Below are 57,671 nucleotides of genomic sequence, written 5' to 3' on the forward strand. Positions count from 1 at the left end.
AGCCAACCAACCTGCCCAACATCGACCGAGATCTGTTCCAGGCACCCTCCAAAGAACAGCTCTTCGCCAACGCACCTTGCGAGCACGCACCACGCATTCTTCTACTCTACGGTTCGCTGCGTGAGCGCTCATTCAGCCGCCTGGTCGTAGAAGAGGCGGCTCGTCTATTGGAGGCGATGGGCGCTGAAACCCGCATATTCAATCCTCACGGCCTGCCACTGGCGGATGCTGAAGATGCTTCACATCCAAAAGTGCAGGAATTGCGGGAGCTGGCCGAATGGTCGGAAGGCATGGTGTGGTGCTCACCGGAACGCCACGGCGCCATGACGGGCATCATGAAAACGCAAATCGACTGGATTCCGCTGTCCATGGGCGCAGTTCGCCCCACTCAAGGTAAAACGCTTGCCGTGATGCAGGTCTGTGGCGGCTCCCAATCCTTCAACGTGGTCAATCAGTTGCGGGTATTGGGCCGATGGATGCGCATGGTGACCATCCCGAACCAGTCCTCGGTGCCCAAGGCCTTTATGGAATTTGATGACAACAACCGCATGAAGCCTTCACCCTACTACGACCGGGTGGTAGATGTGATGGAGGAGCTGGTGAAATTCACGCTGCTGGTGCGCGACCGCAGCGAATACCTCACCGACCGGTACTCCGAACGCAAAGAAAGTGCCGCCGAGCTATCTACACGTGTTAACCAACGTTCTATCTGAGGGGCCGCCATGACCAACAACATCGAAGCCACGGCGAATGAAACGGGCTCGGAAGGAATGGATCTATTCGGCCGCTATCTGTCGGTCTGGGTCGCGCTGGCCATCGTCGCCGGCGTGGCACTCGGGCAACTGGCACCGTCTGTGCCGGAAGCCCTGTCCCGTTTCGAGTACGCGCAGGTTTCCATCCCGATCGCTCTTCTGATTTGGGCGATGATTTTTCCGATGATGGCGCAGATTGATTTCAGTGCCGTTGTCGGGGTGCGCAAAGAACCCAAAGGCCTGGCGATCACCACCGTCGTAAACTGGCTGATCAAGCCCTTCACCATGTTTGCCATCGCCTGGTTTTTCCTGATGGTGGCGTTCAAGCCTTTTATTGCACCTGATCTGGCGAGCGAATACCTGGCCGGTGCCATTTTGCTGGGTGCGGCCCCCTGCACCGCCATGGTGTTTGTCTGGAGCTACCTGACCAAAGGGGACGCGGCGTACACGCTGGTACAAGTGTCTCTGAACGACATCATCATGTTGTTCGCCTTCGCCCCCATTGTGGTGCTCCTTCTAGGAATTTCCGACATTCAAGTGCCCTGGAATACGGTGATCCTGTCGGTTGTACTGTACATCGTCATCCCCCTCACCGCCGGCTACCTGACTCGCCGCGTGCTAATCGCCCGCCATGGCTCCCAGTGGTACGACGACGTGTTTCTGAAACGTCTTGGTCCCGTAACGCCAGCGGCATTGATTATCACGCTGGTGCTCTTGTTTGCCTTTCAGGGCGAGGTCATCCTGGAAAATCCACTGCACATTGCCCTTATTGCCGTGCCGCTGATCATCCAGACCGTGTTCATCTTTTTTCTCGCCTACGGCTGGGCCCGGTTGTGGAAAGTGCGCCACTGTATTGCCGCACCGGGCGCAATGATTGGTGCCAGCAACTTCTTCGAACTGGCGGTAGCGGCGGCCATTGCGCTGTTTGGCCTTCAGTCTGGCGCTGCACTGGCAACGGTGGTGGGCGTGCTGGTGGAAGTTCCTCTCATGCTGGCGCTGGTTAAAATCGCCAACACCACGCGAGACCAGTTCCCCAAGTAAACCCGAACGGCCTCGGCTACCGGCGATGTGCGAGCCGAGGCTACCTGTTATCCGCCCCCACACCCTGCTAATATCCCGCCCACCTTTCTATCACCATGAACAGCAAACGCTGAAACGAACGGAACCGATACCATGGATTTTTTTCAGGCCCTCTTCCTTGGCCTTCTCCAGGGACTGACTGAATTTCTACCCATCTCCAGCTCGGCCCACCTGATCCTCACCCCGGCCTTCTTCGATTGGGATGACCAAGGCGTTGGCTTCGACCTCTCGGTTCACATCGGCACACTGTTGGCGGTGGTTTTATACTTCCGCCGCGATGTCTTCGGCATCGCCAGAGATGGTTTGCTCTCCATCGCCCAACGCAAAATCGTCGGCCAAGGGGCGCTCGCCTGGTATCTGGTCATCGGCACCATCCCGGCGGGCTTGGCCGGATTGGCGTTGCTGGACATGATCGACAACGAACTGCGGGCGGTGGAAGTCATCTTCTTCACCACCCTGATCTTCGGCCTGCTGCTGGGTGTCGCGGATTGGCTCCCCAAACGCCAGCGCTCGCTGGATTCCCTGAACTGGAAAGACGCCGTTCTGGTAGGCATCGCCCAAGCCATGGCCCTGGTACCGGGCACCTCCCGATCCGGTGTCACCATCACCGCCGGCCTGTTCCTGGGCATGAGCCGCGAAACAGCCTCTCGCTTCTCGTTTCTGCTGGCTATTCCCATCATTGTGCTGGCATCTGCGGTGAAATTGCTGGAAGTATCGACTTCTGACGTGATCGTTGATTGGAGTGGTTTTCTGATTGGCGGGGTTACATCCTTCCTGATGGCCATTACCGCGATCCATTTCTTCCTGAAATGGCTCAACAACGTGGGTATGTGGCCTTATGTGATCTACCGGATTGCCTTGGCTGGGGTGATTTACGCGGTTTTGATGTGATTATTTTGACTTGGGAGCTCTGATCTTCGGGGCTTCTGGGTTTGGGGGTGGCAGGTATCGGGGACGGCTTTCCAAAAAGCGCTCGAGCCGTCCCCGATACCTGCTCCAAACTTCCGAATAGTCTTTAAGAAAAAGCGGCCTGCACAATGCCCGCCGTGTTGGGGCGCGAGGGCCTGTCCAAAAATGTGCGTAGCCATGGATGGCGGAGCAGAAGCGTCACATGGACGTGCCGAAGGAGCGGTTTTTGGACAGGCCCTCGCGCCCCAACACACATGCACCAAAGCTCAAAGGCTAACAAGCCTCTAAAGGCGCATAAGCCAACACCAGCCACTTAGCGCCTTCATCGAAGTTCACCTGAACGCGGGTGTGATGCCCAGTACCCTCAGAGTTCATCACAATACCCTCGCCAAACTTCGGATGGCGCACCCGCTGCCCCAAACTAAAGCCAGACTGCGCAGCAGAATCCTGCGCGAACATGCTCTCATTTGGCCGCCCCACCATCGCCGGGCGAGTTACCGTATTCCGTAACCGGACTTCCTGCAGGCAATCTGAGGGAATTTCACGGACAAACCGGGATAGCGCGTGGAACTTTTCTTGCCCATACAACCGGCGGGATTCCGCGTAAGTAAGTACCAGCTTCTTCATGGCCCGGGTAATACCGACATAGGCCAACCGACGCTCCTCTTCCATGCGTCCCGGCTCTTCCAGCGACATACTATGAGGGAACAAACCTTCCTCAACACCCGCCAAGAACACCATCGGGAACTCCAGCCCTTTGGCCGAGTGCAAGGTCATCAACTGCACACTGTCTTCATGGTCTGCGGCTTGCGACTCACCGGCATCCAGCGCCGCCTGAGCCAGAAACTCCGCAAGCGGGTCTACCCCGTCTTCCACTTCATAATCCGACAAGGCGTTGACCAGTTCTTCGAGGTTTTCCACCCGAGCCTGGCCCTTCTCGCCTTTCTCACTGGCGTGGTAATCCTTCAAGCCACTGGCCTCAATCGCCTGCTTCATTAAACCCTGAAGCGAGGCATCACCCATCATTTCAGACAAACCATTAATGATGTCGAGGAACGACTGCAAACCCGTTCGGGCACGGCCTTTCACCTGCCCCGCCGCCAGCATACGCTCGGAGGCTTCCCACAACGAAATGCCCTGCTCCGTGGCGTAAGCGCGAATTTCCGCAAGGCTCTTGGCGCCAATGCCGCGAGTCGGTATGTTCACCACCCGCTCAAACGCCGCGTCGTCCCTGTGGTACTGAACCAAGCGCAGGTACGCCAGTGCGTTGCGAATTTCCTGGCGGTCGTAAAAGCGCAATCCGCCATACACGCGGTACGGAATGCCCTGGCGCATCAACGACTCTTCCAACACCCGGGACTGGGCGTTCGAGCGGTATAGAATCGCGGCTTCGCTGCGCAAATTGCCCTGATTCACCCAGTCGGTGATGGAATCGGCAATGTAATTGGCTTCGTCCTGCTCGTTAAACGCCGCGTACAAACTGATGGGATCGCCATCAGGGCCGTCAGTCCAAAGCTCTTTACCCAGCCGCCCCTGGTTGTTGGCAATCACCGCGTTCGCGGCCTTCAGGATCATCTGAGTGGAACGGTAGTTCTGTTCCAGTCGCACCATACGGGCGTTGGGGAAATCCCGCTGGTACTGCTGAATATTTTCTATCTTGGCGCCACGCCAGCCATAAATTGACTGGTCATCATCACCCACCACGGTCAGTGGTACGCGGTTGCTGGCCAGCACCTGCAGCCAGGCGTATTGGATGGTGTTAGTGTCCTGAAACTCGTCCACCAGAATGTGCTGGAAACGGTCCTGGTAATGGGCCAGCAACTCGGGCCGGTGCAGCCAGAGCTCGTGGGAGCGCAGCAGCAATTCACCAAAATCCACCAAACCGCCCTGCTGGCACAGTTTTTCGTACTGGCGGTAGATCTTCAGCATGGTGTTGGTGAAGTGGTCGCCCGGATTTTCCTGAATGTGATCCGCCCGCAACCCTTCGTCTTTCTGGCTGTTGATGAACCACTGGGCCTGTTTGGGCGGCCACTGGCTTTCATCGATCTGGAATTCCCGCATTACCCGTTTGATCAAACGCAGCTGGTCGTCGCTGTCCAATACTTGAAAGTTTTCCGGCAGGCCGGCGTCTTTCCAGTGGGAGCGCAACAAACGGTGAGCAATGCCGTGGAAGGTACCGAACCACAGGCCGCGAGCAGGAATGTTCATCATCTGCTCGATGCGCGAGCGCATTTCCTTGGCGGCTTTGTTGGTAAAGGTGACCGCCAGAATGCCCGTCGGCGGTACCCGGTCTACGGTCATCAACCACGCCATCCGGTGAACCAGCACTCGGGTTTTGCCACTGCCTGCACCAGCCAACACCAACAGGTGGTCGTTCTGGGCGGTAACGGCCTCGCGTTGGGCATCGTTCAAGGGATCAATGATGTGGGAAACGTCCATAGCACCTGGCTTTTTACTGGTTAAATAAACAGGCCTGGAAGTATAACAGGAGATAACGGGGATTTCTGTTGGGCCTGATGATCCGACTCAGCCTCAGATGCGGACGCCCACGAGCGGGGAGGCCTTTTCAGGACTATTGAGGGCCAAGGATGGCCCGAAATAAGCCCCATGGATGGCTCGTAGCGTGTCCTGGAAAGGCCTCCCCGCCCGTGGGCGTTAACTCCAAAAGCTAGAGGCTTCAGAAGCCCCGAGGTACCGTCTGCGCTTCCACAAACTCGAACAAACCTTCCAGACCACCTTCACGGCCAATGCCGGATGCCTTCATGCCCCCAAACGGTGCTTCCGGCGTCGGGCCGGTGCCCGTGTTCCAGCCTACATGACCAAAACGGAGTCCGGCCGCCACACGCTGGGCACGCTCGGCATCCGCGGTGAACACATACGACGCCAAACCAAATTCGGTATCGTTACCCGCTTCGATCACCTCATCCTCGCTGCGGAACAACGCCATGGGCACCAGCGGACCGAAGGTTTCTTCCCGGTAGCAGCACATATCCCGGGTAACGCCCATTACGGCGGTTGGCGGAAAGAACAGGCCATCGCCCAATTCTGAGGGCTGCTTACCCGCTACCAGCGTCGCACCTTTCGCCAAGGCATCTTCGAGATGACGCTTCACTTTGTCGAAACCAGCCTGATTCACCAACGGGCCAATATCGACGCCCTCTTTCATGCCATCACCGACCGTCATGCGGCCAATTCTCTGCGCCAGTTTTGCGCCAAACGCTTCGGCTACGTCCTCGTGGATAAACACTCGGTTGGCGCACACGCAGGTTTGGCCTCCGCCGCGGAATTTGTTGGCCATCAGATTGTCCGCCGCTGCGTCCAGATCGGCATCGTCGAAGACAATAAACGGGGCGTTGCCGCCCAACTCCAGCGCCAGCTTTTTAACCTGCTCCGCGGTGTCCAGAACCAGCTTACGGCCTACTTCGGTAGAGCCGGTAAAGCTGAGCATCGGCACATCTTTGTGCTCGCACAGCACCTTACCAATCACGCTGGCTTTGCCCATCACCAGATTCACCATGCCCTCGGGCAGGTCGAGCTTATCCATCAGCGTAAACAGCGCCACCATGGTCAATGGTGTTTCACTGGCCGGTTTGATCACCGACGGGCAGCCGGCAGCCAGCGCCGCCGACAATTTTTTCGCGATCATGCCGATAGGGAAATTCCAGGGAACAATCAGCCCCACCACGCCCACCGGCCGATAATGAACGGTCCAGGTGCAATCTTTCGGTTTTTCGGGAATGGTGTGTGCGTCCAGTGCTTCGATGTGCCTGGCGCAGTAATCGAAGAAGCCTGCCGCGTATTCTACTTCGCCCTGCGCCTCGGCCAGTGGCTTGCCATGTTCCATGCACAAAATTCGACCAATTTCGTCTTTATTGGCTTTCAGGGCATCACGAATACCTTCCAACCATGCCCTGCGGGTCTCAATGGGCCAGGGGTTCGATAATCCCAGCGCCGATTTTCCCGCCTCTACCGCGGCCAACACATCGCTTTCCGGCATCGAAGGCACTTCGGCAATACACTCTCGAGTCGCCGGATTGAACACCTCAAAGGTATTGCCTCCGTCATTATCTACCCAACGTCCGCCAATATAGCCCTTAACATTTTGCAGCAATGGTGACTCAATCATTTCGGCTCCTTTTGGATCACGGATTCCCCTCTGTGAGGGGCAGAACGGCTTGTTCGTATCTGCCCTTCATAGTGGTAGCTGACTGCCAACCTGTAAAGTGCCCGCGCGTTTTTGACCCAACACAGTTCGTGCCTATACTCGAAGGAGTTAACCAAGGAGGCCGGATATGAAAGCATTCTTCCATCCCTCGCAGGATCTGCACATCCCGAAAACGTATTTCACGCGGGGGCAAATGCGTCAGCCTCAGGAGGTGCCGGATCGAACCGTACAAATGCTGGAGGGTTTGAAAGAGCTTAGCATCCCTGTGCTGCAGCCAGCGGACCAAGGCACGGCGCCCATTTCCCGGGTGCACGATCTTGGCTACCTGAGGTTCCTGGAGTCCGCCCACCGCCGCTGGCAGGAAATGGATGACTGGGGTGACGAAGTCATCTCCAATATCTTCGTGCGTTCTCCGAATGCCTTGCGGGGTGTTTTGGCGGAAGCCGCCCGCTATCTTGCGGATGGCAGCTGCCCGATTGGCGAAAACACTTGGGAGGCAGCCTACTGGTCAGCGCAAACCGCGCTCGGCGCGGCCGATGCAATAATGGCCGGCGAGCGGTCTGCTTACGCGGTGTGCCGGCCACCGGGGCACCACGCGCGCAAAGACGCCGCTGGTGGCTTCTGTTACCTGAACAACGCGGCCATTGCCGCCGAACACCTTAAAAGCCGTTTTCCGCGCACGGTAATACTGGATACCGACATGCATCACGGCCAGGGCATTCAGGAGATCTTCTACGACCGGAGCGACGTGCTTTACATATCCATCCACGGCGACCCCACCAACTTTTACCCGGTGGTAACCGGCTTCGAAGACGAACGGGGCGAAGGGGATGGGCTGGGCTACAACATCAATATGCCCATGCCGCACGGCTCCAGCGAGGATGACTTCTTTGCCAAGCTGCAAGACGCGCTGGCCGCCATCCGGCTGTACCAGCCGGACGTGCTGATTCTGACGCTGGGTTTTGATATCTACAAAGACGATCCTCAGGCGAAGGTGTCGGTCACGAGCGAGGGGTTTTGTCGCCTCAGCACTCACATACGACAGCTGGGGTTGCCAACACTGGTCATTCAGGAAGGGGGGTATGATCTGGACACCCTCAGCGAGAATGTCCAGCAGTTCATGAGGGGGCTGACCGGCTAGCGCGCCGGCGTGTAAACCTTCACATTGGCGTGCCCGTCGGCCTTCAAGTGGCCGGCGTGCATGCGGCTCATGGTGCCTCGATCGCAGTACAGCAAATACTGGCTATCGGCGGGCAGCTCCGCCAGCTTCTGATTGACTTCGTAGAACGGAATCTTCAATACATCGTTGCTGGTCAACGTCAGCGGAGCCCGTTCTTCCTCCGACGGATGGCGGATATCGATAATCACATCCCCCACCGACGGTGTTTCCACCAACTCCACTTCTTCCGGGGTCACCACGCTGTCGAGCAATTGGCTGACCATCACATCCGTGCGGTCTTCAATAGCCTTGGCCAGAACCTCCGGATCCATCTTCTCTTCTTCTTCCTCAACCCGGTGCAACTTGGCTCGGGTCACGGGCTTGCTGGAAATCACGCCGCAATATTCCGGCATGTTGCGAGCAAACGGCTCGGTGCCAATGTCCTTGGCAATCTGAATGATGTCTTGCTTGTCCATGGCAATCAGCGGGCGCAGCACCACTTCATCACTGGCGCGATCTACCACGTTCAGGTTGGTCAGAGTCTGGCTCGACACCTGAGCCACCGCGTCGCCCATTACCAGGCCACCCACGTTGTAATACTGACCAATCTCGGCCGCAGCTTTCAGCATCATGCGCTTGAGGACCACGCCCCAATGGCGATGGTTCACAGTGCGCATGATTTCTGCCACCACGCCTTCAAACGGTACCGAAATAAACTTAACGTTGTGTGAAGACGCGTACCGGTCCCACAGGTAATGGCTGACCTGCCGAACTCCCACCTCGTGCGCTGCGCCGCCCAGGTTGAAGAACAAAAAGTGGCTGCGCATGCCCCGACGCATCATCAGATACGCCGCAACCGACGAATCATAACCACCGGAAATCAATGTCATCACGGTTTCCACGGCCCCGATCGGGTATCCGCCCGCGCCTTCATGGCGGCGATGGGCAATGTGGAACTGGTCGTTTTTAACCTCGATGCGCACTTCAATTTCCGGATTCTTCAAATCAACGCCGCGAGCGTTGGTGGCCTGCAGCAACATGCCGCCCACCGTACGTTCCAGATCAATCGAGCGGAAATCGTGATTGCCGATTCGCCGGGCGCGCACCACAAAACTCTTACCATCAAGCCGGTCAGAAAACGCGGCAATGGCTTTGGTGCCCACATCCTGAATATCCACGAACGGGAACACGCCGATTTCCTGAATGGTGGAGATACCCGGAATGCGAACCAGTTCGTCAATCACCGGACCCGCCAGCCCTCGCTCTTCCGGCACATCCACATCGATTCGGTCCCAGCTGCCATCCACTCGGATATCAGAATCCAGCCGCGACAGGATTTTCCGGATGTTCTGCCGCAAATGACGCATTTGCTGCTTACGAACGGGTTTACTCTTGATGGCGACTTCAGAGGCAGGGCGAATCAGCAATTTCATAAGATAAGAACTTCAAATAGATAGAGACGTTGGTTGGAGAAACGTCGGGTAGCGAATTAGCGGGAAAGGGCTTAGTGTAACCTTAAGACCGTTATGATCAAAATCAGTCATAGCCGAAACACTCAGGAGCTCTCCAAACGATGACAGAATCCACCATGAATGCACTGGTTTCACCCGAAGGCAGCCTCGAGATTCTCTCCAGTCACGAGGTCAATCGGCTCAAGGATAAGAGCGAAGGAGGACTGTATCGATTATTCCGTCAATGCGCGCTGGCGGTTCTGAATACCGGCGTTGAAACGGACGACTGCAAAGAGTTAATGGAAACCCACGCGGATTTCGACGTGCATCTTGTGCCCCAGCCCAGGGGCCTGAAACTGGAACTGGTCAACGCACCGGCCCACGCCTTCGTGGACGGCGAAATGCTGCGCGCCAATCGGGAGCACCTGTTTTCCGTACTGAGAGACATTGTTTACAGCCACTCTCTGCCCAACTTTGTGGAAGGCTTCCGCAAGGATAACCCGGAAGATCTCACCAATCTGGTGTTTCACATCCTGCGCAATGCCCGGGTACTGGAAGCGGGCCGTCAGCCGGACATTGTGGTCTGCTGGGGCGGACATTCCATCAGCCACAACGAATACCAATACAGCAAAGAAGTCGGGCACCAGCTGGGTCTGCGCGGGCTGAGCATTTGCACCGGCTGTGGTCCGGGTGCCATGAAAGGCCCGATGAAGGGCGCCACCATCGGCCACGCCAAGCAACGCATTAAAAACGGCCGCTACATCGGCATCACAGAACCGGGCATTATTGGCGCGGAGGCCCCCAACCCTATCGTCAATGAACTGGTGATCATGCCGGATATCGAAAAACGTCTGGAAGCCTTTGTGCGCGCCGGACATGGTGTCATCGTGTTCCCGGGCGGGGTCGGCACGGCTGAAGAAATCCTGTATCTGCTGGGCATATTGCTGCATCCGGATAACGCCGACCTGCCATTCCCGGTGGTGTTCACAGGTCTTCAGGAAAACGCCGAGTATTTCGAGATGATCGATCGCTTTATCCGCGATGCACTGGGCGATGAAGCCGCCAGCAAATACGACATCATTATTGATGATCCTGTACGAGTCGCTCAGACCATGAGCCAAGGCATGAAAGACGTCGAAACCTTCCGTCGTGCCATGCAAGATGCCTATTACTTTAACTGGATGCTGAAAATCGATCCGGTGTTCCAGCTGCCGTTCGAGCCCGACCACGACAACATGCGGGCGTTAGAGCTTCACCGGGAACAACCGCCGCACATGGTCGCCGCCAATTTGCGCAAAGCGTTTAGCGGAATCGTTGCGGGTAACGTGAAGGAAAGCGGTATTCGGAAAATCCAGGAGAAAGGGCCGTTCGAAATTTCAGGCGATCCCGCACTGATCGAGCCGTTAGAGGAAATGCTGGCGCAGTTTATTGAGCAAAACCGAATGAAGCTGCCCAGCTCATCTGCTTACAAACCCTGCTACCGAATTGTCAGCGGCGCGGCCTGAGCCGCACCACCGCAATTCACTTGCAGGCTTGACGCTTACTTACCGCCGGCCGGCAGGCTGGCGAAGTAGGCGGCCAGGTTAGCAATGTCCGCATCGCTCAGGGCTGCCGCCTGGCCTTGCATGACGGGCGCTTGACCACCTTGACGCTGTCCGGCTTTGTAGGCTTTCAGGGAACTCACCAGATACTGTTCTTTCTGGCCAGCCAAATTCGGATAAATCGGAATCTGGGAGATGCCATTCTGGCCGTGGCACGCAGCACATACCGCAGCTTTCGCCTTACCGGCCGCCGCATCTCCAGCCGCCACAGAGGCCGCTGGCGCAATGGCACCAAGTGCGAACAAGCCCGCAACTGCGAAGGATTTCATTTTCATAGGAGTCACCCTCTCATCATTTTAGGTTTTATAGTCGGCCGATCACCGATCCAAATTCAGGTTTTACTTATAACACAGCCAATGCCGCGTACAAATGTGATAGATCAAGGACATTGATAGCATCATAATGCTGCCTTACCCCTGACTGTACGAAGCAACTGAAAGAATAAATCACAAAAAATGCCCATTGGCAGAATCACCCGATCACCGGAGACATAGCTCATGCCAGTAGAGGTCCAGGAACTCGCTTGCCGTGAAGGCCACATCGGCTTGCTAACCCTGAATTCACCAAAAACCCTCAACGCCTTGACCGAAGAGATGGTCGTTCAGGCGCAGAGTGCGCTTGATCGGTGGGCCGAAGACAGCCGCATTTGTTTGGTCATACTGCGCGGCAGCGGTGACCGCGCCTTCTGCGCGGGCGGCAACATCCGCGCCCTCTACGACGACATTCGATCCGAGGGCAACAGCGATGCCGCCGAACGTTTTTTTACCCGGGAATACCGCCTGAATTACAGCCTGCACCGCTTTCCTAAACCCGTGATCGGCCTGATTCAAGGCATTGTCATGGGCGGAGGCATGGGACTGATGTCCGGCTGCCGGTACCGTCTGGTGACACCGGATGTGACCTTGGCCATGCCGGAAATCAGCATCGGCCTGTTTCCCGATGTCGGTGCCAGCTGGTTTCTGAACCGGTTGCCCGGCCGGCTTGGTCTGTTCATGGGGCTGACCGGTGCCCGCCTGAACGCTGCCGATTCACTACGCGTGGGCCTCGCGGACATGATTATCGAATCGGATCACATCGAGCTCTTGCTGCAAAAACTGCGAGAGGAATATTGGCGGGGCGAGCCCGCAGCCGACGACAACCGCCTGTTCCGGCTGCTAAACCAAGTGGAAGCCGTGGACTATCGAGCACTACCACCGGGCCACCTGGAACAACACGAACAGCGCATTGCCAAACTCACCGCAGGCACAGAACTGCCAGCCGTGGTTGAACAACTGCTTGGCAGCGAAAGTGACGACCCGTGGTGGCACAACTGCATACAATCCCTGCGCGACGGTTCTCCGGTTACAGCTTGGCTAGTCTGGCATCAACTGCAGAGGGGGCAGCAAATGTCGCTTAAAGACGTGTTTCGGATGGAACTGGCCATGGCGCTGGAATGTGTCCGCAGGACTGACCTGGCCGAAGGCATTCGTGCCCTGATGGTCGATAAGGATCAATCGCCAAAGTGGAGTTATGCGTCAGTCGCGGACGTGCCGTCGGATGTGGTGGAGCAACACTTCCACCCCGAATGGGACGATCAAACCGACCCCATGGGATTGGACTAATGAAATGAGCGGGTGTTACCGAGTGGCACCCGCATGCACCAACAGCATTTCCAGGTCGCGGTTGTTGCGAGCACGGGCAAGATCCAGTGCCGTGCGACCATCATCGCTTCGATAATTCACATCGGCGCCCGCAGCCAACAGCATCTCGGCGGTGAGAAGATCGCCGCTGCCCACCACTTTCATCAGCAACGACTCACCGTTCTGGCTGACATTCACGTTCGCACCGGCAGCCAAGAGCGCGCGCACCACCGATAAATGGCCACTTTCAGACGCATGGATAACGGCGGTATAGCCGGCCGAATCCTCACCGTTCACCTCTGCGCCGGCCGCCAGCAAAAGCCGGACAATGCGCCGGTTTCCGTTGGCCGCAGCCAGCATCAGCGCAGACTCGCCCTCGGCTGTTTTCGGGTCCGGATCAACGCCTTGGGTCAGCAGATCAAGCACCTCACGGTCTTCGTTAGCTACCACCGCGTGCATCAAGGCATCAGAATGCTCGCTCGTTGCCGCCTCTGGCCCCGTCTCCATCGAGCTGCAGCCAACCAGCAACACTAAGGCCAAACCCAAGAGGTACTTCAACTTGCCTGCGTCCATGACCATCGTTTTGAATCCCTGATAAACGTTCAACTATTTTGGGGGGCAACCTATGGCAATTAAATCGAACCCATCACAACTCCGGGCCATTTTTCAGAAGTTCACGCACCAAGCTGCGCAGCCGCATTTCACCCGCTTTCTGACCGGCACACTCGCCGGCAAACCGAATCTCGCTCCAAGCCCAGCCCTGACTGACCGCCCGACACCACAAGGCCAGGTCAGGCTTAGCTGCCAGCCACGCCATCACACCGGGACAACGCTCTACCTGCCGCAACACCGGCAAGGTTAAGTCAAACCCCCGAAATCCTTCCGAAAAGCTCTCCAGCTCCCGACGATCTCCGGCATCCAGCCGGGCGAGTGCTGGCAAGTCGGCACCGACAGCAGCCACCAACTCCGGGGCCAATCCTGCCCAATGCCGTGGCACCAACACCGGCCAATGTTTTGCAAACCGGTCACGCAGGCCCTGAGCCAACTGTTTTCCCGCATCCGATATTCCGCACAACATCTGCACCGGAAACTCCCCGGTACTGGTTTCCTGCCGCACCCCCAAACGCACCACCCGTAATCCGCACGCCTGCCAGAACGACAGCAAACCGGGCTCGCCGCCAAAACTGGTGCCTAATCCGTCCAACCCTTGCTCCTCGCAAGCCTGTGCCGCAGCAATCACCAGCCGTTTGCCAATCCCCGACTGACGATACTCTTCCGACACTGCCACCCGAACCACCCGGAGCGTGCGCTGAACCGCCGCCTCCGGAAAGCCACCATGGGTTGCCAGCGACTGCGCCAACATATGGCCCCGCGGTCTGCGCACACCCTGCGCCACCTGCTCCGCCAGCTCTGGTGCCAAACCACCCTCCACCGAGGCCCAAAGCACACCCACTGTTGCACCGTTCACCACCGCACGCCAACTCTGCACGCCCGGATCATCCAGCCACTGCCGAAGATCTGCCGGTGTGGTCCGATAATGGGCGTCCACCAGCAATCCAAAGGCTTCAGAAAGCTCTCGTTCACACGCCTTGGCCGGGTGCCAACGCTCAACCACCACATCGCCTGCCGCGGGACTTACCTGTTTCGGACTTTCGGCCGACAGCAAAAACAACGCCGAAACCTGCCTTTCCAGCGGATCACCATCCGCCCAACGCACCGGCTGGGCCAGGCTGATTGACTGCCAATGGGGCGTTTCCCGATCCAGCACCTGACGGAAGCGAATAGCAAAGCCCCGCCCCGTGCCCTCATAACCATGCACCGTGCTGGCAAACGCCACCCGCGGCCATCCCAGCAGAATCGCCCGCAACCAATGAGCCGGCACCGCGGCGGCCTCGTCCACCAACACCACCTCGGCTTCAGGTTTCTCTGACAGCAAATCCGGCACCGGCAGATACCGAATCGACGGCCCGCCTTCCAGCATCAACTCATCAACACGACGCTCTGCCAGCCGCTCAGCCAGCGTCTCGGCCGCATGCCGAAAAAAACTCGTTAAATTGTCCACCGAAGGCGACGTCACCAACACCCGCTGCCGCCCCGCAAGCAACAACTCCGCCGCCGCCATACCCAGTGCCGCCGACTTCCCGCGGCCCCGATCCGCCGTCACCACCAACGGCCGACGCCGACGCCCCAAACCAAACCGCACCAGCTGCGAAACCAACTGCGCCTGTTCTGGCGTAGTAGCCGGCTCAAACTCCGACGAGCCAGACTCTACCACCGGCAAAACCAAGGCCCCGTCATGACCTTGCCGTACCCGAATCACATCCGCATCCGCCGCCAAAACACCGGCCATCCGCGCCGCAAACGCATGGTGCTCCGCTTGATCGAGCCCCGTACGCACATAATCCGGATCGTTAAACGTGGCCCACTCCTCCAGCGGTGGCATCAACCAAAACAACAATCCACCCGCCTGCAACGTCCCCGACAACGCCGCCAACCCATCCGGCGGATTCCCCTGCCAACCGTCCCAAACCAACACCCCGGTTTCACGCCCCAGCCAGCGCTTGAATTGCTTCGATGTAATACCTGCGACACCGGCCAACTCCGCAGCCTCGGCGCGCCCTACCCAAAGCGCCTGAGAAGTATCCAGCACTTCAAGACAACCAGACACCCAAGAACGACACCACTCCGGCTCGCCTTCTACCAGCACCAGACGGCGTTCACCGGCAGCACGTAGGCTGTCGGCGAGCGCTTGCCAGCCTCTTTCAGCAACAGATGTCATCGTCAAAAACAGACTCCAAGTTAATACGAAGCGTAAGACACGTCTGAAGTAGTGCCTTGTCGGGTAGCCCTTTCCAAAACTGTGCGCAGCCATGGATGGCGGAGCCCAAGCGCCACATGGATGTGCCGCAGGAGCGTGTTTTGGAAAGGGCTACCCGACAAGGCGCGGGGCGCAAGGCACCAATGCTCATGCTAAATCAGACAGGGCAACCATTATGGAGCCCAACTACCCCCACCGCCAGTTGCCAAGTACAATACCCACCATGCCAACCAATCCCCAAACACCCGACACCAGCTTCCTCCCGGACTACCTCACCGACGAACAGCGGAACATCATCACCGCCGGTTACGAACATTCGGTCATCACCGCCGTCGCTGGCAGCGGAAAAACCTCCACCTTGGCCTGGCGCATCCGCTACCTGCTGGCCCAAGGCCACGACCCCAACCGCATGCTGGTCCTCATGTTCAACCGCAGCGCCCGGGTCGATTTCGAACGCAAACTCCAACAAGTCTGCGACCAATCCGGATTGGCACCACCGGAAATCCGCACCTACCACGCCATGGGCTACCGGCTCTACAAACGCTTCGTGCGGGAAGGCTACCTACCGAACTTTTCGGACAAAATACTGACCGAACAAGAAATCGGCTACCAAGCCTGGATGCTCACCCGCAGGCTGGCCCCCGAAGATCTGGCCGACGAAATCCGCCGCAACAAAAAAGACTATGTGGAAACCGCCACCGGCTTCATCGATCTGGTCAAAACCTGCTTGTCCCCCGCAGAAATCGTATTCGAAGAACTGGGCTACTCAGACAAACACAAATACCTGATCGATCTTTTCCACAGCTTCGAACAGTGGCGCAAAAGCCAAGGCCGGATCAGTTACGCCGACATGATCTACGAGCCGGTCATGGCCATCCATCAGAACCCGCCATTGCAGCGGCTGGTGGGCAATAAAATGGACCTGATCCTGGTAGACGAATACCAGGACACCAACGAAATCCAGCACCTGCTGCTGCGCTACGTGGCGGGCGACCGGGCCAGAGTCACCGTGGTCGGCGACCCGGACCAGACCATTTACGAATTCCGGGGTGCCAAGCCCGAATTCATCTTGCGCCGGTTCAGTGACGAATTCGAAAGCCCGCTCGAACAGACCCTGAGCTTCACCTTCCGGTACGGTCATCAGGTTGCCCTGCTGGCCAACCACCTGATCACCCATAACACTGGCCGAAAAGACGTGCTCTGCCATTCACACCCCTCCACAGAAGCCACCCGTGCCGAACTGCATCGTGCGGACAATGATGGTGACGAGGTGCTGAAGATTTTGCAGAGTTACAACTCCGAAGAAAACAACCAGACTGCCGTGCTGTTCCGGGTCTGGAGCCAAAGCGTGCCGATTGAACTGAAACTGCTGGCGCGGCAAATTCCCTACCGCATAGACGCCGGTAAAGGCGCCCTGTTCAGCCGGGAAGTGCAGGCAATAACGGCGCTGCTGATGGTGGTCAGCGGTCGCATCAAACCACTTCCGGATTCCGACCGGATAGACATCGCCCGGCAGCTGCTGCGCTTCCCTCACGTTGGCCTGAAAGAACCGGAACTGGAGAATCTGGCGCAGTTTTTGGCGGGGTTCGCGGAAAACTGGCACGAACGCATACTGGCGATGGATTTCGATGCACTGCAACCCATGCCCGCCCGCAAACTGCGCAAACTGGGCGAGGTCCTGGCCCAGCTGCACAGCTACCAAGGGCCGGTTGCGGGCCTGATTCGAGTCTACGCCGAGCATACCGACTTGTACGACGGCATTCGAAGCCTGGCACTGACCCACGACAGCGCTGAAGAGCGTATCGACACGATTCAGGGTTTCCGGGATTACCTGAAAAGCCTGGATACCGATGCCAGTAGCGCGCTGGACCACCTCAAAGCCCTGAAACAGCAAGCCGGCGAAAAAGCCGACAACGGCGTACTGCTGTCCACTATTCATCGCACCAAAGGGTTAGAGTGGCCGGTGGTGATTATTCCCGGTTTACAGGAGAAGTACCTGCCCTACAGCCCACGCCCGCAAGACAACGCACAAGCTCTGCTGGAGAGCGAACGGCGGTTGTTATACGTCGGCATGACCCGGGCCCGGAAAGCGCTGCACCTGATCACCCGACCAACCAGCCAAAGACCCCATCTGGACGGTGATCAAGGGCCTAGCCGGTTCGTTTCAGAGCTCTGTTACGAGCTGTCGCACGAGCTGGGTTCGCGCCTTGAGGAACACACAGCTACGGCCGAAAGCGCACTGATTCTCAACCACCCAACCACGGCGGTCAGTATTCGCTACGCCACTCGTGCGGGTTTAACCTTAGAGGGCATCGCGCAGGATAATGAACGCGATTTAACGGAACCCGTCTGGCATAAACGGCGTGTCATCCATACATTATTCGGCGCCGGCGAGGTGGTCAGCGAAGACGAGAGCTCTTTTGAAGTTCGCTTTGACAATGCAGACACCCTGAACTTCAGTAAGAAGAGCGCTCACTTGTACTTCACTGCGAGTACGTAGCTGCACTATCCGTAGAATTCGCAAGCCGCTGGCACCGTAATATCTTTGTGTTTTTGTAACGATTGACCTATTGTTTAGAGGACTAAAGATATTCATTCGGGTATTTTTATACTTGAACGATAGTCGGATCCAAAAAAATCGAAACAGGAGGTTCCGCATGAAGTTCATGCGTCCGGTGGCCCTGGCTGCCCTTGCTACAACCCTTACAGCCCCCGCTCTGGCCGAAAGCCAGCAAACCATTTACCTGAACCCGTTCGCCGGTTACCAGTACTTCGGTGACAAGCGCGATCTGAGCGAAAGCGACACCTACGGTGTGGGTATCGAATACCGCTTCCGCCCCCATTGGGCCGTAGAAGCTGTGTACTCCCGTGCCGACGTAGACCGCAAATACGTGTCCGGTGAATCTGATTTCGATGAAATCCGTGTCGACGGCCTTTATTACTTTGCGAGCCAGGACAAAGCATGGAACCCGTACGTTTCCATGGGTGCCGGCCACGCAGACTTCGAAGGAGGTCCTGTCCGTACAGCCGGATCCAACCACGACGAAACCCGCGTTAACGTGGGTGCCGGTGTCCGTTACAACATCAGCGACATGATTTCTCTGCGTGCCGACCTGCGCGAATTCCACGGTATTGATGAAAGCACCTTCGACACCATGGCGTCTCTGGGCTTGAGTTTCGCGTTCCACCGTACCACTGCCAAGCCAGCTCCGGCCGACGCTGATAACGATGGCGTACCTGATACCCGCGACCAGTGCCCGAACACTCCGGCTGGTGTCCAGGTAGACAGCACCGGTTGTGAGCTAGACAGCGACAATGATGGCGTAGTCAACAGCAAAGACCAGTGCCCGAACACTCCGGCTGGCGCACAAGTGAACAGCCGCGGCTGTGAGCTGGACAGCGACAACGACGGCGTGGTCAACAGCAAAGACCAGTGCCCGAATACCGCTGCCGGCGCTGAAGTGGACGAAAACGGTTGTGAAGGTGTTACCGACACGATCGAAACCATCAACCTGCGTGTTCAGTTCCCGCTCAACAGCTCGGTGATTGACGACGCCTACGACCTGGAAATTCGCCAGGTAGCTGACTTCATGGAAGAGCACCCGGGCACCACGGTTGAGATTGCCGGCCACACCGACAACACCGGTAAAGCCGAGTACAACCGCTTCCTGTCTCAGCGTCGCGCTGAAGCCGTTGCTGAGCGTCTGGTATCCGCACTGGGTGTTGATGAAGATCGTGTCAGAGCGGTTGGTTACGGTGAGGTTGAGCCGATTGCCACCAACGACACCTCTGCTGGCCGTGCCCAGAACCGTCGTGTAGAAGCCCGCATCCAAGTGCTCCGCTAAGACACTTTGATTCGGTCATACCAAAGAAGGCGCCCGAGGGCGCCTTCTTTGTTTCTGCCATTCGTCATTAAGTTGCCTTAACCGCATCCAGCAATATATTTCGGGGCGTTAACGAACGCTCGCAGAACACCCCCACATCAACCCGATAGCCCTGCTCTTCCAGATACACCGCATAATCCAGCACTAACCAAAGTTCGAGCGGCCGCCGGAACAGATGACGAAGCAATTCATGCCGACGCACCTGTCGGGATCGCTTCTGCCCAGCCGCCAGCCAGCAAGGCCAGTCAACCTCTGCGGGCAAAACCACGCGCTTCTTGTCCGCCGCCCACCGGCAAAACGCCTCGAAACGACCACTGTTCAACCGCGAAGGATGCGACGGCACAGGCAAATACCGCCCGGATTCAGACAAGCTTCGTTGCAGTGCATCGAAGCCCAGCCGCCAGGCCCGTATACGGGCCGATTGGGCACGCTCCCGAGCCGGGGCCGTCACCGTTTCTTGCACGGCCAGCCTGAGCCCTGCCCGATCCATTTCGAGAACGTTGTGAGCATCGCGGGCCTGCTGAGACAGCAAACCGTAGGCTCCGCGGCCTCCGAGGTGATAACAGCAAGGCGACACACTCAACCGGGCCAGACCGGCTTCACTGCCGGCAACCAGCAGCTGGCGATGCAAATCACCACACGCATGCAAAGCGGCACCATGATGAACGGCCGGCCAGCGCAGCTGGTCTGACATCACATCCTGCTGTATGACACTCACCGGATCGCCATACCTGGCCGCAAGACGATTGCCGTCTTGCACCAGCTCCGCGTCCCACTCGAAGCCGAAAACCGCTTCAGCCCCCTGCCCGACCAGCGTGCGCGCCAGGTGCCCCTTGCCACAACACCAGTCCAGAACGCGGCTGTTCAACGGCGTAACGGATACCGCGAAGGCACCGGCTTGCAGGCGCTTTCGGCCGGGCATATCCACCGCCTGAACTTCCTGCAAAGCGGCCTGCGGACCTCGCTCGTAGCCGGGCAATTTCGGCAGAGAAACTAACTCGTCATAATCTGCTAATGCTGGCACAAAACGAGCAACTTCTTGTGCAAACGCTGACGCACGCTCGCTCCAATCGTCGCATTCCGCGTCTGACAGTTGCTCAAGCCAATTTGCCAGATCGGGATGCTGCTGACACCAGTCCGGCGCAGGTTCCATGAACGGCACAGGCCGCCAAAAGGCTTCATGGCTGAGCAGCCAATCATTCACCGCCTGCCATTGCCGAAAAAACGATGTGGAAATATCAAAGCCCTCCGGCAAAACGGCCCGGACGGAACGCATCCAGCGGCACCGCCGGTTCTTCACCATCAATCACCTGGGCGATCACCGCCGCACTGCCAGCAGACAGCGTCCAGCCAAAGGTGCCATGGCCGGTATTCAGGAACAGGTTGTCGCGGGGCCCTTTACCAATAATGGCCGGGCCGTCTGGCGTCATCGGGCGAAATCCGGTCCAGGTTTCAGCGGCATCCAGATCGGCACAACCGGGGTAACGGGACTGCACCGATTTTTTAATGGTGGCAATCCGGGCCTCCGGAATATCTCGATTAAAACCGGCCAATTCAACAAACCCGGTTGCCCGCAAACGGTCGCCCAGCCGGGTTGAGACCACCTTGAAATTGTCGTCATGAACCGTTGCCGAGGGCGCTTTATCAGGGTCACTCAGCGGTACGGTAATGCTGTACCCCTTGATCGGATAAATGGGCAGCGTTAGCCCCAACGGCTTGACCAGCTCCGGCGACCAACAGCCGGCAGACACCACCACCGCATCCGCCTCCAAACGTTCGGGTTTACCGCTGGCAGAGCGGAACTGAACCGCGTTAACACGCTTTTGATCCGCCAGCAGGGCTTCTACTTCCACCTCATAACGGAAGGTCACGCCCAGGTCTTCACACACCTTGGCCAACGCCCGGGAAAACAAATGACAATCGCCGGTGCCATCGGTGTCATACCTCAAAGCACCGTAAAGCGGCCCACCGCCTGTCATACCCGGCTCCACTTCCCGGACCTCTTGCGGCGAAAGCAAATGCGAGGGCACCCCTACTTCGTTCAGAAACTCGTGGGTCTTGCGCAATTCGTCCAAAGCGTCGGGGGTACTGGCCAGATGCAAAAGCCCGGCATGCTGACCGTCAAATGCCAGATCGTGCTCTTGCTCAAGTGCCAAGAACCGCTCACGGCTAAAGGCCCCCAATTTCAACATGGCCCGCTTGTTGAGCCCGAACAAGCCGGGAGACCAGGCGTAGCGAAGGGTTGCCAACATGAATCGGGTAGCCGCGAGCGAAGGGGGCATCCGCATTTTCAGGGGGCCATCGGTTTTCAGCAGCCAGGGCAACGCCTTGAACACCATCGACGGGTCCGCCCAGGGATACACCACACCGTAGGAACGCTGTGCGGCGTTGCCTTTGCTGGTTTCATTTCCCGCCAGCTTGTGGCGTTCCAGAACCGTTACCTGATGACCGCGTCGTACCAGTTCTCTGGCTGTCGTTATGCCAACGACACCGCCTCCAACAACCACAATATGCATGGTGCTCTTCCCCTAATCACCGCTTCTGAATTATCGCCCTACTCTCTTCGCTCGGTGCAAACTGGTAAACTCGACCATAGTCGCTCTCAGCATAGCACCCACTCAACTTCCGAGATGGAGTCAGGACACCGGACATGAGCAAAAAACGCCGCGAAATTCCCGTATTTGACCACCCTATTATCGAGACCCACTGCCATCTGGATTATCTGAAAGATCGTCCTCTGGAAGACACGCTCGATCAAAGCCGGCAGGTGAACATCGAAAAGGTCATCACCATTGCCGTATCGCCCGATAACCTTGCCGCGGTCCGGGAACTCAGCCAGATCAAAGACTGGGTGTACGGCACTCAAGGTATCCACCCTCATGAAGCCGAAACATACAACGATCAGGTAGAGGGAGAAATACGTACCCATGCCCAAGACGAGAAGATCGTTGCCGTGGGCGAAATAGGGCTGGACTACTTTTACGACAAAGCCGACCGCGCCACCCAGCGCGAGGTGTTTCGTCGCCAGCTGCAGATCGCCTGTGACAGTGACCGGCCGGTGGTTATCCACAGCCGTGAAGCCGATGATGAAACCATCGAAATTCTGAAAGAGTTCGAGCAGTCCCTCAAACGCCGGGGCGTGATCCACAGCTTCACATCCGGCCCGGGGCTGGCGCAGTATGCATTGGATCAAGGCTGGAACTTAGGCTTTAATGGTATTACCACGTTTAATAAAGCGGAGAACGTAAGGGATATCGTTCGCATGACGCCAATCAGCCAGATTCTGCTCGAAACCGACGCCCCGTTCCTGACCCCGGTGCCCTACCGTGGTAAAGAGAATGCGCCGTTCTACCTGCCTTTTGTCGCCGAGAAAATTGCAGAGGTGAAGGATTTGCCTCTGGAAGAGGTTATTGTTCAGACCTACCAGAATAGCCTACGGACGTTTTTCCCCGAGCGATGATCAAACGCATTCCTATCGCTGCGTTGAAGGTCGGGATGTACATCACCGACCTGAACAATGACTGGATTCCCCACAACACCCAGCGCAAGCGCGGTGTGATCCGGAACGAAGAAACCGTCGAAAAAATTCGCGCGATGGGCGTGCAGTTTGTATACATTGATGCTGAAAAGGGGCGGGATACCCAAGACTACGAAACCGCCTCAGAAGTGGATAAGCGCAACGAAGATGCTCTACAGAATGTAGGCGAACATAAGCCCGGGGTTGCTGCCAAAGTCCCGCTCGAGCAGGAAATGGAGACTGCAAAGGGCATACACACCCAGGCGCAAGGGCTGGTAGACAGTTTCATGGGCAACGTTAAAATCGGTGCCGCCGTTGATATCAGCCCCATCCACAAGCTGGCTGACGATTTACAAAATTCGGTGATCAGAAACCCCAACGCGCTGGGGTGTCTGGGCCGCATCCGCGACAAAGACAACTATTTGCTTGAACACTCCGTTAATCTGAGTGTGTTGATGACACTGTTCGGGCGATACCGAAAGTTATCTGCGGACGTTCTGCACCAAACCGTGGTGGGTGCCCTTCTACACGATTTGGGTAAAATCCTGACGCCAGACGATATACTGCACAAACCCGGCAGGCTGACGGCGGAGGAGTTCGAAGTAATGAAGCTCCATGCCCGCCAATCCCGAGACATTCTGCTTGCGACCGAGGGTATCGGAGAACTCACGGTGATTACTGCTGCGCAGCATCACGAACGCATCGACGGTACCGGCTACCCCGAAGGCCTAAAAGGCAATGAGATCTCTACCTACGGGCGCATGGCGGCCATTGCTGATGTCTACGATGCGATCACCGCTGATCGCGTTTACCACAAAGGAATGACCCCGACTCAAGGTCTGAAAAAATTGTTGGAGTGGAGTGGTTCACACCTCGATACCACTCTGGTTCAAGAGTTTATTCACTGTGTTGGGCTGTACCCGGTAGGCTCTCTGGTGTTGCTGGAAAGTGGCCGGCTAGGCATTGTTACCGAACCAAATGAGCACGACTTGCGCCTACCGGTTGTACGGGTGGTCTACCACACCAAATTCCGCTCGCCGATCCCGGTCACCAGCGTTGACCTCGCTAAACCGGGTAATCAGGACAGAATCAAACGAGCGGTGGATCCCAAACTATACAAAATTGATGTGGATAAGTTTCTGGTTTAGCCCAGTGACAGAAAGACCCCCATCAGCACGGGCGACAGGAAAGACAGCAAGAAGCCCGAGGCAATGGCCACCGGCACACACGCCAAGCCACCACTGCTGCGAATCACCGGCAGGGTAAAGTCCATAGACGTAGCCCCCCCATAGCCGATTGCCATGGCCGGGCGGGCGCCAATCACCACCGGAATCAGTGCCAGAGCAATAATTTCACGCAGCACATCGTTGAGAAACGCAACTCCGCCCCACGCCGGCCCCATGGCGTCGCCGATCATAATTCCAGACAGGGAGTACCAGCCGAATCCCGACGCAATCGCCAGCGCCTGATTCCATGACACTCCCAGCCAAGGCGTAAGCGCCAGCCCGGCGATCAGCGAACTCGCCCCCATTGTCAGCGCAATCCCAAGACCCTGACGGTTCATTAACAGCTTACGCAACGACAAACCGGCATTGCGAAGCTGAAGACCAATCAAAAACAACAGCAGCATCAGTGCCCAGGTGGCGACATCTTCAACCATGGGCAACCCGGAGAACCAGAAATAACCCAGAAATCCCCCCACAACCACTGCCAGCAATGGTTTCAGGCCCGCCATGAACAGCCGGCGGTAGCTCGGTTTTGCACTGTCTTCGGTAGGGCCGATGTCGAGCGGAAGAAAGTGATGGAACAGCCATAGCGCCGCCAGATTTGCCACCAGCATGGCGAGTACCAATCCGGACACTTGGTAGGCCATAGTGCCCAGATGCGTAAGCAAGCCTTCCATTTGCCCAAGGCCAAGCCCGAGCAAAACCAGAATGAAATACACCAGGCCTTCCACAAGGTAGTGAATCACCGTCATCAGGCGGCGATTGGAAAGGGCGAACGCAAAACCCAAAAACAACGGGGCCAGAATCAGCAAAGCGCCGGTCAGCATAACAGCCTCTGAAAAACAGACATCAAAAAGAGAGCAGGCAGACGAACGTCTGCCATCGGAGAAAAAACTCAGTGAAGCTTATTCGCGGAGCGGTCCTGAACCAAAACCCAAGGTGCAACCACCACAGCCCATAACTCGCTGTTTTTTTCGTACCAGGCCCGGGCAAGATCCGGCGAAACATCACCGACCGAACCTGCGGCCAGCCATTGCTCGAACTGTGCTTTGTTGTCCGCGGTCAGCTCGGCCGCCACCTCAAGAAGATCCAGCTCTGGCTCAACGCGCACCACGTGGCCCCGGGCGTAATACGTCTGCAATTCATGCCAATGAATGCGAGAGGTTTCCAGATTAAGTTTGGCTTTCAATTCGTCCGGCGATGACATGCAATCCTCGATAAATCGTGCGCTTGTTTCAAAGCGGACAGCCTATATCAAAATGCGGCGCTTCGCACCTGAGACCAGCGTCACCACGGGGCCGGAATCAGGCATGCGCCTGGTGTATCCGGCGAATCTCATCCGCCAGCGTCATCGGATCAAACGGCTTTGGAATCACGCCCAGCGCACCCAACGACAGGTATTCATCAATTTCTGTTCGCTGAATCCGGGCCGTCATGAAAATTACCGGCGTGTCTTGCGTCGCCTCGATCTTGCGCAATTCCTGCAAGGTCTGGGGACCATCCATTTCCGGCATCATGACATCTAAAAGGATCAGATCCGGTTGAAAGTCCGGAGCGACCTTGATGGCCTCGGCACCAGAGCTGCACAAGGCGATGGAAAAACCTCCGACATCCTGCAAAGCCAGTTCCGCGATGGCCCGTATGTCGGCATCGTCTTCCACATACAACACTTTATTCAAATCGTTTTCCTTATAGGGCATCACTCGGCTCCTCCTTGACGAACTCGCTTCTATCCAAACCGAGCTGGCGCAACAAGCGCTGGCACTCTGGCTCCGCTTGGCGATCCTCAGCAATCAAGGCGGCAGCGCGCATAATGATCGGACCGTCCCGGTGGTTGTCGTGTGATAAAAAATGCACCGCACCGATCAATTCCCGTAAACCCAGAGGGAATTTCCAGTGCACCTTCAAACGGTTGCCGTACTCCTCGGACCAACGGGCCAGGCACTGCTCGATCTCGGCGTCCTCCAGTGATCCGCCGGCGGTGTCGAACTGATTCAGGACTTTAAGCACCGCCATTTCACCCAAACGACTCAGCAACCCGGCACTTCGAAACATGGTGGATACATTGCCCAACCGCGTTGCGATCTGGTTTGCCTCCCGAGCGACCCGAAACGACATGTCCTGATAGCGGTCAGCGAATGCTTTGAGCTCTGGCCGGACCAGTTTGGCACTCACATCCAATGACAACGCCAACGCCTGACTCAAAGCCATGGAAACGCCGATGCTGGCGATTGCAGCCCTGAGCGACTCCACCGGTTTGCCTGTCCGCCTGAACGAGTTGCTGTTGGCTACATCCAGAATCCGGGCCGTTAATCCGATCTGCTCGCGCCAGCGCTCTGCCAGTTCCGAGGCCGACAGTGTGTCGGCCCGGCCGATCAGTTCGATTATGTCGGCCGGATCCAGGTCGGTGGGCAACTGCACCACCGTATTCGAAGACCGGGCCATATACTCATGTACGGAAGCGTTTTCAACACGGTGAGCGGGAATGAGATCAGCCAAACGGCGATGCAGAAGCTCCACATCCAGCGGCTTGGTAACGTACCCACTGATGCCATAGTGGGCCGCTTTGATCACCGACTCCCGATCCGTGCGCCCCGACACGATGACAACGGGCACCACCGAATCGGTTTTTCGAATCAGCTTCAAAAACTCCAGGCCCGATCCGTCTGGCAACTCCCAATCCACCAGAAACAACCCATACGGACCTTCTGCAAGACGTTGTTTGGCCTCGGTCAACGATCGGGCCAGGGTAACATTCAAGCCACTGAAACCGGCTACAATGGTTTCAACCAATTCGCCGACAAGCTCGTCGTCTTCCAGCACCAACGCTTTCAAAGGCGTTCTCCTCAATCATCCTGATTTACGTCCTGGCGCTCATACAGCGTCACACCATTACGCCCCGCCTGCTTTCGTGCGTAAAGCGCCTGATCGGCAGCCTCGATAGCCTCACTCGCTAATGGAAAATCGTTGATCGCGGCAATGCCCGCGCTCATGGTCACCTGAAAACTGTCATCGCCCGTCGTAAACACCAGCTCCGAGAATCGGATCCGGATATCGTCGATTAACTCAGCGGCTTCCTCGGGATCGCAATGGGGAAGCACCACCAAAAATTCCTCGCCGCCGTATCGCCCGATGGTATCGGACTCTCTGAGGCGATTGCGTAACAGGTGCGCCAGGGTACGAATGACGACATCCCCCTGCCCGTGACCCCAGGTGTCATTTACCCGCTTGAAATGATCCAGATCCAACATGACCACGCAGGATAAATTGCCGGTTCGACGACACCGGGCCAGCTCGCGCTCGACTTCCTGTTTGATCAGTGAATGTTTGAGCAAACCGGTCAGGCTGTCGCGGTTCATCAAATCGGACAACTGGCGGGCGCGATAACAGCGAATGCGGACAGAGCGAACCAGGTATTCGTCCGTGACCGGCTTTACCAGGAACTCATCAGCCCCCTTGGCCAGAGCATCCAGTTGGGTTTCCGGATTATCTTCTGACGACAAATACACAATCGGCAGCCCCAACCAACGGGGCTCGTAACGTATCATTCGAGCCAAAGTGACCCCGGAGTGGGCGCGCAACTGCACGTCCATCAAAACGATATCCGGCTCAAAGGCCGACAAGGCCGACATCATCTTCGCAGGGTCAGACACCAGCGTGGCTTTCATCCCGGCGTTGTTTAACACCAGACAATAACGCTCACCCAGTTCCTTATCATCATCAACAATCAACACACGACCCTGCGGCCGGGCGCCACGCTCCAGTGCAAGCGACTCGATGCGTTCCGCCAGCGCAGGCAAATCCAGAGGTTCGCTGAAATACGCCGTCGCGCCTTGTTCTGCAACTCGATAAAGGCTCTCAAAGGTATTTTGGCGGCCGGTCCCTACCACTGGAAAACGCCGATGCTCGTTCTTTTCAAGGTGGGCTGTGCGAAAATCGAGGACATCACCCAAGTCGGAGTCCTGACACACAAAAATAGTGGCACCCGAACGCTGCTTCAGATCTTCAATGGCCGCCTGCGGATCTCGTAGCGACACCACCTCGGTGGCGAAACCGTACCCGTGAAGATCCGCCATCAAGCCCGACAGGTAGCCCGCGTCATGCGCCAGCGCCATTACCTGAACCTGCATGCCATGAGAGCCTTTATAGGTATCCATCGGTTGCTGGGACTGCGCATCAACGGGCTTAGCCTTCGATTGAGAGACACCCTTTTGAACCAGTGCCGTCAATTCGTGAATCTGCATCGCCACATCGGCCGGCAGAGCCACGGAGCCCTCATGCCCACTTATTTTCCGAGCTTTCGCTTCAACCACGGGTTTAAGCTGATTCTCGATCGAACGGGCCGCTGAACCAAGTTCAGGTAACCCAAACGTACCCGCAGACCCTGCCATCCGATGCAGCAACTGATAGCATTCCACCAAATCGGTCCGGCTTAATTGCTGTTGCTCGATCTGGCGGGCAAAATGGCCCAAGGTTTCTACGTCTCCCTGTGCCCGCTCCACAAAACGGTCCTGCAACAGTTTCAGGCGTTTTTGAAGTTGATCATTGGCTGCGGTGGTCAAAGCATACCCTCACCAGTTCATTCAGCAGAAGAATTCCACTATCCTCACTTATGTAAGCATGTTTTCATCATTACGACCACAACGATAAGAGTCTTCCTTGAAAACACTAAACTTGGGTACCCGCGTTGTCCTGATTACCAGCCTGAGCATTATTTTCAGCGTCTGTCTGATTTTGTTTATTGCATACGGCCGACTACTGAAAGACTTTGAATACATTTTGACAGAGCGGCAAACACTTCAGGCCAGCTCGATCGCCAGTCGTGTCAATGAGGAACTATCTATACGACTGAATGGCCTGGGCGCCTTCGCCAGCACGCTCACCGACGGTGAAAACTTGCTGCCGATGGAACAACTCCGATTTGCGATTGGGCGACAACCGGGCCTGGAACAATTGTTTCAGGGCGATTTGCTCATTTTTAACAGTAACGGCGTAGCCATTTCTGAAAACCGGTACGTACCGAACCGACTGGGCACTTCCTATGCGGATCGGTCTCACTTCAAACGCGCCATGGCATCCGACATGCCGATTGTCAGCCGTCCGATTATTGGCAGACGAACCGGATTGCCCCTGCTCTCATTTCTGGCTCCCATACGGAGCGACGAAGGCGATCTGTTGGGTCTGGCCGGCGGCACCATCAATCTGAAACAACGGGGTATCCTTCCGAATGATCTCAACCCCGAACCCGGCACATTGCTGAAAGTGCTCGATACCGGTCACTTCATTCAGGTTGATGCATTGAAACCAGGTTTGCCTGCCCCAGACTTACCGCCGCCTGGTTCGGACATACTCGTTGATTCAGCCTTGTCCGGGGTCAATGCCGGGGTTGTGACCGACCGGGCCGGAGAACGTTGGGTGTACGCAACCCAACACCTCGACCGGCTCGGCTGGCTGATTCTCAGCGCGGCCCCCTATGCCCAGGCAACGCAACCCGCCAAGGCGTGGTTTCAGAACTTCCTCTGGGCCAGTATTGTGGTCATGGTGCCCTTACTGTTTTTCGCGTATCTCCTGACCCGAGCCGCAACCCACAGCCTCAGCAGCATGTCTGAGAAAATCCACGAGATGACCACAGACAATGCATCAAACACCCGATTGAGCATCACCGGCACAACCGAAACCCGAAACCTCGCCAACGCATTCAATGCCATGATGGACGAACGGGAAGCCTTGGACACGCTCAAAAGCCAGTTTGTTTCCAATGTCAGCCATGAACTTCGCACCCCGCTTACGTCTATCAACGGGTCATTGAAATTAATGAACTCCGGGGCGACAGGTCAACTTCCCGACAAAGCCAGCGCCTTGATAAAGGTTGCTCTGCGCAATGGCGAACATTTACAAGCACTGATCACGGATTTACTGGACTTTGACAAGGCGGTATCGGGCAAACTGAGCATTCACGCCACCCTGACTCCGGTCGCAGAGGCAATACAAAAAGCCTGCGAGGGCAACCAAACCATGGCAAACCAATACGGCGTCAGGCTCTCGCATGAACACACGGACAGCTTGACTGCCTTTGCCGACCCTAAACGGCTACGGCAAATCCTCAACAACTTCATCAGTAACGCCATCAAGTACTCACCCCGGGACGGGTTAATCAGGGTGAAAGCAAAAGCCACTCCGACGGGCTATGTCCGTATTACTGTTACCGACCAAGGCGACGGCGTGCCCGAACACTTCGTACCGAATTTATTTCAAAGATTTGCACAGGCCGAAGTCGGATCATCCCGGGCCAAATCCGGCACGGGTCTGGGGCTGGCTATCTGCCAGGAACTGGCCGAGCTCATGGGCGGTCGCGTAGGTTACTTTTACGATCACGGTGCCCACTTCTGGCTTGAGCTACCTGAAAACACTCCGTCTGCGAGGAAGCCATCATGAAAGCGCCTGACTACCCGTCAAACGAAGCCAGCCGCCTCGCTGCACTCCAATCGACGCTGCTACTGGACACCCCGCCGGAGGAGCGCTTTGATCGCGTTACCCGCCTTGCCGCACAGCTGTTCGACGTGCCGATTTGCCTGGTATCGCTGGTCGATTCCGACCGTCAGTGGTTCAAATCCTGTTACGGTCTTGATGCGTCTGAAACCGGGAGGGACATCTCGTTTTGCGGACATGCCATTCTCGGCCCCAACGTTTTCGTGGTGGAAGATACACTCACAGATGAACGCTTTGCCGACAATCCTCTGGTCACGGGCGGCCCCAATATTCGCTTCTACGCAGGCGCGCCGTTGGCCGATCTGGAAGGCTACCGTTTGGGCACCTTGTGCCTGATTGACAGCACACCAAGGACTTTTTCAGAAAAGCAGCAGCAGGCCTTGCGGGACTTTGCGGATGTCGTGGAACGGGAATTCCGCTATCAGGAACTCAACAGCTACTACGCGGACCGTACACGGGCGCTCAACATCCTCAACGACATTGCCCTGAATACGAGTGGCAACACGGACAACCGGATTGAGCGCGCGCTGGCCATCGCCTGTCAGTACCTGAATATCGATACCGCCATCGTCAGTCAGATCGAAGGTGAGGCTTACACCATACTCTGGCATCACGAGCGGCAAACGCCCTCGCTGGAAAACGGCCTGACACTACCGCTGGCCCAGACCTATTGCGCCATTTTAATGAATCAGCCCGACGTATTGGCCATCGACCATATGGCCACTTCGCCCTATCGCGACTTGCCCTGTTACCAGTTGTTCGGTTTGGAGAGCTATCTGGCGGCTCCCATCTGGGTGAACGGTGAAGCCGTTGGCACCCTGAATTTTTCCTCAACCGAGCCGCGGTTACCGGGTTTTTCCGAAACCGAGAAAACCTTCGTCAGCCTGCTCGCGCGCTGGGTGGCCGACCTTATTCAGCAGCAAGACCAGGCGGCGACGCTCGACAAGCTGGTCTCCAATGCCCCCGGCATGCTCTATCAATACCGCCTATGGCCTGATGGCCATAGCAGCTTTCCCTACACCAGCGAGGGCATCCGGAGGATCTTCGGCCTGACCGCCAACGACGTTGTTGACGACGCCACGCCCGCATTTAAACGCATTCACCGCGAGGATATGCAAAGGGTATTCGAGTCTATCCAAAGTTCAGCCGAGACTCTCGAACCATGGGAAACACGATATCGCATTATGACCCCAGCAGGCCACTGGCGCTGGATCGAGGGTAAAGCCAACCCGGAGAAGCTGCCCGAAGGCAGCATCTTGTGGCACGGCTACATTGTCGATATTGATGAGCGACAGAAGAACGAAGAGATGAAAAACCAGTTCGTTTCGACCGTCAGTCACGAGCTGCGAACACCACTCACCTCGATTGCGGGTTCACTAGGGTTGATTCTTGGCGGGGTCACCGGCGACATTACTGAAAAGACCCGAAAAATGCTAAACATCACGCGCCGTAACGCGGATCAACTCCGCGCGCTGATCGACGACCTTCTGGATATCGAGAAGCTCGCCAGCGGGAACATGCTGATCGTTATGGAGCAGCACCCCATCGCGGATGTCGTCTCAACCGCAGTCGAACACATACAGTCTTACGCGAACCAAAAACACGTTCAACTGCGCCTGAAAGAATCATCCACGGGCCTTGAAGCGAACATAGACCCGCAACGCTTTCAGCAGGCGATCGCCAATTTGCTGTCCAATGCGGTGAAGTTTTCGCCCCCTCACGAGGACGTGACCATCGAAATACGCCAAACGGGCGATCAGGCAATGGTCGAGGTTTCAGACAAAGGCACAGGCGTTCCCGAAAGCTTTCGGGAGCGTATTTTCGAGAAGTTTGCGCAAGCGGACGGTTCATCTGCCCGGGCAAAAGAAGGCACAGGCCTCGGCCTTGCGATCACCAAGCAGCTTATGAATGCGATGGGCGGCGATGTCGGCTACGAGTCTGAGGAAGGGGCCGGAGCGATGTTTTGGCTTTCAATACCCATACAAGGCCCGGCCGATAACGAGTAACCGAAGCAGGCGGGTTACCTGCTTCGGTTCAGGGTCATGCCGATTTCAGCATTTCACGCACGACGTAGTGCAGAATACCGCCGTGCATGAAGTACACCGCTTCATTGGCAGTATCGATCCGTGACACCAGGTCACAGGTCTTGGTGGAGCCATCCGCATAGGTCACCGTCATGGTGAGGGTTTGGCCCGGCTTGATGTCGCCAGACAAGCCTTCAATGCTGATGGTTTCTTCACCGGTCAGCTTCAAGGATTGACGGTTTTCGCCTTCCGGGAACTGCAGCGGCATCACGCCCATACCAATCAGGTTGGAGCGGTGGATCCGCTCATAGGACTCCGCCACCACGGCCCGGACACCCAGCAACCGCGTACCCTTGGCCGCCCAGTCCCGGCTGGAACCGGTGCCGTATTCCTTACCGGCAATAACCACCAACGGAGTGCCTTTCTCCTGATACTTCATGGCGGCGTCATAGATCGGCATTTGCTCACCGGTCGGTATGAATTTCGTGAAGCCGCCTTCAACGCCGTCCAGCATCTCGTTGCGGATGCGCACGTTGGCGAAGGTGCCACGCATCATCACTTCGTGGTTACCCCGACGGGATCCGTAGGAGTTGAAGTTCTTCGGCTCGACACCGCGCTCCTGCAGGTATTTTCCGGCAGGACTGTCCGGGCTGAACGAACCCGCGGGCGAAATGTGATCTGTGGTGACTGAATCACCCAACATCGCCAGAATGTGTGCATCCTTGATGTCTTGCACCGGCTCGGGCTCGGGCCCCATGCCTTCAAAGAATGGAGGATGCTGAATATACGTCGACTCCTCAGACCAGTTGTAGACCTTGGTTTCCGGCACATCGATCGCCTGCCAGGTGGCATCACCATCGAACACGGCGGCGTATTCGCTGCGGAACATGCCGGTTTTCACCTTCTCCACCGCTTGCGCCACTTCCTCCTGAGAGGGCCACAGATCCTTCAGATACACCGGATTGCCATCCTGATCTTTACCCAGCGGATCTTCGTGCAGGTTCACCCGCACGTTACCGGCCAGCGCATAAGCCACCACCAAGGGGGGCGAAGCCAGCCAGTTGGTTTTCACCAGCGGATGAATCCGGCCTTCGAAGTTCCGGTTGCCTGACAACACGGATGCCACGGTGATATCACCATCTTCGATGGCTTTCTCGACCGCATCCGGCAGCGGACCGGAGTTACCGATACAGGTTGTGCAGCCGTAGCCCACCAGATCGAAACCCAATTTGTTCAGGTCATCCTGAAACCCGCCAGCGTTCAGGTATTCGGTTACGACCTTGGAGCCCGGAGCCAGCGAGGTTTTCACCCAAGGCTTGGTTTTCAGGCCCTTCTCTACGGCCTTTCGTGCCACCAAACCGGCCGCCATCATCACGCTGGGGTTGGAGGTGTTGGTACAGGAGGTAATGGCTGCAATCACCACCGCACCCGGGTCCAACCGGGTTTCCTGACCGTTCAAGGTCAACGGCCGACTGCAGGGGTGGTGGTAACTCTTATCCACACCCACGGCGGTTTGGCCGCCTTCAGATTCGAGCTCGGCATCGCGCTTTTCAGGTGCGTCAGGACCGCCTTCGTTGGTTTCCATCAGCAACTCGAACGCCGCTTTCATGTTTTTCAGGGCAACCCGGTCCTGAGGCCGTTTCGGTCCCGCCATGCTGGCTTCAACATCGCCCATGTCGAGCTCTAACGTAGCGGTGTAGACCGGTTCGTGGCCCGGCTCCCGCCACAAGCCCTGCGCTTTGGCATAGGCTTCAACCAGCTCAATCTGTTCATCGTCCCGACCGGTCAGGCTCAAATACTTCAAAGTTTGCTCGTCTACCGGGAAGAAGCCACAGGTAGCGCCGTATTCCGGTGCCATGTTGGCAATCGTAGCGCGGTCTGCCACGGGCATGTCTTTCAGGCCATCGCCGTAGAATTCGACAAATTTACCGACAACGCCCTTCTCACGCAGCATTTCCACCACGGTTAATACCAGGTCAGTAGCGGTAATGCCTTCGCGCAATTTGCCGGTCATTTTGAATCCGACCACTTCCGGTATCAGCATCGACACCGGCTGTCCCAACATAGCGGCTTCCGCTTCGATGCCACCAACGCCCCAGCCCAAAATACCAAGGCCGTTGATCATGGTGGTGTGGGAGTCGGTGCCAACCAGCGTATCGGGGTAGGCAACGGTTTTGTCACCGTCCTGCTTTTGCCAAACGGTTTTACCAAGATATTCCAGGTTTACCTGGTGGCAGATACCGGTTCCGGGCGGAACCACACGGAAGTTATCAAAGGCCTGCTGACCCCAACGCAAAAATTCGTAGCGCTCCTGGTTGCGCCGCATTTCGATCTCGACGTTCTTGCCAAACGACGAGGCAGAACCGAAGTCATCCACCATCACCGAATGGTCAATCACCAGATCGACCGGCGACAACGGGTTGATCAGGGCCGGATCCCCCCCGGCTTTCTTGACCGCTTCGCGCATGGCGGCCAGATCCACCACACCGGGCACACCGGTGAAGTCCTGCATCAGCACGCGAGCCGGGCGGAACTGAATTTCAGTGTCGGATTTGCGGTCTTTCAGCCACTGCACCATGGCGTCGATGTGGGAACGATCAACGGTAACACCGTCTTCGTTGCGCAGCAGGTTTTCCATTAACACTTTTAACGAGAAGGGCAAACGCTGCAGATCGCCCAGAGATTCTTCGGCCTTTTTCAGACTGTAATAATGAAACGTCTTGCCACCGGCATCGAGGGTGGAGAGAGTACTCAGACTGTTGGAACTTGACGATTTATTCGACATGCGTTGCCTCCTCTAATTACGCTCTCGATTGTTTCCTTATCCTTAACTATCGCACTGAAAACTCAGACTTCAACCGTGTAAGATCCGCCTATTGACAAAGAGTTCCAACTCTCCACCGAAATGCCCGGTATACATTGGGTAAAACCCGCGTTTGTCGCCAAACGTCGCCAAATTGCAAATAACTTAATCTCGCCAAGCCACTCACGTTTTTTGCTTCGGAGCATGCGATGGTTCGGTACATCTGTCATTATTTGTTCTGAGCTCTGACGGACCAGGACATTAGCCTTGAAACACGATTGTCATTACCACCCGGGTGACCCCGCAAAATGGCACTGCAGCGAATGCCAGATACACTACTGCAGCCGCTGCATGCCCGATGCCGATACCCGCCAGCGCCAAGGTCTGTGCCCGAAATGCAGCAAGGCCATGCGCTATTTGGGGGCCGCCACCGAAGTGGTGCCCTTCTGGCAAAGAATTGGCGCCTTCTTCCGCTACCCGTTCCATAGTGACCCATTGATCGTGATTGCCATCTGCACGCTGGTGCCGGTTGTTGCGCCGGCAAATCTCATCGGGTTGATCATTTGGGTGGTTTTGGCGCTGGCGTTGTTCAAGTACACCTACGCGGTCATCAATCGAACAGCCGAAGGGCACTTGAAGCCCCCTCCGGTGTCGGAAGCGTTTTCAGGCAGTGGCTTCAACATCGTGATTCTTCAGCTGCTGGTGTTTGTGTTGATGGGGGCCTTGGTAGCCGCCGCTGCCATGCTCGGCGGCTCTATTTTGATGATGCTGGCCATCGCCTTTGTGGTGCTGGGCTTACCCGCCAGCATTATGGTTCTGGCCATGGAACGCTCGGTTGGCGCGGCAGTAAACCCACTCAACCTCGCCGTGCTTATTTCCCGCATCGGCACGCCGTATTTCTTGCTGTACGGATACTTGATCCTGCTGACACTGGCCTCGGGTGCCGCTCAGGATTTTGCGGTGACTCACTTTCCCTTATGGGTGGCGCAGCCTTTAGCAGGCTTTTTAAACAGTACATTCACGCTGATTCTTTTCCACATGCTGGGCTACCTGCTGTTTCAATATCAGGAAGAGCTGGGCTTTGCGTCGGATATTCAGGATGAAGACGATCTGGCCGGCCGCCAGCACCGGGACCGTTCCAGCCGACTGGATGCGGATTTGGATATGAACATCAAAGATGGCAACTACGACCGTGCGCAGGCGATCCTCAAGGACGCGCTCAAGAAAGACCGGAACGATCCGCGCCGGCTGGAGCAGCTTTACCTGCTACTTACGGCTCGCAACGATGTGTCAGAGTTGTACCGGTATCATCCGAGATTGATGGCCTGGCTGGCCGGGCGTAACGATGGTGACGCGCTGAACGAGCTGATCAGATCACTGCAGACGCTGGAACCCAACTTTCAGGTGGACGATGCAGAACTTGCCTTGAGCTGCGCCACCGCCCTTTACCACAGGCAACATTTCAAACCGGCGCTTCGGCTACTGCAGGATTTCCACAAGCGCTTTCCGGACAGTGAACAATTGGCTCCGGCCTATCTGCTGGCAGCCCAGGTACTGGCGAACGGGCTCCAGCAGTGGGAAAAAGCGGGCGCGTTTGTTACCTATGTTCAGAAACGCTGTAACGGTCATCCGGCCCATCAGCACATTGATGTCTGGTTAGAGCAGGTGAATAACCGGGAGCCACTGAAAGGCCCGAAAGCGAGTTTCGAGATCGCCGAATAGCAACACGTGCAGGGGGCCTGGCGCTCAGTTCAGGCCCTTCAGTAGCTGACGGTAGTGCCGGGCTTTCGGCTCCATCTGCAACTTATCATACTCGCTCACCAACAGTTGGCAGGCCTCATACACCATTTCCGGTTCGGCCCGCGTGCGCATCCGTTCAAACGCTTTCTCGGCGGCTTTCAGATCGCTGTTCTTCAAGCTGGCAAACAACACCCGGTTGTGGTCTTCTCCGGCCAACGGATGATGGGCTTCGCCCTTGCTGAGGTACTCCTGCCAAACCGACACCAGTTGTTCCGGCTGACGGCGGGCCAAAGCATCCGACATCAACTCGGTGGTTCGGTCTCGGTAAGCCGGCAGGTCGGGCCGCAGCTTGGCAAGCTGATACAGATGTTCCAGCAGGATTGAACGCTCAGGATAATGCTCTCTGAGCGCCTCGAACTGGCGCCGGGCCTGGTCAAACTCCATCCGCCCCAGACTCGCCATCGCCTGGGCATAACCCGCCGTAAACCGGGCATCCTGTTCATCGGGCTCTGGCTCATAGAACTCTTCTTTCACCTGCAACCAGCTTTTACCCAGCAGCCACACCAAGCCTGCGCCGGCTATCAGTCCGCCCGCGTGGGCCATGTAAGCGACACCGGTGGCACCGGCGAACCAGTAATCGTAAATTTCCTTGCCCAGCCACACCGGCAACATGGCAATGGCCGGCGCGCGGAAGTAGTTGAAGTAGACGCCCAGAAAATAGAAGAACCGGATCTTCTGCAGGCCGTAAATGGCCACGTACATACCCATCAAGCCAGAAATGGAGCCCGATGCGCCCACCAGCGGGATCTGGCTGCCGGCGGAAAACGCAGTAAACACCAAGCCCGATAAAGCACCGCACACCAAATACGCCACCAGAAACCGCCCCGGCCCCAAGGCTCTCTCGACCGTGAACCCCAGCAGGAACAGGAACAACAGATTACCAATAATGTGCCCCCAGCCACCGTGCAGAAACTGGTAGCTGATGAGGGTATAAAGCGACAGTTCGGCGGGTACCAAACCCAGCTGAAACGCACTCATCTGACTGATCCACTGGTCTTCTATCGCCGTGCGCTGCTCTACCCATAACCGGCGTTCGGCGGGTGCCCAGATGATGTCGGTGTTGTCTTGCAGGTATTGGTAGTACTCCCGGTCCATCAATAAGGTAACCGCTTGCCAGAGCTGATTGTTTTGCTCCTGAAGCTGTTGGAAGTCCTGCAGTTCCAACACGCTCTTCTGATCACCTTCGAAGCGGATTTCCCGTTGCAGATAGTCTTCATAGGCCGGCGCTTCCAGCGCAAGCAAGCCGCTCTCGATGTATTGCTCCAGCGCGTACTCCAGCTTCTGGTCGTCGCCGCCCTGATAAAAAAGGAACACCAGCAAGCAGGCCATGATCAGGCTTAGCGTTACCCACGGTGGGCGTTTCCAGTTAACGGCGTTCTCGGCGGGGATAATCAACATAGGCGGTCACTATTCATCACAATCGGTCCTTGATAGGCTGTTTTTTTACCACAGCGGTGCCTTATTTTCGCGGTGTAATGTCATCAGGCGGTCATACAAGCACCCTTCAATGGGTAGCCGTACCCGCGGATCTTGTATCGACTATTCGCCAATTGCTGTTATTGCTCTATAACTAAATAGTACCTGAGCAATAACAAAAAGAACCTGACTTTGATTGCAAGGATACTGCAGATGACGACTCTCGTTTTAGACAACCCTGAAATGCTGGCTCAAGCCGCGCTGCTTTCCGGATTTAACGCAGCCCAGCAGTGTCAGGAGGCAAGTCGCCCTCACCGCACTCGCTTTCATTACGGTTTCAACAAGCACACGCTGGATGAGGCAGATACCGAGATTCTCAAACAGCACGCTGCCTATCTGAAGCGCCACCCAGGCACGCGGGTAAAAATTCACGGTCACTCCGACAATTTTGGCTCTGGCGACTACAACCAGTTTCTGGCCCGCCTGAGAGCCCACTCCGTGGCGAGATTGCTAACACAGGAAGGGGTTTCCCCGTCGGCCATGATCATGGCGACCTGGGGTGCTGACCGGCCTCTGGCACGACCCGAGGACCGCGCTGCCAATCGCAGGGTTGAGTTGGAGTATCTGTCTATGGACATCGCTCAGGCGCTTTAACGCCTGAAATTAACCTTCACAGATACAAAAACGGGGCCTGACAGCGGCCCCGTTTTCATTTTGCCCGGTTTTTAACCGTAGACCGTGCCCACGTTCCACAGCAGTAAAATCGCCGCGATCAGAATCGACAGCCAGGTCAGTACCATTCCGAACAATCGGGCCATGTGGGTTCTGCCCTTTCCTTTGATCATGCCGAAGGCATGCAGGATTCGCCCTACCACCAACGCCATTCCGGCCCAGTAAATCCAGGTTGATGACACGCCGTTCAATTCGGCAATGGCCAACATGATCAATCCGAGCGGAGCGTACTCCACCAGATTCGCGTGAGCTCTCACGGTGGCCTGGAATACGGGGTCGTCGTTTACCCCCATACCAATCTGATACTTCAAGCGGAATCTGACCGCCAGCACGGACAGAACCAACAATAAAATGCCTAAGACCGCAGCAAAGACAGCCGTAACGGGTATGATCATGTCAGCCCTGCTTTATCTTGTTGACAACAGCGAGTAAAAGCACCGCACCGGCCGTCGCTGTCACCAGCTCGCCAACCATACTTTTCACCGCAAGCCCGAGCAGGCCGAAAACCACCCCGCCAATAACCGAACCCACTATACCAATACCAATGTTGGCGAGTACGCCAAAACCTTTACCTTTCATGATCAAACCGGCCAGCCAGCCAGCAAGACCACCAATAATCAGAAACCAGATCAGACTCATCTAGCGGTTCTCCTGTCGTTTAGTCGTTCAACCGTATGTGCCAAAGACTGCCCTGTTTATTGAGGCGGTTCAAGCAGTTCCGGAAGTGCCCGACAACTCGTCTACGGCCTCGGCCATTTGCTTATGACAACGTTCCATCAGGTCGTTGACATCCGCGTTGGTTAAACCTGCCGTTTCAATGGGTGGCAGTATGCGGACCGGCACTGCGCCGCGGCGGCCCAGCAAACCTTCGGTTTTGCCGTGGTAGTTGGCTACGCACACCATGGTGATTGGCGCACCCGCGGCAATGGCCATGTGAAACGCGCCTTTTTTAAAGCGCCCGAGCCCCTGCCCCCGGCTTCGGGTGCCTTCGGCAAACACCCAGATGCTTTTACGGTCTTTGTTAATGGCATCACTGGTGGCTTTCATGATGGCCACGGCTTTGTGGGACTGGCTTCGGTTAAGAATGATGTTGTCTCCTAACCAGAATACCTGGCCGAAAAACGGAATCCACAACAATGCAGACTTACCCACGGCAACGGTCCGCGGCGGCAGCAGATCACCCACCACCATCAAATCGTCGTTTTCCTGATGATTTGCCACAATCACGGTAGGCCGGTCTTGCGGCATGTTCTCGGCGCCATACAAAGGACGCTCCATGCCCAGCAGCCGCCGACAAAAACGAGCAATGAACCCGGCTAACAAACGGTTGTTGTCCGGGTTAAAAGGACGTGCCAGATACAGCACCAATGAAAATAAACAGATAACGGCAACCGACAACCATGCCAGTATTTTTCGTACGACACCCATACTGTGTTTCCGGATCTCAAAAATTTTGGCGTACAAGTGTACGCCAAATTATAAAGTCGCAACAGTATTGTTTGGCCCCTTTCGAGGCGTGGGGCGCGCCTGTACAACGTAGCGCAAGGGCCCTCTGGCATCCAGGGTTTCAAAGGGATAACAGGTAATTAACAGCACCGAGTCCGCGGCAAGCTGGTGGGTATCTATCGTCTCCGTACGACTGTCTACAATGCTCACATCGGTGACCTCATACTGCCGCCACTGCCGGTTCTGGTTTTGCACTCGCAGCTGAAAGCCGGGTTGGATATTTTGCAAATGACGGAAATGGGTATCGCGATGGCCAGCCAGAACCAGCGGGCCACGCTCACCGCCAAACACCCGCCCCGGGCCGAAGGCCAGGCTTTCGCCGTGGCCGCCCTCCAGCACAATCATCGATACACCCAGCTCGGGCAATTCCAGCTTTGCCACCGGCCAGGTATCGGCCCACGGCCAGGGCCGCTGCTCTGTTTTTTGGGCCTGGCTGTCTGACCACGCTCTTTCCAACAGCTCCTGAGCAACCGCTGCCTTGAACGGTATCCATAATCCGAACATCAGCACGATCAGCGAAGCGCTGGCCAACAGAACCAGAAAACGCGTCATGCGGGCACCCTCCGGCTCAGCAACAATGTGGCCAGTGCAAACATCAGCCCAAGCAACCCCAGGGCACTGAGCAGCGGCCAGAAAGTGGCCGTTTGCGGGTATCGCAACATGCCGGCCCCGCTACCCGCAGGCAACAAAGTCGGTAACTGCTCACTTTCAAGGTTCTCAGAAGCTGGCCGAACCGGTTGCTCCTCCACGGCAACGAAGCTGGTGAAAGGCGACATCACCCGGTGCGCCATCGAGAGCTTGATGATGCTGGATTCATTTGGAGATTCTCTCTTCAGATTGGCCGCATCCATCAGCTCATCAATCCGGCCTCTGGCCCAGTGCCGGTTCAAGCCGGTGGCCGGTGCCGCATGGCTCAAATCCAATCGTGTGCTCCATCGACGACCGCCCGGTAATGTGCCCGACACTTCCAGCTCACCGGCCGCCGGCACGCCCGAAATCGTCTGCACCAAAGGCTGGCCACGGAAAAGATCTCCGGGCTTAGAGGGCACCGCATTCGGCGCGGTGCCTTGCGACGGCCAGCGCACCTCAATGTCGGTGAGCACGGGGGCCTCCATGGCGGAGAACAGCTTCTTCAACGCCTGATTCACCTCCCCGCTGTTGTGAATAGCGGTGTATTCTCCGCGGCCCCAACGAGCCGCCTCCCGCAGAAAGTGCATGTTCGGGGCCGAACCGATGCCTACTGTAAACAGGCGGCGGTCGTGCAAGCCGCGTCGAATCACTTCAAACAGCGCCGCTTCATTGCCCACGGCACCATCGGTAATAAACACCATTTGCTGCACCAACGCCTCTTCCGGGGCCTTATCCATACTCATCGCCAAGGCCAGCGCTCCAGCCATTTCGGTGCCACCGTCTGCCTGCAAGTTATGCACGTAATGGCGGGCCCGGGCCAGATAATGCCGCTCCGCTGGCACCGGTCGGGCAAACAGCGCCTGGGTCTGACTGTTGAACTGGATGACATTGAAATAGTCGCCCGGGCGCAGGGTATCGAGACCGCGCAGCAAAGCTTCCCGCGCTTGCACCATGGATTCACCCGCCATAGATCCGGAGGTATCGATCACGAATTGCAGTTCTCGGCGTAAAACCGGACCGGTGCTTTCCGGCGGCAACACCATCGCCATCAGAAAATTCTGCCCCTGCCACTGTTGGTGAAACACCGCCGCGGCCGGTTCCCGGCCTGCCAAGGCACGCCAGCGCACGACCACATCCTTGTTCATCAACACCCGATCACCTTCGGGGGTCACGGTTGCCCGTGTACCGTCGATATTAGAGTGCAGGCTATGGCTCGGACTGGTGACTTCAGCCAGCGGAAACCCGCTTTCAATGTCCAGTGCAATGGTTGCCCTGTGGCTTTGCGGCGATACATCGTCTGCACGTACCGTGAACGGGCTGATCTCGTGGGCATCGGGCACCTGATCCGTCGGCATGGCCCAGCCAGACTGCCAGTGCTTCGGAGCATCGGCGATGGTTTCACCCGGCATGTAGCGCGGCGTTAACGTCGTGGGCAGTCGCAGCTCAAACTCGCCGTGCCGATAGCTGACCGGCTGTTGATAGCGAATGTCTATCTGGACCGTTTCACCCGGTGGAATGTTGGCAATTCGACTGGTGAACAAGTTCGGCCGCTGCTGCTCAACCGTTGCGGCCTGATGGCCTTCGGCTTTGGCGTTTTCGTAGGTTTTGCGGGCTTGCGCTTTCGGTTCGAGACGCCCGATAACCCGGCGCTCGCCCACCGTCATCACCAAACCGTAGACCGTGGCCTTGTCCGGCAACGGAAACACAAACACGCCTTCTTGCCATTGATCGCTGGTGTTTTTAAAGCGTCTGATCAGCCGGGTTTGAGCCAGCAAGCCGGACACCTGCACCTTGAAGTCGCTGTCCAGAATCAACGCCGGCTGTTGCCAGGCGCTTTGCCCATTCATCAGGTACAGCTGCCCGGCTCCTTCTTCATTGCCTTCGCTGGCTTCGGCATACAACGGGTGCACAAACAGCATCATCAACACCGCCAGCCAGAGGCTGACACCTTCGGCAATACGCAGCCTTTTTCGGGCATCCAGTTTCGGGGTTAACCGGCGGGAGGTACTGAAACCGGCTCTGGCGGCCGGATTGGCAAACAGCGGTAGCAACATCATCACGTCATCCTTTTTGTGGCAGTGAGTGATGCCATTGCAACAGCCGGATACGACCTCGCCGTGGCAAAAGTGGGCAAACTGGCGGAAAACTATGATGAATTGTGGCAATCGCGCAGCCCTTACTTGAACCGGCCCTTGAGCATGCTTTAATGGGGCGACATATCGCTGAACGACGGGTTATGAAAAAACACATTGCACTGATAGAAGACGAACCAGGCATCCGCGACAACTACCGGGCCGCGTTCGAACGCCGGGGGTATCACGTTGCTACCTACGGCGACCGGCCCTCAGCCTGGCAGGTACTGCGCCAACGGCTGCCTGACCTTGCCATCATTGACGTTGGGCTAGGCGACGAACCGGAAGGCGGTTTTGCTCTGTGTCAGGCACTGCGTGACCAATCCGCAACCCTGCCTATTATTTTTCTGACCGCCCGGGACAGCGACATCGACACGGTTCACGGCCTGCGCCTGGGTGCCGATGATTACGTCACCAAAGACATGAGTCTGGACCACTTGCTGGCTCGGATTACAGCTCTGCTTCGCCGTGCCGAAGCCTGGGCCGAAGCTCTGCAAAAACCCGATGAGCTGGTGCAGCGCGGTCGTATGGAAATGAATGTGGATCGCATGACGGTGAGCTGGGAACAGCAACCGGTTGACCTGACGGTGACCGAGTTCTGGATGCTGCACTCGCTGGTGCAACACCCTGGCCACGTTCGAAGCCGCGAACAATTGATGGAAGCCGCCAGCACAGTGCTCGACGACAACACCGTGACTTCTCACATCAAACGCATCCGCCGCAAATTCGTGCAACTGGATGCCAGCTTTGACGGCATTCAAACCGCCTACGGCATGGGGTATCGGTGGAACGCTCGTGAGGTCTGAGTCATGAGCCTCAAGCGGCAGTTGTTTCTGGCCAGCGTGCTGATGTTGCTGATCCCCTGGGCCGGTCTGAAATTTGTACTGGAACTGGATAACGCACTGCGCGCGCAAGCCCTGCAGCAACTGGAAGAAAAAGGTGCCCGACTGGCCGAACTCGCGGGCGATTTCATGCTGGGCGCGCCCGTGGTAACCAGCGGTGATGCTCTCTACGCCGACAGCACCACACAGTTCCCGAAAGTGGACGGGTTCACCACCACCTGGCCCGGCTTCCGGGATCACGAAGAGCAGCTACCCTGGCAATCCCGACCCGGGCAAGAAAACCTGCGATGGCTGGCCACCAGTAATAACCGCTACCTCTATTTGCTGGTACAAAAACGGAATCAGGGCCTGCGCCCCTTCAACCCCAGCCAGCCAGAACAACCTCATGACCGCGTTGAACTGGTGTTGGTACCTCCTCCGGGCCAACTGGAATCCGGCCAGCCAAAACGATGGCTGATCAGAACAACAGCCCCGGGGACCCACGTACCCGCCTTGATCGACGGCAACCCTGCTCAAACCGATCGGCAGATCGAAGTGGCCTGGGAGGATCTCGGTTCCCGCTGGCAACTGGAGCTGAGAATGCCTCTGCCCGCACCGGGCAGCCGGCTGGGTTTCCAAACAGGACAACCGGGCGAAAGCACTGACACGGAAGGCACATCGCTCGCACCGCCGCCGCTTTTGGTGCAGCGCAATACCGCCCTTGAGCGCGCGTTGGCACGGCAACTCAGCAATGGTCAGCAGGCAACCTTGCTGGAACCCGCCGGCTGGATCGCGGCCCACAGCCAAACCGAAAACCCGGTGCCAGCAACCGATTTCGATGACCTCTCCGCCAGCCAGATCCTGGAACAAATCACCCTCAATGTACTGCGCAGCTTGGTCAGACTGTATCAACCCAAGCCCAAGCCTTTGGCGACAACACACCATCAACTGCACACGGGTGGTTTGCCTGAGCACCATTTGGTGCAGCAGGAAGGCACCGTCTGGCTGGCGACAGAGCACACGTTCTTCGGTGGTCGAACACTTTTTCTCAAGCAATCGATGGAACAACTACTCAGCGTTTCCGGCTCTGCGTTGGGGAGTGTATTGGCTCGTAGCCTGCTGATCATTCTGGCACTGACGCTAGCTCTACTCGGTTATGCCAGCTGGCTGTCATGGCGTATCGCGCGTCTGCAACAACTGGTCAGCGCCAGCGTTGACGACGATGGCCGCATACTTGAGCCCCTTCCCCCAGCCCGATCCCGGGACGAACTGGGGCAGCTGCAGCAACATTTCGGGCACATGGTGTCGCGCCTGCAAAGCTACAACCATTATCTGGAAAGCTTCTCTCGCAAACTTTCCCATGAACTGAAAACACCGGTGGCTGTGGTTCGGTCATCGCTGGAGAATCTGGCGCACAGCCACTCCGAGCAAGAACGCCAACAGTATCTGGAGCGCGCTTCGTCTGCCGCCGAACGGCTCAGGCGCATTCTGAACAGTATGAGCGAAGCGGCCCGGCTGGAGCAGAGCTTCGATCAGGCCGATAAGGAGCACTTCGATCTGGCCGAGGTCGTTAGCCAGGCCTGCGCGGCCTACCAACAAGTTGACCCACACCACCAGCATCACTGCGACGTGCCCGACACCCCCTGCCCGCTGTTCGGCTCGCCGGAAATGCTGGTGCAAATGCTCGACAAGCTGGTTGATAACGCGCGGGACTTCACCCCCGAAGGTGGCGGAATTTCAGTGCGCCTGGAGCAAGACTCCGAGCACTACATCATCGAAGTGTTCAACGAAGGCTCAAGCCTGCCGGTAAACCCGGGCGTGGACATTTTCGGGGCGTTCGTTTCCCAGCGTGAGGGCAAAGCTGAAGGGCATTTAGGCCAGGGACTGCTTATCGTTCGCCTAATTGCCGAGTTTCACAGTGGCCGAATTGACGCCCAAAACCAGTACCTTAATGGCATTGACGGTGTTGCCTTCCGCGTTATCATCCCGAGACTTCCCCACGAACCAAGGACTGCCCCGTGACAGCCAAGCCGATCGCTTTGGATTTTCACCCCCTGCGCGCCGACCTCTATCAGGAGCTTCATTCACGCCCGTTTCAGGTGTTGCCGCCGCAGGCCAGAGTGACGCACATCGCGGTTGTGACCACGCCGGAGCAACGCCAAAACCAGTTCAAGCACCTGCAAAGCCTGCACCGTATGCTGGGGGAGCCCTGGCCGGAAGAAGAGGTCACCTGCTACGAGCAAACCTTTGATCAGCTGAGAATCCGCCGCGAAGTGCACATGGAGTTTACCGCGTACACCTTCACCAATCTGGCACCTTCAGACGCAGAGCCTTTCGAGGAAACCGGCATCAGCGCGCTCCCCCATGGCTGGCTGAAACAGCTTCAAGGCACCGTGGTTGCCGCCTTTCACATCGATGTGAGTCCCTCCTCGGCCCACGCTCGCGACGAGCCCGCATTCATGCGCCGGCATTTTGAAGGCATGCGACTGGTGGGCAGCAGCCCGCAGGAAGGCGCAGCCCGGGTACTCGGCACCTTCCAGCTGCACAGTGACAACTTCGGGCGCTTCATGGTGATCAACGACAGCATGTCGGACAGCCAGCTGGGCCGTTTGGTGCAGCGCCTGATGGAGATTGAAACCTATCGACTGATGTCGTTGCTGGCGTTGCCGGTCGCGCGGAAAATCACTCCGGCCCTGAACGACATGGACCAACAACTGGCCACCATCACGCAGGCTTTAGCGGATAACGAAAGCCTGGATGAGCAAACCATTCTGGCCAAGCTCACCAACATTGCCGCCAAAATCGAAGCCTTCCGAGCCCACTCGACTTTTCGGTTTTCCGCCACCAAAGCCTACCACCAACTGGTGCTGACCCGGCTGGAAGAACTGCGGGAAGACGAAATGTCCGGCCACCTCACCATTACCGAATTCATGACCCGGCGGCTCACCCCGGCGGTTAAAACCTGTGAATCGGTGAGTGTTCGGCTGGAAGACCTGTCCCGCCGGGTAGACCGGGCCTCCGACATGATGCGCACCCGGGTGGAGCTGGCCATTCAAAGCCAGAACCAGGAACTGCTCAGCTCCATGGATCGGCGCTCGCGCATTCAACTGATGATGCAACACACCGTTGAAGGCTTCTCGGTCGTTGCGATCTCTTACTACCTGATTGGCTTACTCAGTCTGGGGCTAAGCGCACTGGCAGGGGCCGGCTATTCGATCAACAAACCTGTGGTGCTTGGCATCGCCATTCCGGTGGTTCTGGCCACGGTGTTTATTGCCATCCGGCTGATCCACCACCGGTTTATCCGCATGGCAGACCGCCAGTAACGCGCCTTAGCTGAACCGGGAATCACCCGCGAACTGGCGGTAAAATTGCTGAGCCGAACGGCCGTTGCGCACGCCTTTTCGGGTGGCGAAACGGACCGCTTCGAGATGCAACTGCTCGCGATCCGCTACCGAGGGAAACAGCGCGTCCACCGCCTGCAAATAGACATCCTGAGAGAACGGATAAAACGACAACTGCAACCCGAACCGGTCAGCCAGCGATACCTGTTCCTCAATGGCTTCGGCGGGGTGCAACTCACCGTCGCGCATGTCACTTTTCAGGTTATCGCTCATAAACTCGGGCATCAGATGGCGACGGTTCGAGGTGGCGTACACCCGCACGTTTTCCGGGGGCAACTCTAACGAACCTTCTAGCACGCTTTTCAATGCTTTATACCCCGATTCGCCCACATCGAAAGACAAATCATCGCAGAAAATCACGAACCGGAACGGTAAATCGCAAATATCATCGACAATTTCCGGCAGGTTCACCAGATCGTCTTTATCCACTTCGATCATCCGCAGGCCTTGGCTGTGGTAGCGATTCAGCAGAGCTTTGACGAGAGAAGACTTACCCGTGCCGCGCGAGCCCCAGAGCAATACGTTGTTGGAAGGCTGCTTGTTCAGGAAGCGCTCGGTGTTGCGTTCAAGAGCCGCCTTTTGCGAATCAATCCCCGTGAGGTCATTCCAGCGGATCGGGTCCAGCCGGCGAATCGCTCTCAAGCCTGACCGGTGACGACGCCATAAAGCCGCAGGCGTATTTTGCCAGTCAAAAGAGGTCTCGCTCATAACCTTACTCCATTTGGTTCTTACGTTTGCTTGCTTACGGTCTGGCCTTTGCCAGACCCTCGGGGGTAGGATCTATGAATCTTACCAGACAGCAGGAGCAAAGCATGGCACGTATCTACGACGACAATTCCCTTTCCATCGGTAATACCCCGCTGGTCAAACTGAACCGGGTGAACGATGGGGCGACCATTTGGGCAAAGATTGAAGGCCGCAACCCGGCGTATTCGGTCAAGTGCCGGATTGGGTCTGCCATGATCTGGGATGCCGAGAAACGTGGTGTGCTCAAACCCGGCATGACCATTGTGGAACCCACCAGTGGCAACACCGGTATTGCCCTTGCCTATGTAGCCGCTGCTCGCGGCTACAAGCTGGTACTAACCATGCCGGCGTCAATGAGTCTTGAGCGCCGCAAGGTACTGAAAGCGCTGGGCGCTGACCTGGTTTTGACCGAGCCAGCCAAAGGCATGCCCGGCGCCATTGCCAAGGCGAAAGAACTTGCGGAAGCTGATCCCGAAAACCACTTTCTGCCTCAGCAGTTCGAGAACCCGGCCAACCCCAAGATTCACGAAGACACCACCGGCCCGGAAATCTGGAACGACACCGACGGCGCGGTTGACGTGTTCGTCGCTGGCGTAGGCACCGGCGGCACCCTGACTGGCGTGTCCCGTTACATCAAAGGCACGCAGGGCAAGGCGATTACCACCGTCGCGGTGGAGCCGACCGATTCCCCGATTATTGGCCAAGTGAAAAGCGGACAGGAACCGAAGCCAGCGCCCCACAAAATCCAGGGCATTGGTGCCGGCTTTATTCCGGGCAACCTGGATATGGACTTGGTAGATCAGGTGGAAGCGGTTTCCAATGAAGATGCCATGGCTATGGCGCATCGCTTGATGCAGGAAGAAGGCATTCTATGCGGTATTTCCTGCGGAGCCGCAGTCGCTGCAGCCGTTCGGGTCAGCAAGCAGCCGGAACACAAAGGTAAGAACATTGTGGTGATTCTGCCGGACTCTGCCGAGCGCTACTTGTCCAGCGCACTGTTCGCTGACACCTTTGGCGAACTGGAAAATCAGCAGTAATAAAAAAGCGCAGCCGGTTCCGGCTGCGCGCTTTATGTAACAAGGACAATCGCGTTTTTGGGTTAACCCCGAACTAAGATTTGTTCATTGTTTCTTCATCTGCTGACCCGGCGATTCCCTCGTTCGGACTCACCCCCGCCAACTCAACAACCACTCGCCCTGCACAGGAAACGCTACTGTAACTCAGCTTGGAAATGCCGTGATGACACGCTCTGACCGTGCGGTTTACCGGCCGTACGACCGGGATGACGTCCAACGCCCGAAAGGTCTCATCCGCGACTGATAAATGCACCCGTCTAAGCTTTGTTGCCCCGTGTTGCAAACCGTGGCCCAGCACATCCGCCAAGCCTCGCCACCATTGCAGGTTGTCATTCATATGAGTCATACCAGCCACTCCTGCAGTTGTTTGCTCACTAATGGATGATGAGCAAGGCGGACATGATCCACCCCCGTGAAATTAACTTTTCCCGTCAACTCCCACCCCTGCCGACGTACACCGTGAGCACTAGATCGATGCACCAGCGCATCACCAAACCAAACGTTCACGGGGTGGCGCTCACTTTTCACCAATAACCCGCTTACCGCAAAGTGACGCGCGCCAGGCAGCAAGGGTTGCTCCTCCGTTCCCGATTCAAAAACCTCACCACGGGAAAGGTTTCGGATGCCTTCGCTGCGCAAATCGATCACCTCACCGACAACCTTCACATAATCCCTGGGCACTTTATTCAACTTGCCTGCAGCCTTATGGGCTCCGATGGCAAGCCAGGAACCGTCATGAGGCGAGCCGATGTAGACACAATCCAATGATTTACCCACCCAACTGTGGCCCTTTTCGGAACCGTAATAACAGGCACTACGAACCAGTAAGCCACCCATACTGTGACCCAGAAGAATCAGGCGTTTCACTGGCACCGGCCAGTTCACCACCAACCGTTCTATCAGGTCGGCCAAGTCTTGGCCATTGCGGTAAATGGGCCGCCCGGAGTTGAATCGCAGTTTCAAAGCGGAGGTATCGCCTAGGGCTCGCGCCAGCTGAGAGCCATAATGCTCTTCAGCCCGGCCCGGAAAATCCCAAACCGATTCCAACTCCATTAAGCCATGAAGGGAAAGGCACAGCGTACTGCCCGGCTCGGCCAATTCCGGATTGTCTGCATCCAGCACCTTGCCACCGGCAAACACAGTCATAGGCACCGCCAGCCCATTGCCACGCGCTTCCAACCAATCCCCTAAAAAACCACTGGCAATGGCTGAAATGTGTTGTTGTATTTTTCCAGCTGACACCGAAACCACCATGAACATCTCCTCGTTATAATGGCAGTGTACGCGCTTCCCCGGCTTCCGATATGGCCCAGATGCAGCGTTGCTGCGCGCGCAAAGCAAACATTCCGACAATAATGATTCCGCCACTTCAACTATTCTTAATAGCGTCGCAATCCCGATATCGGAACAGTGCTGTTAGGCTTACGGCAATTCACCCACCAATACAGTCTATTACCGCGCAAGCTCAGGAGTTGATGAATGCGTTCTGCCTTAATGATCACCGCTCTAATGAGTGCTTTCTTTATCACGAACATCCACGCAGCTTCGCCATCAGATCCCTCAGCGAAGGAACCGGAGGTGCTGGGATTTGTGGAGTGGGTGGTGATGGACGACACCGAAGTCAGGCTTAAAGCAAGGCTCGACACCGGCGCCAAAACCTCCTCCCTGCATGCTGTGAACGTAGAACCTTTTGAGCAAGACGGTGAAGAATGGGTCAGGTTCAAACTGCCTCTGGGGGATCATGAAGACCAGCCCAGTGAAGGCCAGCTGGACCACGAAGATGTCATTCTGGAGTTCGAGCGTCCGGTGCACCGTACTGTGCTGATCAAGCGTAAAGGCGCGCCTTCGCAACGACGGTACGTGGTGAACATGGAGTTCTGCATTTCGGGTAACTTGCACGAAACCCAGTTTTCCCTGACCGATCGCGGTCGTTTTTCTTATCCGGTTCTACTCGGCCGACGCTTCATGCGCGACGATAACATTCTGACCGACTCCGCCCAGAGTTTCATGGCGGCCAAGGAATGTGAATACCGCACACTTGAAGAGCTGGCTGAGCGCCCGGAAGCGCTTAAACGACAAAACTAAAAGGTTATCGAACCGGTTCAGGCTCGTCATTCCGAACCCTCAGAAAGCTTGCGAAACGGGGCAGCCCGGTTGCGGTAAGGCCCCGGTAGCGAAACGTTACCGTCGCTCCCAGTGGCGGTGGATGCCGTCGGTCGCTATCACTGAACCCGGTGCCAATGCGAAACCGGCGGCCATTCTCGAGCTCAACTTCCAGCGCCCCCATCATTCCCTGGTACTTGCCGTTACCAGGCCTGTGGCCAACCACGACCGCTTCGGCATCATCAAACGTTTTTACCTTAAGCAGATCATCCGAACGCCCGGCCTGGTAGAGGCTGGCCTTGCGCTTGAGCATCAAGCCTTCGCCGCCGGCAGCGGCTGTCGATTTCAGTTTCGCCACCAAAGTTTCATGATCTTTGATCGGGTGCTGCTGAACCAACATCAGATAGCCCGAACCAGACTCTTCCACCAGCGTTTTCAAGCGCTGATAGCGAGTCGCAAACGGCGTGTTCTTAATGGGGATATCAAAGACATAAAAACGCACAGCCTGCCATTCTTCAGAAACTGGCTGCTGCTTACGAACCACTCCGGAGAGATGCGAGAACTGCCCGCGCCCACTCCATAACTCGCCATCCAAAGGCTGATCCGGGAATTGCTCGGTAAACCACGGCGGAGCCGCGTAAACGTGCCCGCCCCGGGACCAGAATTGCGTGCCATCCCAATAGGCACGCACACCATCCAGCTTCTCACTGACCCAATAAGCCTGAAGATCAACCCCTTGCTCGTACACATTCGCCAACGGAATGGCCGGAGGCTGCGCTCTGGTTAACGCGGGGAATAAACACGAACCAAGAAAAACGATAAGACCGACCGCCAGCGCACAAGCCCTGGCAGGTCGGATGGTGAAAAGTGGCATCATCCTTTGCCTCAAAACGTCCTGTTAGCGTTGCTTTAGCACTGCACCGAACGGGCAACTCTAACTTATTGGGGCGTATCGCTTTTATGATCGAGTTAGCGCTTTTTCGTAGTGCAGATATTTCTCACAACGCCAATTGGAATGGTCTTACACGGAAAATCCATTGGTAGGGTAACTTCAGCCGCCCCAAAAACCATCAGGAGTATCGAATGGATTCCCAAACACTCCCACGGACCGAGCAATGGCTGCGCCCTGTTCTGGCCAGCCTGAAAAAATACATGCTCGCGATCGCCGGTGTCGCGTTCGCGGTTTTTCTCGCCATGTCGTCGTTCTTTACCACGCAACTTGGCTACACCTATGTGGTGCAGGATACCTTGTTCGGCAGCATTCGCGTGTTCACCGAGCCCGGCGTTCACTTTAAGGTTCCAATGTTTTCCAACGTTTACACCTACAATCAGGCGATGACACTCAGCTTTGGCAATCAGGAGAGTGGTGAGAAAATCAAATCCACCCGCCAGCTGACCGAAGTTGAAGTTCAGTTTGCGGACACTTATACCGCCCGCATCCCCGCTACTTTTCGTTTTCGGTTGTCGGCCGACCCGGAGAAAATCGTGGCCATGCACCGGGAGTTCCGCAGCTACGACAACCTGATCGACTCCCTGCTTATTAAAAACGCTAAAAATGTCACCGTGGTTACCGCGACCCAGTACACCGGTGAGGAATTTTTCCAAGGTGGCCTGAATAAGTTCAAGGTGCAGCTGGAAGACCAATTGCAGAACGGCCTTTACGAAACCGAAAGGCGACAAGTTGAAATCGAGCAAACCGACCTGGCGGCCGTCTCGTCCTCTAACGACGACGGCGACCGCCTTGAACGGAAAGTGCAGCTGGTGTGGAAGAACATCATTCTTCAAGACAAAGCCGGGCAAGCCAAACGCATTGCCAACCCGCTGGATTCCTACGGCATTCAGGTGCGCCAAGTCACCATCGGCCGACCACTTCCGGAAAAGCGTCTGGACGAACTGTTGATCAAGAAAAAGGATCTTGTAGCAAAGCGCATAACCGCCATCCAGGCACAGGAAACCGCCCGGGCGGAAGCCAAAACAGCGCAACTGGAAAAAGAGATCGAAAAAGCCCGGGCAATCCAGGACGCGCAGCGCAGCAAAGAACTCGCCATCATCTCAAAGCAGAAAGAAGTAGAAATGGAGCGCCAGCAGGCCCAGTTAGAAACGGTTCGGAAAGAGAAAGAAAAAGCGGTTGCCGTTCTGGAGAAGCAAAAACAGCTGGAGATTTCGGTCGCTGAGCGTGACATTCAAAAAGCCAATGCAGAAGCCGCTACCTACGCCGCCAAAGCCATTCGTGAACAGGGTATGGCGGAGGCTGAAGTTGCTAAAGCTCATCTATTGGCCAAGCAGGCCGCTCGGGACATCTACATGGCTGAGATTCAACGGGATATTGCTCAGGTAATGTACCCGGCGTTGAAGGATGTCACCATCGACATGCCGGATTATTACGTGGGCGGTAACGGCTCAGGAAGCCCGGTCAGCAGTTTGGAGGTGTTCACCAGCCTAGGGGCCATGGAGCAGCTGCGCAGAGCCAGCGGACAAACCGCGGCTCGATAAAACAAGGCCCTTACAATCGAGAAATTCGATTGTAAGGGCTAATCAGCCGTCCGATTGTTGATCGCTTAGCAGTTAGGCCGCATTCATTACGCGGTAACGTACTTCAACAACTCAACGACCTGATCGGGGGTCTGTGCCCAAGCCATGGCTGCTGCATCCACTTCTTTCAACGGATGCACAATGTCTTCATCGTGCAGGGTCACGTATGGCGTACCCATCGCCGCACAGTAACCGGCATCGAACGCGGCGTTCCACTGCTTGTACTTGTCGCCGAAGCGAATCACCGCCAGATCACACTGTTCCAGCAGAGTTTTGGTGCGGATCGCATTCACCTTGGAAGACTGGTGATCGCGCCAGAAGTTGTTCTCTGGCTTGCCCAGAAAATCACCAGCGGCATCGCTGGAATCGTGATCGGTATTGGCAGACACAAACTCTACCGGCAGGCCAGCGGCTTCAGCACCGGCAGCAATCTGCTCGCGCCAGTCTGTGTGGATTTCACCGGATAGGTAAACAGTCCAGATCATTATGCTCTCCTGTAGGCATTGAAAGGCTTTAAAGCGGGGATGATACGCCAATACCCGAAGATGTTCACGGCGGGCTGGCCGCATTCAGCCACCAACCCGCCGTGCACGTTACCCCGTGCTACGCCATCAATTTCAACAAGGCTTCCGCGGCCGCTGCCGAAGATGCCGGGTTCTGGCCGGTCACTAACAGCCCGTCCGACACCACGTATGACTGCCAGTCATCGCCCTTGCTGTACTGCCCACCGTTATCTTTCAGCATGTCTTCAACCAAAAACGGTACTACGTCGGTCAGGCCAACCGCGTCTTCTTCGGTGTTGGTAAAGCCGGTGACGTTTTTGCCGGACACCAGAGGCTTTCCGTCTTGACCTTTGACGTGGCGCAACACGCCGGGCGCGTGACAAACCGCCCCTACCGGGGTGCCCGCCTTAATCGCGTTTTCGATCAATGCAATGGACTTTGGATCTTCCGCCAGATCCCACAGCGGGCCATGGCCACCCGGATAGAACACAGCATCGAAATCTTCGAGCGATACGTCCGCCAGTTTGGCGGTTGAAGCCAAGGCGGCCATGGCTTCAGCATCGGCCTCGAAGCGATCCGTGGCCTCGGTCAGCGCGTCTTTTTGATTGCTGTTCGGGTCGAGCGGTGGCTGGCCACCCTGGGGTGACGCCAGCACCACCTGGGCACCCGCGTCTTTGAACACGTAATAGGGAGCTGCCAGCTCTTCCAGCCAGAAACCGGTCTTTTCACCGGTGTTGCCGAGTTGATCGTGGGATGTCAGTACCATTAATACATTCATAGCCTTTCCTCACCTGATCTGAATGTTTATTTGGCTCAAAATTTCGAAGGTTAGGCTCCGAAATCCACCACCACTTTGCCGAAGTTTTTACCTTCCAGAAGGCCAATGAAGGCCTCTGGGGCAGCCTCAAAACCTTGAACCCGGTCTTCCTTGATCCGAATCTGATCGGACTGCAGCCATTGGGTCATTTCTTTGGCGAACGGCGCGTAGCCGGTTTCGTAATGATCCATGATGATAAAGCCCTGCATGCGGATCCGTTTGCGCAGAATCATGCCGGCCAGCATGGGCACGCGATCCGGCCCCTGCGGTAGTTCCGTCGCGTTGTAGTGAGCGATCACACCGCACACCGGAATGCGGGCAAAGTCGTTGAGCAGCGGCAATACGGCATCAAACACTGCGCCACCTACGTTCTCGTAATACACATCAATGCCATCCGGGGCGGCCTTAGCCAGTTCTGCCTCGAAGTTCGGCGAATGCCTGTCCAGGCTTTCATCAAAACCCAGGGTGTCTTTCACGTACTGCTGTTTTTCACCACCACTGGTAATACCCACCACCCGACAGCCTTTCAGCTTAGCGATCTGCCCTACCACTGAGCCTACCGCTCCGCTGGCCGAGGCCACGACAACGGTTTCGCCGGGTTTTGGCTCGCCGATGTTCAACAAACCGTGATACGCAGTGAAACCGGGCATGCCCATCAGGCTCAAAGCGTAAGAAGGCTCGGGTAAGCCTTCGACCGACATCAACCCGGTGCCGTCAGACACTTCGTATTCCTGCCAGCCGCTACCCGCCAGTACCCGATCGCCTTTGGCGAACTTCGGATTTCTGGATTCCACCACTTCCGAAACGGTGCCGCCTACAATCACCTCGCCAATGTTCAGTGACGGCGCATAGGACGGCGCATCGCTCATTCGGCCACGCATGTAAGGGTCTAAAGACAGGTAGCGTGTTTTCAGCAGCACCTCACCTTCGTTCAGGCTCGGGATGTCGCTTTCCACCAGTTTGAAATCTTCCGGCGTTGGTGCGCCGTTCGGACGCTGGTTCAACACCCACTGACGATTTTTCATCGGTGCATTCTCCATGATCGTTTCTCCTCCGTTACAGGCTGGCTTCGAGGGCACGACGGCTGATGTCCGGTGTGACATCACCGTGCTCACCCAGCTTTGTCATGCCGTGGCTTTCAAGCTGTCTGATGATGTCGTCGATGGAACTTTCATCGAGTCCGTAATCTGGCAGCCGCGTAGGAATCGAAAGGCTTTCAAAAAACTGACGGGTGGCCTGAATCGTTTTTTCGATGCGCTCTTCCTCAGAGCCTTCCCGAATGTTCCAGACCCGCTCACCATACTGTAGCAACTTTTTCGCTTTTGACTCGCGGCGCACATCCAGCATCCCGGGCAGCACAATGGCCAAGGTCCTGGCATGGTCAATGCCGTACAACGCCGTGAGTTCATGGCCCACCATGTGCGTTGCCCAGTCCTGAGGTACGCCCGCACCGATCAAACCGTTCAAGGCCAGCGTTGCCACCCACATCAGGTTGGCTCTTAGCTCGTAGTTTTCCGGGTCTTCCAGTACCTTCGGGCCGATCTCAACGAGCGTTTGCAGCAGACCCTCCGCGAAGCGGTCCTGCACCAAGCCATTGGCCGGATAGGTCAGGTACTGCTCGATGATGTGAGTAAACGCATCGGCAACACCGTTGCTGACCTGCTTGGCGGGCAAGGTGAAGGTTTTCACCGGATCCAGAATGGAGAAGGCTGGATACACCAACGGGCTGGCAAACGGCAGCTTTGCCTGCAGCGCCTTGTTGGTCACGACCGCGCCGCTGTTCATCTCGGAACCGGTGGCCGGTAACGTCAATACGGAACCAAACGGAAGGGCTTTGGTTATATTCCGCCCACGTTTCTCAAGAATGCTCCATGGATCGCCATCAAAATTCACGGCGGCGGCAACAAACTTGGTTCCGTCAATGACAGACCCGCCACCCACAGCCAGCAAGAAGT

General features: G+C 56.7%; 48 protein-coding genes (2 of these 48 only partly in view). 20 read left to right on the forward strand and 28 right to left on the reverse strand.

The window, feature by feature from the left end:
* From arsH to Q9245_RS07665, 3 genes are all read left to right on the forward strand, one after another.
* On the forward strand, positions 1 to 713 hold the 3' portion of the coding sequence (arsH, locus tag Q9245_RS07655; RefSeq protein WP_305896573.1) for an arsenical resistance protein ArsH. It extends 4 nt beyond the left edge of the window; 713 of the gene's 717 nt are visible here — the last part of the coding sequence; its start codon lies off the left edge, out of view; the stop codon is at positions 711 to 713.
* Positions 714 to 722: 9 nt separating this feature from the next.
* Positions 723 to 1,793: an ACR3 family arsenite efflux transporter gene (arsB, locus tag Q9245_RS07660; RefSeq protein WP_305896574.1), complete on the forward strand. Its 1,071-nt coding sequence runs from the start codon at positions 723 to 725 to the stop codon at positions 1,791 to 1,793.
* A 132-nt stretch (positions 1,794 to 1,925) separates the two neighbouring features.
* Positions 1,926 to 2,723 (forward strand): undecaprenyl-diphosphate phosphatase, encoded by a 798-nt coding sequence (locus Q9245_RS07665; RefSeq protein WP_305896575.1) that lies wholly within the window; start codon positions 1,926 to 1,928, stop codon positions 2,721 to 2,723.
* 291 nt (positions 2,724 to 3,014) lie between these two features.
* Here the strand turns inward: Q9245_RS07665 and uvrD are convergent, their stop codons facing one another.
* Positions 3,015 to 5,180 carry a DNA helicase II gene (uvrD, locus tag Q9245_RS07670; protein WP_305896576.1) on the reverse strand — a complete coding sequence of 722 codons (2,166 nt, stop codon included), beginning with the start codon at positions 5,178 to 5,180 and terminating at the stop codon, positions 3,015 to 3,017.
* A 238-nt stretch (positions 5,181 to 5,418) separates the two neighbouring features.
* Positions 5,419 to 6,867: an NAD-dependent succinate-semialdehyde dehydrogenase gene (locus Q9245_RS07675; protein WP_305896577.1), complete on the reverse strand. Its 1,449-nt coding sequence runs from the start codon at positions 6,865 to 6,867 to the stop codon at positions 5,419 to 5,421.
* Positions 6,868 to 7,033: 166 nt separating this feature from the next.
* Between Q9245_RS07675 and Q9245_RS07680 the strand changes: the two genes are divergently transcribed.
* A complete protein-coding gene (locus Q9245_RS07680) occupies positions 7,034 to 8,047 on the forward strand; it encodes a histone deacetylase family protein (RefSeq protein ID WP_305896578.1) in 1,014 nt (337 codons plus the stop codon).
* On the opposite strand, the gene thiI is transcribed toward Q9245_RS07680, so the two are convergent.
* The gene (gene thiI, locus Q9245_RS07685) at positions 8,044 to 9,498 is read right to left on the reverse strand and encodes a tRNA uracil 4-sulfurtransferase ThiI (protein WP_305896579.1); all 1,455 of its coding nucleotides are present in this window, start codon (positions 9,496 to 9,498) and stop codon (positions 8,044 to 8,046) included. The two genes, Q9245_RS07680 and thiI, sit on opposite strands and share 4 nt — an antisense overlap.
* A gap of 140 nt (positions 9,499 to 9,638) precedes the next feature.
* On the opposite strand from thiI, the gene ppnN reads away from it, so the two are divergent.
* Positions 9,639 to 11,021 carry a nucleotide 5'-monophosphate nucleosidase PpnN gene (ppnN, locus tag Q9245_RS07690; protein WP_305896580.1) on the forward strand — a complete coding sequence of 461 codons (1,383 nt, stop codon included), beginning with the start codon at positions 9,639 to 9,641 and terminating at the stop codon, positions 11,019 to 11,021.
* 35 nt (positions 11,022 to 11,056) lie between these two features.
* Here ppnN and Q9245_RS07695 read toward each other — a convergent pair whose 3' ends face one another.
* The gene (locus Q9245_RS07695; protein ID WP_305896581.1) at positions 11,057 to 11,392 is read right to left on the reverse strand and encodes a c-type cytochrome; all 336 of its coding nucleotides are present in this window, start codon (positions 11,390 to 11,392) and stop codon (positions 11,057 to 11,059) included.
* A gap of 222 nt (positions 11,393 to 11,614) precedes the next feature.
* Here Q9245_RS07695 and Q9245_RS07700 point away from each other — a divergent pair, with 222 nt between their 5' ends.
* The gene (locus Q9245_RS07700) at positions 11,615 to 12,718 is read left to right on the forward strand and encodes an enoyl-CoA hydratase/isomerase family protein (RefSeq protein ID WP_305896582.1); all 1,104 of its coding nucleotides are present in this window, start codon (positions 11,615 to 11,617) and stop codon (positions 12,716 to 12,718) included.
* A gap of 15 nt (positions 12,719 to 12,733) precedes the next feature.
* On the opposite strand, the gene Q9245_RS07705 is transcribed toward Q9245_RS07700, so the two are convergent.
* Together Q9245_RS07705 and Q9245_RS07710 are read right to left on the reverse strand one after the other, a co-directional pair.
* Complete coding sequence (locus Q9245_RS07705) at positions 12,734 to 13,315, reverse strand: ankyrin repeat domain-containing protein (RefSeq protein WP_305896583.1); 582 nt, start codon at positions 13,313 to 13,315, stop codon at positions 12,734 to 12,736.
* A gap of 67 nt (positions 13,316 to 13,382) precedes the next feature.
* Positions 13,383 to 15,515: a tRNA(Met) cytidine acetyltransferase TmcA gene (locus Q9245_RS07710; RefSeq protein ID WP_305897192.1), complete on the reverse strand. Its 2,133-nt coding sequence runs from the start codon at positions 15,513 to 15,515 to the stop codon at positions 13,383 to 13,385.
* A gap of 214 nt (positions 15,516 to 15,729) precedes the next feature.
* On the opposite strand from Q9245_RS07710, the gene Q9245_RS07715 reads away from it, so the two are divergent.
* Together Q9245_RS07715 and Q9245_RS07720 are read left to right on the forward strand one after the other, a co-directional pair.
* The gene (locus Q9245_RS07715) at positions 15,730 to 18,054 is read left to right on the forward strand and encodes an ATP-dependent helicase (protein WP_371824794.1); all 2,325 of its coding nucleotides are present in this window, start codon (positions 15,730 to 15,732) and stop codon (positions 18,052 to 18,054) included.
* Positions 18,055 to 18,211: 157 nt separating this feature from the next.
* On the forward strand, positions 18,212 to 19,399 hold the full coding sequence (locus Q9245_RS07720) for an OmpA family protein (RefSeq protein ID WP_305896584.1): 1,188 nt from the start codon (positions 18,212 to 18,214) through the stop codon (positions 19,397 to 19,399).
* A 67-nt stretch (positions 19,400 to 19,466) separates the two neighbouring features.
* Here the strand turns inward: Q9245_RS07720 and Q9245_RS07725 are convergent, their stop codons facing one another.
* Together Q9245_RS07725 and Q9245_RS07730 are read right to left on the reverse strand one after the other, a co-directional pair.
* Complete coding sequence (locus Q9245_RS07725) at positions 19,467 to 20,714, reverse strand: methyltransferase (RefSeq protein ID WP_305896585.1); 1,248 nt, start codon at positions 20,712 to 20,714, stop codon at positions 19,467 to 19,469.
* Entirely contained in the window at positions 20,677 to 21,954 is a 1,278-nt protein-coding gene (locus tag Q9245_RS07730; RefSeq protein WP_305896586.1) for a D-amino acid dehydrogenase, read from the reverse strand. Before Q9245_RS07730 ends, Q9245_RS07725 begins: the two co-directional genes overlap by 38 nt.
* A 134-nt stretch (positions 21,955 to 22,088) precedes the next feature.
* On the opposite strand from Q9245_RS07730, the gene Q9245_RS07735 reads away from it, so the two are divergent.
* Positions 22,089 to 22,898: a TatD family hydrolase gene (locus Q9245_RS07735; RefSeq protein ID WP_305896587.1), complete on the forward strand. Its 810-nt coding sequence runs from the start codon at positions 22,089 to 22,091 to the stop codon at positions 22,896 to 22,898.
* Entirely contained in the window at positions 22,895 to 24,103 is a 1,209-nt protein-coding gene (locus Q9245_RS07740) for an HD-GYP domain-containing protein (protein WP_305896588.1), read from the forward strand. Before Q9245_RS07735 ends, Q9245_RS07740 begins: the two co-directional genes overlap by 4 nt.
* Here Q9245_RS07740 and Q9245_RS07745 read toward each other — a convergent pair.
* The 5 genes from Q9245_RS07745 to Q9245_RS07765 form a co-directional block, all read right to left on the reverse strand.
* Positions 24,100 to 25,008 carry a lysine exporter LysO family protein gene (locus tag Q9245_RS07745; protein ID WP_305896589.1) on the reverse strand — a complete coding sequence of 303 codons (909 nt, stop codon included), beginning with the start codon at positions 25,006 to 25,008 and terminating at the stop codon, positions 24,100 to 24,102. The two genes, Q9245_RS07740 and Q9245_RS07745, sit on opposite strands and share 4 nt — an antisense overlap.
* Positions 25,009 to 25,076: 68 nt before the next feature.
* Positions 25,077 to 25,388, reverse strand: a complete 312-nt coding sequence (locus Q9245_RS07750) for a DUF2288 domain-containing protein (protein ID WP_199005732.1) — start codon at positions 25,386 to 25,388, stop codon at positions 25,077 to 25,079.
* A gap of 97 nt (positions 25,389 to 25,485) precedes the next feature.
* A complete protein-coding gene (locus Q9245_RS07755; protein WP_305896590.1) occupies positions 25,486 to 25,881 on the reverse strand; it encodes a response regulator in 396 nt (131 codons plus the stop codon).
* Positions 25,871 to 27,016 carry a response regulator gene (locus tag Q9245_RS07760; RefSeq protein ID WP_305896591.1) on the reverse strand — a complete coding sequence of 382 codons (1,146 nt, stop codon included), beginning with the start codon at positions 27,014 to 27,016 and terminating at the stop codon, positions 25,871 to 25,873. Before Q9245_RS07760 ends, Q9245_RS07755 begins: the two co-directional genes overlap by 11 nt.
* Before the next feature lie 11 nt (positions 27,017 to 27,027).
* Complete coding sequence (locus Q9245_RS07765; RefSeq protein ID WP_305896592.1) at positions 27,028 to 28,743, reverse strand: diguanylate cyclase; 1,716 nt, start codon at positions 28,741 to 28,743, stop codon at positions 27,028 to 27,030.
* Positions 28,744 to 28,840: 97 nt separating this feature from the next.
* On the opposite strand from Q9245_RS07765, the gene Q9245_RS07770 reads away from it, so the two are divergent.
* Both Q9245_RS07770 and Q9245_RS07775 read left to right on the forward strand, forming a co-directional pair.
* Entirely contained in the window at positions 28,841 to 30,616 is a 1,776-nt protein-coding gene (locus Q9245_RS07770; protein WP_305896593.1) for an ATP-binding protein, read from the forward strand.
* Complete coding sequence (locus tag Q9245_RS07775; RefSeq protein ID WP_305896594.1) at positions 30,613 to 32,676, forward strand: GAF domain-containing protein; 2,064 nt, start codon at positions 30,613 to 30,615, stop codon at positions 32,674 to 32,676. Before Q9245_RS07770 ends, Q9245_RS07775 begins: the two co-directional genes overlap by 4 nt.
* Positions 32,677 to 32,710: 34 nt before the next feature.
* On the opposite strand, the gene acnA is transcribed toward Q9245_RS07775, so the two are convergent.
* Positions 32,711 to 35,479: an aconitate hydratase AcnA gene (gene acnA / locus Q9245_RS07780; protein ID WP_305896595.1), complete on the reverse strand. Its 2,769-nt coding sequence runs from the start codon at positions 35,477 to 35,479 to the stop codon at positions 32,711 to 32,713.
* A gap of 285 nt (positions 35,480 to 35,764) precedes the next feature.
* On the opposite strand from acnA, the gene Q9245_RS07785 reads away from it, so the two are divergent.
* On the forward strand, positions 35,765 to 37,219 hold the full coding sequence (locus Q9245_RS07785; RefSeq protein WP_305896596.1) for a hypothetical protein: 1,455 nt from the start codon (positions 35,765 to 35,767) through the stop codon (positions 37,217 to 37,219).
* A gap of 24 nt (positions 37,220 to 37,243) precedes the next feature.
* Here the strand turns inward: Q9245_RS07785 and Q9245_RS07790 are convergent, their stop codons facing one another.
* Entirely contained in the window at positions 37,244 to 38,695 is a 1,452-nt protein-coding gene (locus tag Q9245_RS07790; RefSeq protein WP_305896597.1) for a rhomboid family intramembrane serine protease, read from the reverse strand.
* A 231-nt stretch (positions 38,696 to 38,926) separates the two neighbouring features.
* Here Q9245_RS07790 and Q9245_RS07795 point away from each other — a divergent pair, with 231 nt between their 5' ends.
* Complete coding sequence (locus tag Q9245_RS07795) at positions 38,927 to 39,367, forward strand: OmpA family protein (protein WP_305896598.1); 441 nt, start codon at positions 38,927 to 38,929, stop codon at positions 39,365 to 39,367.
* Positions 39,368 to 39,438: 71 nt separating this feature from the next.
* Here Q9245_RS07795 and Q9245_RS07800 read toward each other — a convergent pair whose 3' ends face one another.
* From Q9245_RS07800 to Q9245_RS07820, 5 genes are all read right to left on the reverse strand, one after another.
* Positions 39,439 to 39,840 (reverse strand): MAPEG family protein, encoded by a 402-nt coding sequence (locus Q9245_RS07800; protein ID WP_305896599.1) that lies wholly within the window; start codon positions 39,838 to 39,840, stop codon positions 39,439 to 39,441.
* A gap of 1 nt (position 39,841) precedes the next feature.
* Positions 39,842 to 40,084: a GlsB/YeaQ/YmgE family stress response membrane protein gene (locus tag Q9245_RS07805; RefSeq protein WP_133007138.1), complete on the reverse strand. Its 243-nt coding sequence runs from the start codon at positions 40,082 to 40,084 to the stop codon at positions 39,842 to 39,844.
* Positions 40,085 to 40,153: 69 nt separating this feature from the next.
* On the reverse strand, positions 40,154 to 40,873 hold the full coding sequence (locus Q9245_RS07810; RefSeq protein WP_305896600.1) for a 1-acyl-sn-glycerol-3-phosphate acyltransferase: 720 nt from the start codon (positions 40,871 to 40,873) through the stop codon (positions 40,154 to 40,156).
* 48 nt (positions 40,874 to 40,921) lie between these two features.
* Complete coding sequence (locus tag Q9245_RS07815) at positions 40,922 to 41,503, reverse strand: class GN sortase (RefSeq protein WP_305896601.1); 582 nt, start codon at positions 41,501 to 41,503, stop codon at positions 40,922 to 40,924.
* Complete coding sequence (locus Q9245_RS07820; protein WP_305896602.1) at positions 41,500 to 43,638, reverse strand: marine proteobacterial sortase target protein; 2,139 nt, start codon at positions 43,636 to 43,638, stop codon at positions 41,500 to 41,502. The genes Q9245_RS07815 and Q9245_RS07820 overlap by 4 nt, the downstream gene beginning before the upstream one ends.
* Positions 43,639 to 43,817: 179 nt before the next feature.
* Between Q9245_RS07820 and pdsR the strand changes: the two genes are divergently transcribed.
* The 3 genes from pdsR to Q9245_RS07835 are packed head-to-tail and all read left to right on the forward strand — an operon-like array spanning position 43,818 to position 47,860.
* Entirely contained in the window at positions 43,818 to 44,519 is a 702-nt protein-coding gene (gene pdsR, locus Q9245_RS07825) for a proteobacterial dedicated sortase system response regulator (RefSeq protein ID WP_305896603.1), read from the forward strand.
* Positions 44,520 to 44,522: 3 nt separating this feature from the next.
* Positions 44,523 to 46,556, forward strand: coding sequence for an ATP-binding protein (locus Q9245_RS07830; protein ID WP_305896604.1), 2,034 nt, complete (start codon positions 44,523 to 44,525; stop codon positions 46,554 to 46,556).
* Positions 46,553 to 47,860 (forward strand): DUF3422 family protein, encoded by a 1,308-nt coding sequence (locus tag Q9245_RS07835; RefSeq protein WP_305896605.1) that lies wholly within the window; start codon positions 46,553 to 46,555, stop codon positions 47,858 to 47,860. Before Q9245_RS07830 ends, Q9245_RS07835 begins: the two co-directional genes overlap by 4 nt.
* A 6-nt stretch (positions 47,861 to 47,866) precedes the next feature.
* On the opposite strand, the gene Q9245_RS07840 is transcribed toward Q9245_RS07835, so the two are convergent.
* Positions 47,867 to 48,646, reverse strand: coding sequence for an ATP-binding protein (locus tag Q9245_RS07840; protein ID WP_305896606.1), 780 nt, complete (start codon positions 48,644 to 48,646; stop codon positions 47,867 to 47,869).
* A gap of 104 nt (positions 48,647 to 48,750) precedes the next feature.
* Between Q9245_RS07840 and cysK the strand changes: the two genes are divergently transcribed.
* Entirely contained in the window at positions 48,751 to 49,722 is a 972-nt protein-coding gene (gene cysK / locus Q9245_RS07845; protein ID WP_305896607.1) for a cysteine synthase A, read from the forward strand.
* Between the two features lie 73 nt (positions 49,723 to 49,795).
* Here cysK and Q9245_RS07850 read toward each other — a convergent pair whose 3' ends face one another.
* Positions 49,796 to 50,107, reverse strand: a complete 312-nt coding sequence (locus tag Q9245_RS07850; RefSeq protein WP_305896608.1) for a hypothetical protein — start codon at positions 50,105 to 50,107, stop codon at positions 49,796 to 49,798.
* Complete coding sequence (locus tag Q9245_RS07855; RefSeq protein ID WP_305896609.1) at positions 50,104 to 51,015, reverse strand: triacylglycerol lipase; 912 nt, start codon at positions 51,013 to 51,015, stop codon at positions 50,104 to 50,106. The genes Q9245_RS07850 and Q9245_RS07855 overlap by 4 nt, the downstream gene beginning before the upstream one ends.
* Positions 51,016 to 51,240: 225 nt before the next feature.
* On the opposite strand from Q9245_RS07855, the gene Q9245_RS07860 reads away from it, so the two are divergent.
* Positions 51,241 to 51,846 (forward strand): ATP-dependent zinc protease, encoded by a 606-nt coding sequence (locus Q9245_RS07860; RefSeq protein WP_305896610.1) that lies wholly within the window; start codon positions 51,241 to 51,243, stop codon positions 51,844 to 51,846.
* A gap of 4 nt (positions 51,847 to 51,850) precedes the next feature.
* On the opposite strand, the gene Q9245_RS07865 is transcribed toward Q9245_RS07860, so the two are convergent.
* Positions 51,851 to 52,738, reverse strand: coding sequence for a DNA ligase (locus Q9245_RS07865; protein ID WP_371824807.1), 888 nt, complete (start codon positions 52,736 to 52,738; stop codon positions 51,851 to 51,853).
* A 209-nt stretch (positions 52,739 to 52,947) separates the two neighbouring features.
* Between Q9245_RS07865 and Q9245_RS07870 the strand changes: the two genes are divergently transcribed.
* The gene (locus tag Q9245_RS07870; protein ID WP_305896612.1) at positions 52,948 to 54,357 is read left to right on the forward strand and encodes an SPFH domain-containing protein; all 1,410 of its coding nucleotides are present in this window, start codon (positions 52,948 to 52,950) and stop codon (positions 54,355 to 54,357) included.
* An 86-nt stretch (positions 54,358 to 54,443) separates the two neighbouring features.
* Here Q9245_RS07870 and Q9245_RS07875 read toward each other — a convergent pair whose 3' ends face one another.
* From Q9245_RS07875 to Q9245_RS07890, 4 genes are all read right to left on the reverse strand, one after another.
* On the reverse strand, positions 54,444 to 54,881 hold the full coding sequence (locus tag Q9245_RS07875; RefSeq protein ID WP_305896613.1) for a YtoQ family protein: 438 nt from the start codon (positions 54,879 to 54,881) through the stop codon (positions 54,444 to 54,446).
* A gap of 118 nt (positions 54,882 to 54,999) precedes the next feature.
* A complete protein-coding gene (locus Q9245_RS07880; RefSeq protein WP_305896614.1) occupies positions 55,000 to 55,677 on the reverse strand; it encodes a type 1 glutamine amidotransferase domain-containing protein in 678 nt (225 codons plus the stop codon).
* Positions 55,678 to 55,727: 50 nt separating this feature from the next.
* The gene (locus Q9245_RS07885) at positions 55,728 to 56,756 is read right to left on the reverse strand and encodes an NADP-dependent oxidoreductase (RefSeq protein ID WP_305896615.1); all 1,029 of its coding nucleotides are present in this window, start codon (positions 56,754 to 56,756) and stop codon (positions 55,728 to 55,730) included.
* 16 nt (positions 56,757 to 56,772) lie between these two features.
* Positions 56,773 to 57,671, reverse strand: the 3' portion of a protein-coding gene (locus Q9245_RS07890) for an iron-containing alcohol dehydrogenase (RefSeq protein WP_305896616.1). Its footprint extends 259 nt past the window's final position; 899 of the gene's 1,158 nt are visible here — the last part of the coding sequence; the start codon falls outside the window, past its right edge; it ends in the stop codon at positions 56,773 to 56,775.

This window comes from Marinobacter sp. MDS2, assembly GCF_030718085.1.
Classification (GTDB): Bacteria; Pseudomonadota; Gammaproteobacteria; order Pseudomonadales; family Oleiphilaceae; genus Marinobacter.

Excerpts from the sequence above, each read along its gene's own strand:
- arsB (WP_305896574.1), top strand. The coding sequence starts at position 723 with ATGACCAACAACATCGAAGCCACGGCGAATGAAACGGGCTCGGAAGGA.
- Q9245_RS07665 (WP_305896575.1), top strand. The coding sequence starts at position 1,926 with ATGGATTTTTTTCAGGCCCTCTTCCTTGGCCTTCTCCAGGGACTGACT.
- uvrD (WP_305896576.1), bottom strand. The coding sequence starts at position 5,180 with ATGGACGTTTCCCACATCATTGATCCCTTGAACGATGCCCAACGCGAG.
- Q9245_RS07675 (WP_305896577.1), bottom strand. The coding sequence starts at position 6,867 with ATGATTGAGTCACCATTGCTGCAAAATGTTAAGGGCTATATTGGCGGA.
- Q9245_RS07680 (WP_305896578.1), top strand. The coding sequence starts at position 7,034 with ATGAAAGCATTCTTCCATCCCTCGCAGGATCTGCACATCCCGAAAACG.
- thiI (WP_305896579.1), bottom strand. The coding sequence starts at position 9,498 with ATGAAATTGCTGATTCGCCCTGCCTCTGAAGTCGCCATCAAGAGTAAA.
- ppnN (WP_305896580.1), top strand. The coding sequence starts at position 9,639 with ATGACAGAATCCACCATGAATGCACTGGTTTCACCCGAAGGCAGCCTC.
- Q9245_RS07695 (WP_305896581.1), bottom strand. The coding sequence starts at position 11,392 with ATGAAAATGAAATCCTTCGCAGTTGCGGGCTTGTTCGCACTTGGTGCC.
- Q9245_RS07700 (WP_305896582.1), top strand. The coding sequence starts at position 11,615 with ATGCCAGTAGAGGTCCAGGAACTCGCTTGCCGTGAAGGCCACATCGGC.
- Q9245_RS07705 (WP_305896583.1), bottom strand. The coding sequence starts at position 13,315 with ATGGTCATGGACGCAGGCAAGTTGAAGTACCTCTTGGGTTTGGCCTTA.
- Q9245_RS07710 (WP_305897192.1), bottom strand. The coding sequence starts at position 15,515 with ATGACATCTGTTGCTGAAAGAGGCTGGCAAGCGCTCGCCGACAGCCTA.
- Q9245_RS07715 (WP_371824794.1), top strand. The coding sequence starts at position 15,730 with ATGGAGCCCAACTACCCCCACCGCCAGTTGCCAAGTACAATACCCACC.
- Q9245_RS07720 (WP_305896584.1), top strand. The coding sequence starts at position 18,212 with ATGAAGTTCATGCGTCCGGTGGCCCTGGCTGCCCTTGCTACAACCCTT.
- Q9245_RS07725 (WP_305896585.1), bottom strand. The coding sequence starts at position 20,714 with ATGCGTTCCGTCCGGGCCGTTTTGCCGGAGGGCTTTGATATTTCCACA.
- Q9245_RS07730 (WP_305896586.1), bottom strand. The coding sequence starts at position 21,954 with ATGCATATTGTGGTTGTTGGAGGCGGTGTCGTTGGCATAACGACAGCC.
- Q9245_RS07735 (WP_305896587.1), top strand. The coding sequence starts at position 22,089 with ATGAGCAAAAAACGCCGCGAAATTCCCGTATTTGACCACCCTATTATC.
- Q9245_RS07740 (WP_305896588.1), top strand. The coding sequence starts at position 22,895 with ATGATCAAACGCATTCCTATCGCTGCGTTGAAGGTCGGGATGTACATC.
- Q9245_RS07745 (WP_305896589.1), bottom strand. The coding sequence starts at position 25,008 with ATGCTGACCGGCGCTTTGCTGATTCTGGCCCCGTTGTTTTTGGGTTTT.
- Q9245_RS07750 (WP_199005732.1), bottom strand. The coding sequence starts at position 25,388 with ATGTCATCGCCGGACGAATTGAAAGCCAAACTTAATCTGGAAACCTCT.
- Q9245_RS07755 (WP_305896590.1), bottom strand. The coding sequence starts at position 25,881 with ATGCCCTATAAGGAAAACGATTTGAATAAAGTGTTGTATGTGGAAGAC.
- Q9245_RS07775 (WP_305896594.1), top strand. The coding sequence starts at position 30,613 with ATGAAAGCGCCTGACTACCCGTCAAACGAAGCCAGCCGCCTCGCTGCA.
- acnA (WP_305896595.1), bottom strand. The coding sequence starts at position 35,479 with ATGTCGAATAAATCGTCAAGTTCCAACAGTCTGAGTACTCTCTCCACC.
- Q9245_RS07790 (WP_305896597.1), bottom strand. The coding sequence starts at position 38,695 with ATGTTGATTATCCCCGCCGAGAACGCCGTTAACTGGAAACGCCCACCG.
- Q9245_RS07795 (WP_305896598.1), top strand. The coding sequence starts at position 38,927 with ATGACGACTCTCGTTTTAGACAACCCTGAAATGCTGGCTCAAGCCGCG.
- Q9245_RS07800 (WP_305896599.1), bottom strand. The coding sequence starts at position 39,840 with ATGATCATACCCGTTACGGCTGTCTTTGCTGCGGTCTTAGGCATTTTA.
- Q9245_RS07805 (WP_133007138.1), bottom strand. The coding sequence starts at position 40,084 with ATGAGTCTGATCTGGTTTCTGATTATTGGTGGTCTTGCTGGCTGGCTG.
- Q9245_RS07810 (WP_305896600.1), bottom strand. The coding sequence starts at position 40,873 with ATGGGTGTCGTACGAAAAATACTGGCATGGTTGTCGGTTGCCGTTATC.
- Q9245_RS07815 (WP_305896601.1), bottom strand. The coding sequence starts at position 41,503 with ATGACGCGTTTTCTGGTTCTGTTGGCCAGCGCTTCGCTGATCGTGCTG.
- Q9245_RS07820 (WP_305896602.1), bottom strand. The coding sequence starts at position 43,638 with ATGATGTTGCTACCGCTGTTTGCCAATCCGGCCGCCAGAGCCGGTTTC.
- pdsR (WP_305896603.1), top strand. The coding sequence starts at position 43,818 with ATGAAAAAACACATTGCACTGATAGAAGACGAACCAGGCATCCGCGAC.
- Q9245_RS07830 (WP_305896604.1), top strand. The coding sequence starts at position 44,523 with ATGAGCCTCAAGCGGCAGTTGTTTCTGGCCAGCGTGCTGATGTTGCTG.
- Q9245_RS07840 (WP_305896606.1), bottom strand. The coding sequence starts at position 48,646 with ATGAGCGAGACCTCTTTTGACTGGCAAAATACGCCTGCGGCTTTATGG.
- cysK (WP_305896607.1), top strand. The coding sequence starts at position 48,751 with ATGGCACGTATCTACGACGACAATTCCCTTTCCATCGGTAATACCCCG.
- Q9245_RS07850 (WP_305896608.1), bottom strand. The coding sequence starts at position 50,107 with ATGACTCATATGAATGACAACCTGCAATGGTGGCGAGGCTTGGCGGAT.
- Q9245_RS07855 (WP_305896609.1), bottom strand. The coding sequence starts at position 51,015 with ATGGTGGTTTCGGTGTCAGCTGGAAAAATACAACAACACATTTCAGCC.
- Q9245_RS07860 (WP_305896610.1), top strand. The coding sequence starts at position 51,241 with ATGCGTTCTGCCTTAATGATCACCGCTCTAATGAGTGCTTTCTTTATC.
- Q9245_RS07865 (WP_371824807.1), bottom strand. The coding sequence starts at position 52,738 with ATGCCACTTTTCACCATCCGACCTGCCAGGGCTTGTGCGCTGGCGGTC.
- Q9245_RS07870 (WP_305896612.1), top strand. The coding sequence starts at position 52,948 with ATGGATTCCCAAACACTCCCACGGACCGAGCAATGGCTGCGCCCTGTT.
- Q9245_RS07875 (WP_305896613.1), bottom strand. The coding sequence starts at position 54,881 with ATGATCTGGACTGTTTACCTATCCGGTGAAATCCACACAGACTGGCGC.
- Q9245_RS07880 (WP_305896614.1), bottom strand. The coding sequence starts at position 55,677 with ATGAATGTATTAATGGTACTGACATCCCACGATCAACTCGGCAACACC.
- Q9245_RS07885 (WP_305896615.1), bottom strand. The coding sequence starts at position 56,756 with ATGGAGAATGCACCGATGAAAAATCGTCAGTGGGTGTTGAACCAGCGT.